Genomic DNA, 52,892 nt, shown 5'->3' on the forward strand with positions numbered 1-52,892 from the left:
ACCTTGGTCAGATGGTCGGCTGATATCATCGCGCCAACCTTGGTTCGGTCGTCGAGTGGGTCGCCGACCGTTACCTTGGCGGTCAGGGCCTTGACAGTGGCGAGGAAATCGTCGGCGATGGCTTCATGCACGATCAGCCGACTGCCGGCATTGCAGCATTCGCCGGCGTTGAAGAAGCCGCCGAACACTGCTGCGTCAGCGGCCGCCTCGAGATCGGCATCGGGGAAGACGATCTGGCCGTTCTTGCCGCCGAGCTCCATCGAGACTTTCTTCAGCGACTGCGCGGCGGAAGCCATGGTCATCTTGCCGACGCGGGTAGAGCCGGTGAACGACACCATCTCGACCAGCGGATGGCTGACCATCGGCCCCCCGACATCGGCGCCGAGGCCGGCCAGGATGTTGACGACGCCCGCGGGCAGGCCGGCCTGCATCAGGATGTCGCCGAGCACGAAGGTCGAGGCCGAGGTCATTTCGCTCGGCTTGACCACCGCGGTGCAGCCGGCGGCGAGCGCGAAGGGCAGTTTCTGGCTGACGATCAGGAACGGGAAATTCCACGGGGTGATGATCGAGACGACGCCGATCGGCTCGCGCAGGACCACGCCCAGCATGGCGTCGCCGAGATTGGCGTAGCTTTCGCCGTGCAGCGTGCGGGCGAGCGAGGCGGCATAGCGCCAGATGTCGATGGCGCCGCCGATCTCGCCGCGCGCCTGGGCGATCGGCTTGCCGGATTCCAGCGCATCGAGTCGGGCGATGTCTTCGAGCTGGGCCTCGATCAGGTCGGCCGTCTTGAGCAGGATGGCGGCGCGCTCGGCCGCCTTCGTGCGCGGCCACGGGCCGGTCTCGAATGCCTTGTGCGCGGCCTGCATGGCCGCCTCCACCTCGGCCTCGCCTGCCTGCGCATAGCGCGAAACGGTGAAGCCATGGCCGGGGCTGTTGCGCGCAATCGTGCGGCCGTCACGGGCATCGACATGCTTGCCGTCGATCAGGAGCTTGTAAGCCTTCGGCGCCTTGGACGCCTCGGCCGGCATGGAAATGTTGAGCGGTGCGTTCATCATGCTTTCTCTAGGATCTTGAAAAGGCCGGCTTCTGCTTGGCCTTGAAGGCGCTCACGCCGGCTTTGAGGTCGCCGGTCAGCGCAACGAAGCCGCTGGCGAGCGCCTCGGTGGCGGCCGCACTTTCCTCGCCTTCGGCGACCGCAATCATCAGCTTGGCGGCTTCGGTTGCGAGCGGCCCGCGCCCGGCGATTTTTTCGGCCCAAGTCCTGGCCTCTGCCAGCGCCTGGCCGGTCTCGACCACGCGGTCAACGACGCCGAGGGCAAGCGCGTCGGAGGCGGCAAAGAGCTCGCCGCCGAGTGCCATGCGGCGCACGATCTGCGCACCAAAGCGGCGCACGGCGCGCTGCGTGCCGGACCAACCGGGGACGACGCCGATCGATGTCTCGGGGAAGCCGAGCTTCACCTGCGTTTCGGCGACACGGAAGTCGCAGGCGACCGCCAGCTCCAGCCCGCCACCCAGCGCATGGCCGGAAAGCACCGCGATGGTCGGCTGCCGCAGCCGCGCCAGTCGGTCGAAGACACGGTGCCCGTAGCGCACCCATTGCACCTGAAAGTCGGCAGCGCTCATTTGTGCCCAGGCCTCGACGTCGCCGCCGGCGCAAAAGCCTTTGCCTTCGCCACGGATCAGCACGACGCGCACGTCTTCAGCCATTTCGGCCTCGTCGAGCGTTGCCTCGAGCGCGCGCAGCATCGGAATGTCCAACGCATTGAACTTTTCCGCCCGGCGCAGCGTGACGATGCCGATGGCGCCGTCCTGTTCGAAGGTGACGAGGCGCTCAGCCATGCGCGCCTCCGAGCGAAGCGCCGCCATTGAGCGACAGGCCGATCGGCCGATCCTGGTACAGCGCCGCCGGTGTCACCTTGAGGTCGTTGGCGACGCCGAGCGGTGTTTCGGACTGAGCCAACACATCGCGCTCGAGGTCGACGCCCGGCGCAAGTTCCGTCACCATCAGGCCGTCCGGCGTCAGCTTCATCACGCAACGCTCGGTGACGTAGGTGATGTCCTGGCCTTGAGCGACGGCGCGCTTGCCGGAGAAGGAGATGTGTTCGACCTCGTTGACGACCTTCTTGACCTTGCCTTCCGCGTCGATGCGGATGCCGCCATCGGCGAGCGAAAGCTTGGCGCCGGCATTGAACAAGCCGGAGAAGACGATCTTTTTCGCCCGTGCCGTGATGTCGACAAAGCCGCCGGCCCCGGCGGTGACATGTGGCCGGGCCGAGAGTTTCGACACGTTGACGGAGCCATGGCGGTCGATCTGCAAGAAGGAGAGCAGCGAGGCATCGAAGCCGCCGGCCTGGAAATAGATGAACTGGTGCGGCGAGGGCATGATCGCCTCGGCGTTGGAAGCGCAGCCGAACTTGAAGTCGAGCAGCGGCACGCCGCCGACCGCGCCCTGCTCGATCACCCAGGTGACCTTGCCGTGCTGGCCTTCCTCGAGAAGGATACGCGGCACATTGGCCGAGATGCCGAAGCCGATATTGACGGCCATGCCATCGCGCAACTCCATGGCGACGCGGCGCGCGATTACTTTCTGGACGTTCATCTCGGCGTTGCGAAAGCTTGACAGCGGGCGGAAGATCTCGCCCGAAATCGCCGGGTCGTAAGGAGTCAGCGTCGTCTGCAACTGGTCCGGCGCCACCACGATGTGGTCGACCAGGACGCCGGGCACGCGCACGTCATGCGGCTTCAGCGTGCCGTTCTCGACGACCCGCTTGACCTGCGCAATGACGATGCCGCCATTGTTGCGCGCGGCGAGCGCCTGTTCGAGGCCGCCGAGATAGGCGCCTTCATGTTCATAGGTCAGGTTGCCGCGCTCGTCGGCGGTGGTGGCGCGGATGATCGAAATGTCAGGCACGATCGAGCGGAAATAGAGCCATTCCTCGCCGTCGAACTGCTGCACCGAGACGATCGGCTCGCTTGCCGCCGCGTTCATGGCGCAGCCCTGGTGGCGCGGGTCGGCAAAAGTGTCGAGGCCGACCTTGGTCAGCACGCCCGGCCGCTTGGCGGCGGCCTCGCGGTGCATGTCGAACAGGATGCCGGAGGGCACGTTGTAGGCGGCGACCGAATTGTCGCCGATCATCTTCCATATCTGCGGCGGCTCGGACGAGGAGGGGCCTGAGGGATAGGAGCCGCAGAGCGTGCGCTTCAACAAGCCGGGCTTGGCCAGATGGTCGATGCCCTTGATGCCATACATGTCGCCGGCGGCGATCGGATGCAGCGTGGTGATGTCTTTCGGATGGCCTTCGGCGTCGAAGCGCTCGCCGATGGCAGCCAGGACGGCGTCAGGGCAGCCAAGGCCGCTCGACGACGAGACGGAGACGGTCATGCCGTCCTTGATGAGGCTTGCTGCTTCAGCGGCGGAGACGAGCTTGCTCACACGACACCTTTCGGATCGATAGTGACGGCCTTGCCGGACTTTGCCGACTGCAACGCTGCTTCGGCTGAGGCCAGCGACCAGACGCCGTCCTCGCCGGTGGCGGAGGGCTGGCCTTCTCCACGCATGGCGGCATGGAACTGGCGCAGCGACCTGGCGTAGAGGTCTTCTCGGTCTAAGCTCAGTTCTTCCTCGCCTTTGGCGGTGCGTAGCAGCACCGAGCCGACTGGCTTCTGCGTCATCACATTTTTTGCGATCAGCGAACCTTCGGAACCATGCACCTCAAAGCCGGTATCGGCGAACTTGGTTGTGAAGCCTTCATGCGACTGGGCGATGATGCCCGACCCGAAGCGCCAGATGCACATGGCGCCGTCTTCCAGCCCGCTGCTGGCCATGCCGGCCAACTGGGTGAAGGCGGAGACCTCGACCGGGTCGTCGCCGAGCACGAAGCGCAGCGTGTCGGCATCATGCACGGTGATGTCGAGCACCACGCCGCCGCCGGCCTCAGGCTTGGTAATGCGCCAGCCCTGCAGGTTTTCCGGCAAATAGACGGAATGGAAGACGCGCGCGGCAATCGGCTTGCCGATGCGGCCGGCTGATATGGCGTCGCGCATGGCGCGGTGGGCGCCGGCATTGCGCAGATGATGGTTGGTGCCAAGCACCACGCCGGCTTCCTTGGCGGCGGCGACCATGGTGCGCGCGTCAGTGCTGGTCAGCGCAAGTGGCTTTTCGCATAGGACATGCTTTCCCGCCTTGATCGCGGCCAGCGCCTGTTCGAGATGCAGTTCATTGGTGGTCGAGATGTAGACGACGTCGATGTCGGCGCCGAGCAAATCGTCAAGCGTCGAGACGGCGAGAGGAATGTTGTTTTCTGCGGCATAGGTCTTGGCGCGCTCCGGGTTGGAGCTCATCACCGCTGATATCTCGCCATCCTTTTGTGCGCGGATGGCGTTGATCATGAACTGTTTGGCGATCGTGCTGGCGCCGATCAATCCCCATCTGACGCTCATGCCGCGTCTCCCATTCCTGCTGATGTGTCCTGGGCGCGGCGATCGGGACCGCAGCTGTCCCTGACGACCAGATTGACCGCGCCGATATGGTCCTCGGCATGGGTGATGCGCGACTGGATCATCTTCAGCATGACGTGAGCGGCGCGTTCACCGAGGCCGGGTGTGTCGACCGAGACGCTGGTCAGCGCCGGCATATAATGCTCGGCTTCGACCACGTCGTCGAAGCCGACGACGGCAAAGTCCGCGCCGGGCTCCAGCCCGCGCTTGCGCAGCGCCAGCATGACGCCGAAGGCGACGGCGTCGTTGAAGCACAGTGCCGCCGTCGGCGGCTCGGCCATGGCAAGGGCGGTTTCCAGGCACGCGATGCCGCTCCTGCGGCTGGTCTCGCCTTCGACGACAAGCACGTCGCGCCTGGGGATGCCCAATGTTTCGCAAGCTTCACGAAAACCGCCCAGGCGCTCCTGATAGACGACCAGGTCGGAGGTGCCGCCGAAGAAGGCCAGCCGGCGATGGCCCTTGCCGATCAGATGGGCGGCGGCGAGATACGCGCCGCGATGGTTGTCAGGAGCGATCACCGGGATGCGGCTGTCCGGCAGGCGGCGCATGGCGAAGACGACCGGCACGCCCGCCATCTCGAGGCGACGGAAGGCGCCCGGCGTGGTGCCGCGTGCCGGTGACACGATCAGGCCTGCGACGCCCTGTTCCATCAGCGACTTCAGCACTTCTTCCTGGCGCACCGGGTTCTCCGCCGTGTTGGCGATGAAGGGCACTATGCCGGCCGACTGGAAGACGCGCTCCATGCCGACCGCCAGCTCGGCGAAAAAGGGGTTGGTGAGATCGTTGATGACCATGCCGATGACGTTGGAATGGGCTTTGCGCAGATTGGCGGCGCCGCGGTTGTAGACATAGCCGACATCCTCGATCGCCTTGCGAACCTTGACCGCGGTTTCAGGCCGGATCAGCCCTGAGCCTTGCAGCACAAGCGACACCGTCGATTTGGACACACCAGCCTCGCGGGCGATGTCCAGGATCGTTGCCTTGGCCCGGCTGGCCATGTCGGTGGTTTCCTCCGCCTAAATGGGCAAATCTATTGGAACGTTCTAACCACTCTGCCAAACGAGAGTCAATCAGGATTCTTGCGGAGATCGAAAAGGTGATGAATGCGGTTCCCAGCAAGGACTCTTAGCCTTCTTCGGCAGTTGGACCGGTTCAATCGCCGGAATCATAAAGGTGCTTGATTTATTGGAACGTTCCATTTACAGGATGCCGAAAACGGAGGTTGCCATGGATATCACCCTGCCTACGCAGAATGGCGGCCGCGTCAGCTACAAGCTCGCGGGCAGTCCGGTCGAGCCCGTAATCGGTGCGGTTTTCCCGCGCATCGCCTATGCCGCGGCCCATGTCGTCGCCGACCCTTTCGCGATGACCGACCCCTGGTCGAAGCCTGCGGTCGACTGGGACAAGACGATGGCGTTTCGGCATCATTTGTGGCGGCTTGGCTTCCGCATCGCCGAGGCGATGGACACCTCCCAGCGCGGCATGGGTTTCGACTGGGCGAATGCGCAGGAATTGATCCGCCGCTCGATCGCCGAGGCGCGCAGCGTCGAAGGCGCAGACCTCGCCTCGGGCGCCGGCACCGATCATCTGGCGCCGGCCAATTCGAGATCACTCGAAGATGTGATCGCCGCCTATGAGCAGCAGTTCGCTTTCATTGAAGGCGAGGGCGGCAAGGCGATCATGATGGCCAGCCGGGCGCTGGCAGCGGTCGCAAAGGGTCCGGACGACTATATCAGGGTCTACGATCGCATCCTCAGCCAGGCATCCGGCAAGGTCATCCTGCACTGGCTGGGCGACATGTTCGATCCTGCACTGAAAGGTTATTGGGGCAGCGGCAATTTCGAGGCCGCGCTCGACACCGTCGTCGCCATCATCGAGCGCCATGCCGGCAAGGTCGAGGGGATAAAGATTTCCCTGCTCGATGCCGGCAAGGAAGTTGCCTTGCGCAACCGGTTGCCGGAAGGCGTCGTCATGTTCACCGGCGACGATTTCAACTATCCCGAACTGATTGCCGGCGACGGGAAGCGGCACTCGCACGCCTTGCTCGGCATATTCGACGCCATCGCGCCGGTCGCCAGTGCGGCGCTCGCGAAACTGGCTGACGGCGACCGCGCCGGCTTTGACGCGCTGATGGCGCCGACAGTGCCGTTGTCGCGCAAGATCTTCGAGGCGCCGACGGAGTATTACAAGGCCGCCATCGTCTTCATGGCCTGGCTCAACGGCCATCAGGACCATTTCGCCATGGTCGGCGGCATGCAGTCGGCGCGCGGCATCCTGCACTATGCCGACATCTTCCGCCTTGCCGACCAGGCAGGGTTGCTCGCCGATCCCGAGCTTGCGCTGGCCAGGATGAAGCATTTCTGCGCGGTTGCAGGTGCCTGAGAACGACACAATCGCTGGCTGAAACCTGTCCCCCGTATGGGGATTTGCGTTCTCGCGCCAAATCTGTATTCGGTTGCCGGGATTGGATGCGGACGGAGCGGCAATGACGGAAAAAGTGGCGCTCATCACCGGTGTAACCGGGCAGGACGGGGCCTATCTCGCAGAATTGCTTCTGCAGAAGGGCTATATTGTCCATGGCGTCAAACGCCGCTCGTCCTCGTTCAACACCGAGCGCGTTGACGACATCTATGTCGATCCGCACGAGCGCGGTGCGCGTTTCTTCCTGCATTATGGTGACCTGACCGACGCCACCAACCTTATTCGCCTGGTGCAGGAGACACAGCCCGGCGAGATCTACAATCTCGGCGCCCAGAGTCATGTCCAGGTGAGTTTCGAGACGCCGGAATACACCGGCAATGCCGATGCGCTGGGAGCACTCAGGCTGCTCGAGGCGATCCGCATCCTGCGCCTGGAGAAGTCGGTGCGCTTCTATCAGGCCTCGACGTCGGAGCTTTATGGCAAGGCGCGCGAGGTCCCGCAAAGCGAGACCACGCCCTTTCATCCGCGCTCGCCCTATGCCGCGGCCAAGCTTTACGCCTACTGGATCACGGTCAATTACCGCGAGGCTTACGGCGTGTTCGCCGCCAACGGCATCCTGTTCAATCACGAAAGCCCGACACGCGGCGAGACCTTCGTCACTCGCAAGATCACACGGGCCGTCGCCTCGATTCATCATGGCCTGCAGGACACGCTCTATCTCGGCAACATCGATGCCAAGCGTGACTGGGGCCATGCGCGCGACTATGTAGAGGGCATGTGGCGCATTCTGCAGCACAGCGAAGCCGATGACTTCGTGCTGGCGACCGGCGAGGCGCATTCCGTGCGCGAATTCGTCGAACTGGCTTTTGCCGAGACCGGACGCAGCATCCGCTGGCAAGGCGAGGGTGTCGATGAAGTCGGTGTCGATGCCGGTTCGGGCACTGTCCTGGTCCGTATCGATCCGCGCTATTTCCGGCCGACCGAGGTCGATCTGCTGCTCGGTGACCCCGCCAAGGCCAAGGCAAGACTCGGCTGGTCGCACACGACCGGCTTCAGGGATCTGGTGACGGAAATGGTGCAGGCCGATCTGGCACGCGCGGCCGGCGGCACGCGGCAGAACAGCCGTTCTGCGTGAGGCAGGCCGATGGACGCGACATTTGAACTGAAGGGCAAGCGTGTCTTCGTCGCCGGGCATCGTGGCATGGTCGGTTCGGCCGTCGTGCGCCGGCTGGCGAGCGAGGACTGCGAGATACTCACCATATCGCGCGACAAGCTCGACCTGCTCGACCAGGCGGGGGTGCGGCGCTGGATGGCCGACCACAGGCCGGATGCGGTGGTGATGGCGGCCGCCAAAGTCGGCGGTATCCTGGCCAATGACCGGTTCCCTGTCGATTTCCTGCAGCAAAACCTGGTTATGCAGGGCAATGTCATTGACGGCGCCTTTCGCAGCGAGGTCGGCAAGCTTTTGTTTCTCGGCTCGTCCTGCATCTATCCAAAGCTCGCGCCGCAGCCGATCAGGGAAGACGCGCTGCTGACCGGTCCGCTCGAACCCACCAATGAATGGTATGCGATCGCCAAGATCGCCGGGCTCAAACTGTGCCAGGCCTATCGGCGCCAGCATGGCGTCGACTACATCTCGGCGATGCCGGCCAACCTTTATGGTCCTGGCGACAATTTCGACCTGCAGAGCAGCCATGTCGTACCGGCGCTGATGCGCAAGGCGCATGCGCTGGCGCTGAGCGGTGGCAGCAGCCTGGAGGTCTGGGGCTCGGGCACGCCGCGGCGTGAATTCCTGCATGTCGACGACGCCGCCGATGCCTTGGTCTGGCTGTTGAAGAATTATGCCGGCGACGGCCACGTCAATGTCGGCTCGGGAGAGGATGTCACCATTGCCGAGCTTGCCCAGACCGTCGCATCGGTCGTCGGCGTCGAGGCTGATATCGCCTTCGATACGACCAAGCCAGACGGCACGCCGCGCAAGTTGATGGATGTTTCGCGGCTGTTTGCGACGGGATGGCGCCCCCGCTACGCGCTTCGCGGTGGATTGGAACAGACATATGCGTGGTTTCTCAACCATGTTGAGAAGGGTGATGTCCGCCTCGGCGCGGCCTGATTCCAATTTTCCTTGAACCATTTCGCTGCCGCCCGCGACCAAGCGGTGTGTAGCAAACACGGTCCATCAAGGAGAACGTCAATGTTTATCACTTCAAGAAACGTCTTTCTCGCCGCCATCGCGGTTTCGGTGCTGGCAGGGTGTCAGACGGCACCGCCGAGGGAATGCGAGAAGACCAAGCCCGGTGTCACCTACAACGGCAAATGCTGCGGCATCGGCACACCGTGCCGTGAAGGCAACAACACCCCTCATGACAAGCCCGACAGGCCCGATCCGCGGCCACAGTGATCCGCGAGCCAGAAACGTCCCGGCACGTGCCGGGACGTTTCGTCCCCCGACAGGGTGGATTTACGGTCGGAAGGCCGCTACCCGGTTCCTTGCTGGCCGGCATTTTAATACGAAACGGGACGGCGGGGCAGTAGACGATGCGGTCGCGCAGATCGCGCGAAAACTTCCCGCCGGATCTGTACTTCAAGGGGCTGTTCGACTGTTCGAAGGGAAGGTCCCGGAGAAACTCAGATTTCGCTTTCCGTCGATGCGAAGGATGCTACTAAAAAAAATTCGAGATGCTCTTGAACTCATTTGGGGCGCCTCCTAATTCGATTTCCGCCAAGGCCATAAGGCTCGGCAAAAAATGGCGGCGCCGCACGGGGCGGCGTCCTTGTACCCATGTTGCTTCAAGGAGGATGTGGCTATGAGAACCTTTGATACCCTCTATCGGACCACCGTCGGTTTCGACCGGCTTTTCGACATGCTCGACAGCGGCACGCGTCCGGACTGGCCGCCCTATAACATCGAGAAGGTCGACGAGAACGATTACCGTATCTCGATGGCCATCGCAGGCTTCAGCCAAGATGAGGTTGAGCTGACCCAGCATGGACCCGAACTGGTCGTGGTAGGCCAGAAAGCTGATGATCAGAGCGGACGCCAGCTGCTGCACCAGGGCATTGCCTACCGCAGTTTCAGGCAGACGTTCAAGCTTGCCGACCACATGAAGATCAAGGCAGCCAAACTGGAGAATGGCCTCCTCTCGATCGACATTGTCCGCGAGATTCCCGAAGAGCTGAAGCCGCGCCGCATCAGCATCGGCGTGGGCGACACGCCAACGGCCGCCACTCAGATCACGCAAGACACGGACCGCGCGCGTAAAGCCGCGTAATCCTGTCGATCTGTCACACTTTGAACTGCGGGTCCGCCTCCCGGTTCCGGCCGGGAGGCTGTGATTGCGGAGAAACGAAGATGATCACTGCAGGACCTACTGGCGCGCCTCTGTCGCGCGCCTGCAGTTGGCCTGGACCGCGCAAACCATGAAACTCAATGGTTCGTTCGATTTGGAGGATCATATGAACGATCGGATGTTTGACAGCGCCGTTTTCGTGAAAAGCGGCGACAACCTTGTTCAGGAAATCACGTGTCTCGAGGACGCTCTGGAGTTCCTCTATGAATGGCCGAAGGACAGGCGCGGCCCCATTCACCAAACCGCATTGCGGGCCTGCCAGCGAGCTTTCGATAGCGATTATCCGCTTTCCGCAGCCAGAGACGCGTTCAGCGGTTTTGCGAAAGCAGCCAGAATCCTTGAGGAAGTATCCACGACAATGCCGTGGATGATGGGCAGAGGTGGCGAAGGCGGAGGAGTGACTGCCTAAAGCGCGTCGCGAAACGGATTCATGCGACACGCTTTAAGTCTTTGTTTTGATGCATGTCGTTGTCCCAGAACGGCGGCATACTTCTGGGTGACATGCATTAGGAAAGGAGGTCATGATGCTATCGAAACCTTTTGAAAAGCCAGTCCGGGTGTGGGTGGGATTGGGCTTTCCCCGCCAACTCAACACGGTCGCAGATGCCTATCAATTCGCAGCCGAATGGTGTGGCAACAGCCCGGAGCAGAGAGCTGCTATTCGCGCTTGCAAAGCCGCTCTGATTGGTGATGTGGAACCCGAGACAGCACGAGGCGTCTTCGTCGCGTTCGCTCGCAAGAAGGATATTCTTATGGAGGACGGCATCGAGCCTGCGCCTTCAAGGACGCTAAGCCCGCACCACGTCTAAAGCGCGTCGCGTTTGAACGAGGCGGCTGCCACAAGCGGTGGCCGCCTTACCGGCTAAGTTGTCGAAGGGGTGCGCCAAAAACGGGCTTGGCCAAGTGATCGAAAGGATGGTGGGCGTGACAGGGATTGAACCTGTGACCCCTGCAATGTCAATGCAGTGCGTTCTCTGTTTTCATTACCGAATATACGCCAACAGAGCGGGAACGGAGCGAAAACATTCAAATGTTTCTGTGCCGTTTCTGTGCCAGAAGATGACGACGTAAAAAAGCCCGTTGCCGCGATTGGCAACGGGCTTGAGCTATGGCGTCGGGTCAGGAGAGCAAAATGGAGACCCAACAACACGATGCGCCACGCCTGATGATCGACGTCTTAACCGAACCGGGACAATTTTATCGGTCGCGGCGACCTGTGGATAACGTCCGCGGACTAGTGCACAACTCGTCGGCGCCTCGCTCTGTCAGCCAAGACGTAGGTGAAGCTGGCGGCTTCGCGGTCATGCTGCTCTTCGACGGGCTCCGGCTCCAGATCCGGGTCGCCGTCCATCTCGTCCAGCAGGCCGAGCATATGTTCGATTGTCGCCTCCACTCGGCGTCGGAAGAACGCGCTCATTGGTCGATCCCCCACTGAACGGAGAGCGTGCCGCCGAGTTCATGGATACCGCGCACGATGTAATTGAAGTCGACGAAACCCCGTTCTCCTCTCCACAATCGTTGCGTAAAATAGCGCTTGGCTTTAGCGAAATGGTCGAGGTCAGCCATCGTGACATGTCGACGAGCACACTCGGAACGCAGGTGATCCAGCAGGTCTATGCCCGTTGGGGAGTATTTTTTTTTAGGGCGATAAAGCCGGCAGTGGCTAGCCCGGTTCCAGATTTGTACCCTAGATAGGTGCGGAAACGCTCGGCGCAACTCGTCCATCGAGGAACCAGCCTTATACATTTTGCGGAATTGGGTGTCTTGGTTTGCCAACCACTGCGGACGCGGCTTGCAGATGCCCAACTGCAGGCAATGGTTTTTGAGTGCGCAATGCGTGCGGTGAGGAAGCTTCTTCGCCATCGCCGTGTAGTTGGGATACTCGGAATGGCAGATATCATCTTCCAGCGCCGTCCACAGCCTGCGACCAAGCCAATTCTCTCCGCGTTGACGGAGCATATGGCTCATCTTCTCACCTCGCGCTTGGCGTCCGACAATATCTCCTAGGTACATTTGGTGGCTCCTGCTGGCCCCCCACCAAGACGACCGGTACTTTGCATCCGGTCCGTCCGGTCCACCATAACCGTCACCAGGCTGTGCCCGATAATCCCGTAGTTATCCTCCGATCATGCTCTTTGCATCAGTGCTGTTGGTAAGCTCAATGACCGCCAGCGCGGATATGGCGCTACAGGCGGCGCGACCAAGCTCTAAATGGTTGCATAAACTCTGCTGTACCGGCTGCGTCAGTTAGCCACACTTGGGAATCGAAGCTAGTTTTGTTTCACCTGGTTAATCGGCGAAGGGTTCGGGGTTAATCAGACAAATGGCAGATGCATTGATTGCGGAGCTCAGGGCGACCGTAAAGGCACTTAAACAGTTGCTCTCCACGTTGGATAAAGAGAAATTGCGAAGTTTGATGGATGCTCTGCCAACCGACATCGCAGCAGGCAGCGCCGAAATGGTGATGCTGGTACACCTGACCCGAGAGATCGATGCCCGCGGAGATGCGCTAGGACAAGTCATTAACTTTCCGACGCGATAGATCGATCCGGTATTATGTAGCTGTCACCCCTGAAATGGCCAATCACCTGCTGGTGTCAACGGAAGGACTGGGTAAGCCCATAATCTGGCAGGTCAGAGTAAGCCTCCGACGAGTGTTGCGCGCCAAGCCTAAGAAGAACGCCTGGACGTCTCACTATTGAGGGCCAGGTACCTCGGGTCGAGAATTGCGCCACTCGGAATCTTTAGCCCGTCAACATCAAAGGGCAAGAGAAGTTCAAGTTGGTCACGGTCTCGCGCAGCCCTTGTCCGGATTTTTGTTACGGCTGGCGGCGGCAACGGGGGCATTGCCGGGTAGCGCCCATCCAGCAAATCACCGACGGTCACGATCTGTACGCGGGGCAGTCTGCCGTGCGCAGACCGTTCCACAAACCCTGCGCCGGCAGCATCTGAAAGCATTGCCTTAGTTGGCTCTGCAAGAGTGACCAGAATGCCCATATTGGCGTCCTCTTCCCTTTGGACAACGCCGCTCAATTCCCGAACCATGGCTGGCCCGAGGTGTTCTCCGCCCTTCACAGAGACAATTATTCGCCCAAATCCGTACGGGCCGTTTGCAAAATAGATGTTTCCATCAATGCCCCTATCGGCTCCCTTCTTTGATTCATAGGTCTGCGCACCAAGCAGCCAAGAAGCCCACCATTGAAATTGGTGTTTGTCGCGCCGCGCGAGATCACGTGCGCCAGCAAGATCGGTCGGCCTTCCGCTTACTTCGAATTTTTGGACGTTCTCTATTTTTCTTAAGCGGCGTTCGATCAACGTTATGGCATAGTGGGTCACGTCAATTCCGATCCACTTCCGATTGAGTCGCTCTGCCGCTTCAACGCTTGTGCCGCAGCCGCAAAATGGGTCGAGCACGATGTCGCCGGGATTCGATGAGGCATTCAAAATTCGTTCAAGCAGAGCGAGAGGCTTTTGGGTTGGATATCCGAGCCTTTCACGCGCCTGTGAATTCACCGGGAAGATATCAGTCCAGAGATTGTCGACAATCTCGCCCTTCTGCTCATCTAGGTAGCGAATGAGATACGGCACACCATTGCGAGACCAGTAAATACGATTCGCCCGGTCTATTTCGGCAAGTTTCTCACGAACGACCCTCCAACCGTGGGGCGGCGTAAATCCGTTGTATTCGTATACCAAGTTCGGCCTGGGCCCCATACTCTGGGATCGAATAATGTTGTCATGACGGTAATGCCTCCGTTGTGCGTCAACGTGGCGATAGTGGCTCGCTTTGTAAGATTCCGAGTGCTCGCCGTATTGGGTATTCCATGTCGCTTTGTCCGATTTTGCATAAAAGAAGATCGTATCCGTAACGCGGCTAAAGCCAGATTTTGTATCGCTATGGGCCGTGGTCCGCTTCCAGATGATTTCGTTCCGATAATTCCTTGGCCCGAAAATGGTGTCTAACAGCATTTTTAGGTAGTGACTGGCCGTTGAGTCACAGTGAAGATAGAGCGACCCAGTCGGTTTCAGTGCGCGGTGTAATTCAATCAAACGGACGGCCATCATAGCGAGGTAGGCCATCATCGAATTGTCGCCAAGCCAAGCGCGGAAGGCCCGAAGGACAAGCGCCAAGTCATCCCCTTCGCGCATGACATCATCAAATGCTATGGCCGCAGATTCTCCCCACGACCAGGTATCGCGAAACGCCTCTGCTTGCGCCTCGGATGGTATGCCGGCGCCCTCTTTGAATAGGACATTGTAGTTGGCATTCGAATTGAAAGGAGGGTCTAGATAGACAAGATCAACGCTCTCGTCTTTGACCTGCCTTCGCAGAACGTCAAGGTTGTCACCGAAGAATAGCTTGTTCATAGCTTCTGTCCCCGACAACAGAGTTGCAGGCTGTAGTTAAATCTTCGAAAATTCAGGAATTATTAACGAATGGCTAGAGTGCGAGCCTATAGGGCGGCGCGACTTGACAGCGCTCTGGACTCCCCAAAGTGTTCGACGCATTCTCTCGTTGGAGAGAGGGTTATGGGCCTCCAAAGGCAGAAGCCTGTAAGGCGGCGTCGGCGTTCGCTGTTAGATCAGCGGGCGCTAATCCCGGTTTTGCTTTGTGGCGTTGCCGGAGCCAGCTACTTCATGCCACAAGCCGAACTGCATCCTCTGCCGACCGTGCATCGGCAGGGCGACTCCCCAGCGTCCCGAGCGCCGGCTGGCTGCAACATCAAGGGTAATATCAGCGTCGAGACAGGCGAGCGCATCTATCACATGCCAGGTCAGCGCTATTACAACACCACAGTCGTCAACCCAGCCAAGGGCGAGCGCTGGTTTTGCTCCCAATGGCAAGCTTGGTGGGCGGGGTGGCGGAAGGCTAAGGTGTAACATTCCCTGCGGCTGGGTAGCCAAGCGCTGCGCTTGAAATCGTAGCGTGGTTGCGCGACGGTCACGCCAGAGAACCTGAAGCGAGCAACCCATGAAGCGTATGGAAAAGGCACCCTTTGTGCCGACCGAAATTCGCATTGCCACGGTTCGGGCCAAAGACGGCGTTCTCGGCGTTCTTTCAATCCAGACAACTGAAGGTCGCCTGGATATTGCCCTCGACCGAACAACGGCAGACGCTATCGTGGATGCAATCAGCAGCATTCGCTCAAAGTTGGATTCGCTCGATAGCAGCTTACTCTGATCTTGGCTGGGTAGCGCCCTTATCGGAATAGAGAAACCCGCCGCTGAGGGGGGACCATGGCGGCGGGTTCTGCACCTTGAATAGAGCGGCCATATTCCTGAGAAAGCCGCTGCACGACATAAACCCGCAGATGCGGCTCTTGTTCCAAACAATTTTAAGCACCAGCCTGTCTCGGACCCACATACCCGTGCGCAGTTCCGTACAGGACATTGTAATTGGCATTAGCCGCCACGCATCACCCGCCAAATATCTGACCAGTAGGCCGTGACCAGGGAGGCCAAGGCGGCCGCTGCCATACCGGTCACGCCCAAGGCACCTAGGCCCATCAGCTTCCATCTGGTCACCTCGGCAGTGACGGCTTTCACCTCCGTCATATCTTCGCTGAGGGATCTCACCGCGCCTTCAGTTTCGGCAAGCCGCTCCACCAGCTCGTCGGTCTTCGCGTACATCTTCGACCGGCTGGCAGCGGCGCGCTGTTCAGACTGCTCATAAGAGAGCGCGGCCCTGGCATCGCTGTCTTTGATATCGCGCCGGATCTCGGTTACGTCCCGCTGGACGCCCTCCATAGCGGCGACGAGGCCGCCTACCATCATCTCTAGGCTCTTCGTCGCCGATGTTGCCATGTCAGGCTTCCCAGCCGCAGAGCTTTTCGCCCTTGAGATTGTGGGCGAGCGCGTCTCTTGCCTCAACAACGGTCATGTCCTCGACCGGGTTGCGGTTCGGCTCCTCGATATCGCAGAATGAACCGCCCGCGTGCTGACAGGCGCCGAGCGCCATGAAGGCGACAAGCGCTAGGACTTTGGGCGTGACCATCTGGCCTGTCCTTTCAGCACTTCGGCGTCACTCATGCCGGCGACGGCCTGGTCGATCTTGTCGGATTCGGTGCGGGCCGCCAGCCGCTCGGCGTCATGCTTGGCCTGCTCTGCCTTGGCTCCGGAAAGCCTGCCCTTGATCCAAGCACCGATGGCAAGGACAACGCCGGCACCAATGGCCATGACGGTGGGATTGAGAAAGAATCCTTCGAGGCCGGCGATGATGAGTTCGGCCATCTCACTTCTCCTCGGCCGGCGGTGGAGGCGCAACCATGCCGGTCGGGCCATCGCGCACGGCGTTGATCACCAGCTTGAGCAAAGCCAGCGCGCCGCTGATCTGCAATGCCGTGCGATCGGTGAGGCCGAACATGGTCCAGTCGAAGCCGACGAGCGCGCCACCGCAAACGACGGTGATCAGCACGTTCAGGAGGTTGTGGAAGCTGTTGGTGTTGAACCACTTCATGGTCATTTCCTTCCGAAGATGGCTTTGAGGATAGCGAACAGGCCCGCCCAAAACGGATTGCGCTCGACATAGGCCGGATCAGGAGCGGCAGGAGGCGCTACGGGTGGCTGTGAAGCCGGGATGGGCTTCGCGGGCGCCGGCTGTATCGTCATCGACCGTGACGCCCGGCGCACGCTCTCGACGCGAGAGGCCCAGCCCTTGCCGAAGGTGGGCCATGTCTTGAGCCCCTTCAGGAAGGTCAGCCGATTGTCGCAGAGAGCGTCGATGACCGCGCCGGGTGACTTCTTGCCTAGCGCGGCCATGGTGGCAGGGCCTATGCGCCCGTCCTGCGCCACACCGACCACGGCTTGCAGATACTTCGCAGCTCGGCTCGGGCCGCTGTTGACCGCGAAGTCAAAGGTGGCATAATCGACACCATCGGGTAGTTCGGCGCCAGCGACCGCATCCCAATAAAAGCGGCGATAAACAGTGGCGATCTGCGCATCGGTGATATGGCGCAGATCGTCCTTCGTCGCATCCGCCTTCACATAGCGGCGGAAATTGGCAATGGTAACTCCCTTCATGGTGGCGCCGCCCGGATCGGCCGGATTGTCCGACCAGAGCCCTTCCGATTTGAGAACGAGCGCGAGCGCCCGCACGAAATTGCGGTCCATGTGTAAGCCTCTTGAGGTTGCATTTGAAAGAAGGTAACCGCTCTTTAGCGGTCAGGGCGGGATGTCTAAATGTCAGTATTTTCTAAGTGGTTCAAAGACGCGCGCGCGAAACTGCCCGATAATGTGTCCGTCGGCCGCCACACCTACGGCGTCACTTGGCGGAAGGTGCTTTTCCCGACTAATGAAGCGCCCCTAAATGTGGGTAGCTTCTGCTCTGTTGCTGGCCAAGTGCTGTTCATGTGCACCGGCCAACACCAGACGAAGAGTGCCACTTCATTCCCGATCTATAGCCGCGTCCTGAAGCAGCCTGAGCCTTTACCCAACGCTGGGAAGCCTGGGGGCATCACGATCGGCAACGATGTTTGGATTGGCCACGGTGCCATCATATTGCCAGGCGTGACAGTCGGCGACGGCGCTGTTGTGGGTGCCGGCTCCGTCGTCACTAAGTCTGTCGAGCCCTATGCGATAGTGGCCGGCAATCGTGCACAAGTTATCCGCAGTCGGTTCCCTGCTGATACCGTTGCGCAATTGCTGGAAATACAGTGGTGGTTATGGGACGAGGATAAGATCAAGAGCGAGGCAGCTACTCTCAGCGGTCCGATCGAGGTTTTCATTGCAAAGCACGCTACTCGAATAAAGTCAGTGTCGACCCCGAAGCTCTAGTAATCTGCGCCGTAGGCGCGTGAGGCGACGCAGTTTCACAAGAGGTGGCGTACGGTTGCACCGAGGTGAGTGGTGATGAAGGACGTTTTCGGTTACATCGCGTATGGCGGAAACGAATTGTACCATCGCGGCGCGTTGCTGAGCGCCCTCAAGCTTTTGTATCATTGTCCAGAAGCAAAGATCATTATTGCGACGGACAGGCCCGAATTGTTTGTCGACTATCCCATGGAGACGTTGCTTCTGACTGACATGCAGAAAGAGGCTTGGTCCTTCAGCGGTCAATATCATTTTGGCATCAAGGCCCGGGCGCTGATCAAATTACTGAGGATGACCGACCGCCTCATCTTCATGGACTCAGACCACTACCCAGCAGGATTTCTATCCCTTGGCTTCGAAAGCATTTCGCCTAAGCATTCAGTGATGCGACGCCTAGAGAAACCCCACAAATGGACGCCTGTGCTGGAAGGGGAAGGCCTTCGGATCGGCGAACATGTTATCACGGGCCGCGAACCTATGTGGCAAAGTGGCATTCTCGGAGTGCATCGAGACAATCTTCCCGCTCTGATGGACGCGTATCCACCGATGCTTGCTGTCCATCAGATATCGAAAATTGACGCTGCGGAGCAGTTCTGCATCGGCATAGCCTTGTCCTTGGGGGGGCGGACGATCAGCCCGCATAAGCTCAAGATCAGGGACTATAATACACGAGGGAAGAAGGCGTTCGCAGAACCTCGTGTATATCGCTTCTTCGATGCATACGCTGCCGAGCCCGTTGCACGGCAAATCGTCGAAGCTGGCCGATATCGAATGTGGCGGACGCCGGTGGATATCATTCGCCAAAAACTCAAGGCGCGAGGATGACCGCAGGATCGAGCCCAAGAGCACGGACTAGCCCGACTGCGTCAGGATCGTCACTATAAACTTCCGGCCGATCCGGCGCGAACCAGCGGGCAAAATAGATTGGATTGCCGGTCAGCGCGGCATAGGCCTGCGCCATCTTGCCCGCGTCGATGATGCGAGCCTGTACAACCGATTTCAGAATCAAACGGCGCAAGGCTGGCTGCTCGCTCCAAGCGTTGCCGTTCCAGATTTGGCGCGCGTCGTCGGGCGCCTCGGGCACCTCTATGCCATTTTCAGGCAGCACGACGCCTTCACCGTCGAAGCCGCCGAGATAGACGCCATCGGCGTCGACGAAAAATTTGGTCATATCTACCGGTCCCTTACCCAGAAATTGTGATTGATGTATGTGTTGGCCAAGCACGCTCTTTTTGCGATGAGGCGAAGATGTTCTATTTGGGGTTGGCGATCGGCTTTGCGTTGGGCGTCGTCGCTATGTCAGCTGTCGTTTACTATTGGACGCACCACGATGATTTTGAGATCAGGCGAGGGGAAACGCGGTAGGCGCATGCCTTCTCGGCACCGATTTAGACGGGCAGATTTGACCGAATGAACTCATGCTTCTTTTTGGCCGCTGACGCGGAATATTTCCCGTACGCCTGCCTTGCAGCGCGTCGGATCACAGACGTTTCGACGCCGATCGATGGCTACCTTCTTTATACCGGAGTTCGCCAAGAGGATCTCGGTATCGGCCAGCGTATATTGAGCGGCCGCGTCGAATTGGTTGATGTCGCCGCCTTCATCGCGAATGCTCGATTTGAGGCCGCAAGCCACAGCATAGCAGCCTACGTTCGCCTCTTCTCCGATCGGTTGCCTGTTTTCACGGGCTACGATCGCATCGCATATTCAGATTCCGACGTCCTTTTCAACCGCGACATCAACGATCTGGTTGGGCAGCAATTGCGCGCCCCACTACTCGCCGCTCATGACGATTACATGTATTTCCGGCCATCATATCGCGAAAAGCTGGGCCTGCAGCCCGGCGCGCCATACTTCAATTCCGGCGTCGTCGTCATGGACATGAACTCGATTCGGGCTGACGACCTATTGGGGCTAACCCGCAAGACGGCCGTCCTCGGAAAACTGAACGATCAGAACGCGCTGAACATCGTCTTCGAGGGCAAGTGGCAGACAATGCACCCGAACTGGAATCTGCAATCACTCGGCACAAGGGAATTCCGGTTCGCCCATGCCTATGCCCGCCATTTCGCCGGCGGCAAGCCTTGGGGCAATCAGGTGGGTGTCGAACTTGAAGCCCTCAAAGTTTGGCGCGATCTGGCGAAGGACACGCCTTGGGCAGGACCTTTCAAGCAACTGATCCCATTTGAGCGAGGTGTCATCAAAAGGTTCAAGCGCCGATTTGATGGTCTGACGGCCATGGTATCGAGCAAAGAATACTATCAGCGACGCGCTCGCTACGATGGACGGAAGACGCATGCTTTATATTCAGCGCAAGCTGATGCTGGGGAAATGGCGATCAGTTTTCCGGAGGTTGTCGGCGGCTTCGCCTAGGCCCATGCCCTCACGACAATTTTCCAACTGCTGGCTGTGGCCACAAAACCACTACCACCGGCTTTGCTGATGTAATCGAAAACGGTGTTACCGATCCTGACGTTGATGTTCGTAGCATCCGGCCAAATACCATGCCCCTTGCTACCGGCACCGTTGCTCATGAAGAGCGGAATTTCGTCCCCGATAGCCCAGCCATTATCTACTGTGGTGCATTGCGCAAACATCGCATACAGTTTTGGCTTCACACCAAGACCGTGCGCAAGCGTCAGGAGTCCACCTAGTGTGTAGGGCTGCTGGGCGCTCTCATAGGCCGTTTGGAATTTAGCGCCAGCGATCTGAAGGTATCGCGCATCCTGTTCGGCCTGAGACCACTGGATTTTGTACCAAGCACCCCAGACGCCGCCATTCTGGTGGCGCCGCCAGATTGTCGTGTTGGCTGCTGCTGCCGTGGTGAAGTCATAGACTGTCTGCGTCCTGTATCCGGCAGCACCGTGGGCTTCGACCGTGCCGATGTTCCACCCGGTGTTTGCCGCAGGGGCGTTGGCCGCCCCACTGCCCATATACCAGCCGTTGTCGAGCGCCGTGTTCCAATCGGCAATGGTCTTGGCCACCACGCCCAGGCGCGTGGGGAGGTTGGCGTCGGAGATTGCGGCGATCGGCTGGCCTGAGGCGCGCATGTAGGATCGAACACGCCAGCTGCCACCGCCCAGGGACTGCGCCACGGCGGTATCACCGGCGGCGGCAACGATGTTGGCGGCGCCCGGCAGGATGAGCGTGGCGGCATTATGGGTAAGCGTCGCCGCTCCGGAGAAGGTCAGGAAACGCAAGACGCCGCTGGGCAGCACGCCGAAAGCGGTGATCGCAGCCGCGCCCGACACCGTGACGGAGACACCGGTTGCTGCGGCCAGATCAGTCGTTGCGGCTGATGCGATGACACTGCTGGTCGTATGCAGAGCATCATTGCCACCAACCGCCGTGCTCGCGCCCGTGCCGCCCATCGTGATCGGGCGCGGCGTGTTCATGATCGACAGGAGATCGGCCAAGAAGGCGTTATATTTCCCGCTCTCGATCGTTGTGTTCGGGATCGCCGTTGTGTTCGGCGGCCATGACGTGACGCCGGCTCCATTCATAGGCATTGGCAGCACCTTTTGCTTTTTGGGGGATTGATCTATGTTCCGCGCCTATGCGCGTCAGAATTCTTCAGATCGTCTCGGCAGTGATTACGATTGTGATCCTGGTCGCTTTTCGCGACGCCCTGAAATGGTGGCTTGATCAGATGTCGGAGGACTTCATCTCCGGGCTGTTTTTCGGTGTGTTCGGGATGCTCGCCATCTTCCTGGGTCTAATGCTGTGGGAGCGCCGTGCGTTGGCCCGACGAGAGCAGCAGCGCGCGAGAGACCTTATCGACCTCTGACGCGTTCACACGCGAGCCACGGCCAGCGCGAAGAAGAGCCTCAAGCACTTCCGGATCGTTGCTGGTGAGGATCTTGGCCATAGCGCTCCGCGTGGCTTCATTCTTGACGCCGCTGAGTGCTTCAACGACCGCGTCAACGCCTTTCATGGCCGTGGCCCGGGCCGCCCCCGCTACCCCACCTGCCATGAACGCCTGAGGGACACCAAAGGCCTCGGCGCCGGAGCCGGTGAGTTCCTGCTGTGAGGCCTGGCGGGCTGCGGTGTAGGAGTTGCGAACTACCTGATCGGTTGTCTCGGCAAAGTGGCGCTCGCGCTCCAGCATGTCGAGCACCTTGCCGGTTGGCTCGCGGCCAAACAGAGTGGATAGCCGCGCGCGGTTCCAGTCGCCTTCGCCGCCGACGGCGCGCTGAAGAGCCACTCGGTCGTTAGCGGTCGTGCCAACCAGGCGCTCGATCTCGGCGCGGGCTCCCTGACGCAAGCGGACCGGCACCGCCGAAGGGCCGATCTGCAGACCCTGTGGCAGAGCACCTTGCCTGACCTCATCAACCAACTCATTCGGCCGTGGCGCTTCTCGGCCACCGGCGAGAACCGACTGTCCGCGCCCTACAGCCTCTTTCTGCCGGGCAAGCTCGGAGTATTTCGCGTCGACCTCCTTGATGCCTGGAACAGACGCCCGAAGCTCGTCGTCAACCGCTTGTCGGGCGGTTGTCAGCGCGTTCCTTGCATTTGTGCCCTGCGCTGTCTCCAGCAGGTCGTCGATCGCATGGCGGGTGTTCAGCAATTCGGCAGCGTCAGCCACAAGGGACGGCCCTGGTGCTGGCTGACCAAGCGCACGGGCGCGAGCGATATCTGCCGGGGTAGGCTGATGATCCAGCATCGCCCTGACCCGCTGGATGAGGCGTTGAGGTTCACCGCGAAGCGTCTGGGCTTCGGTTTCGAGGTATCGGGCGATCGGCAACGTGTCGACTGGTCCAGCGTCGCGCAAGGCCTCTCGATATTCCGGCGCCAAAAGCTGCTGGTTCCGGTTCGCGCGGTCGATAAGGTGCGATGGCGTTGGGGCATCACCAAGCGTCTCGTCCAGCCCGGAGCGGATACGCCAATTGGCATCCGCTTCGCGAGCGCCGACTGCACCCTTGACGATTGTCTTGCCTTCGCCAGGAAGAGCAGCCAGGCCAGCAGCCTGTGACCGAAGATTTTCGCCAAGATCCATGATCATGCCGCCGGGGCTGAGCTTTTCCATCTGACCCCGAGCGCCGGCATCGAGGGCGTCACGCCCTGCCGCCCTCGACAGCATCGCCGCGGCAACCTTGTCGATGCCAAGTTCCTTGGCTGCAGCGCCGAGGTTCCATGCATCGGCCAGCCATTTGACGCCTCGGCCAGCGAGCGGGCCTACGATCGGTGCGGCGAGACCCAGGCCGGCGCCGATTAGAGCACCCTTCCGAGCTTCAGACCAATCACCACCGGACCTGACGAGAGCATCCGCGCCGCTTATCGCCCCGCCCGACCCAGCACCCAGCACCAGTCGAGTTCCAAGTGTTCCTGCACCGACGCCGAAGGCTCCAGGCGCCGCTGCGATGGCCGGTATCGTGCCAGCAACTGCACCAGTAATCTGAGACGCCCGATCCAGCTTCGGATTCATCGACTTTTCTGCAGCGGTGCCGGCTTGGATGCGCTTCAGAACTTGGTCATAGGTCTCGTCAGACGCTCCTGCGATTGTCGCAGCAGCTGCCCGATCGACGCCGCCTCGGATAATTGGGCCCAAGATCGGAATGCCCTCCAGTATCCCGCCCGACGTGGTGCGCATTTTGCTCAGAGCATCGTCGCCCTCGATCCTGTCGGTGAGCGCATTGTACCCGGGAGGCGCGAAGGCCGGGACGCGGGCCGGCTGCAGCGTGTCTTGGTCGATGCCGGCAACAGCGCGCTTTTGCTCGGGTGACAGCGTGTGCATCTGTTGGGCAAGCGCAATGCCGGCCTGAGCGCGTGTCTGCGCTGAGGCATCCGGCGCGGCCTGTCCAAGGGCGCCCAGCGCGGTCCTTTCGTCGGGCGCGTCGACTTCGTAGGTCTTGCCGTCCGCGCCTTGAATTTCGAATGTCGCCATTATGGTTTCACCCTGATCCGAACACCGTTGCCGACATCCTTCCAGCCATCCGGATTTGGCGATGCTGCCGGAGCGTTCGGCTCGGCCGTAGTCCGGTCGACCGAAGCCTTGATGCCTTCCAGCATGCGCTTCAGCTCTTTGACGCTGTTGGCCGCCCTGTCACCCGCCCCGCCAGTAGCTGCGGTGTAGACCTGGCTCGGAAGGTTCCATGCCCCGCCGTCCTTGGTCACGTCGACAACCGGGTCGTAGATCATGTTTTCCATCAACTGGAGATCAGGCCCATTGAGGACACCCAGATTGAAGAGTTCCTTCATCTGCAACATGATGCCTTGGCGGACGGTGTTCAGATTGTCCTTGGACGCGCCGGGCATTGCCTCGATGCCGGTCTTGGCGACCAGCTCCGAATAGCGGTCGAGTTCGCCGGTGATGGCATCGAACGCCTGGTTGACGGAGGAAACCCGGTTCCGCTGTGTTTCTGTCGGCTTCATTGTGCCGGGGATGACGGCTCCTGCAGAAGGAGCGGCCGAAGGCGGCGCAGCGACGGCGGGAGCCGGTGCCCCAGCAGCAGGAGGCGCTACCTGAGCGGGCGAAGTCACTCCTCGCGCGGCTGGTGCGGCAGTCACGGCACCACCACCGGGAGCCTGTAGCCATGCCGGAAGGTTGGGCGGCACCTGAATAGGCACCATGCCATCAGGCGTCTGCACCATCTGCGTCTTTGGCTGCGAAATGATGGCGTAGGCAGTTGCATATTCTCGCGAAGCGGGATCGGCGGTCGAGAGGATGTTCCAAGCCTGGGCATCGAGGCCGTTGCCTTCGAACTTCGTCGGGCCGCCGCCTGAAATGCTTTTCGTCTCGCCGCTGGCCGCATCGAACAGGGTGTCGTCGTCCAGCTTCTGCCACTGCTTCGGCGGAACGGCCAGAGACTTGCGCGCAGCCTGAATTTGCAGCTGCCGCAAAGGATCGGCCTCCTGCATTTTCTGCTGGAGCATCATATTGGCCATCGCCTTTTGCTCGGGCGACGCCCACGGGTCAGCGGCAACCTGCATGATCTGCTGAATAGACGGACCGCCCTGACCGGGCTGGATAGCGCCGCCAGTGCCGCCAGCCTCTACCGGGATGCTGGACAGGTCTTCCTGCGGAGACATCGCCTGAGCGACCTTCTGGACGCCGGCAGAGGCTGGTGCAGCCTGCTGGGGCTGCTGAGCGCCAGCAAGAGCCGCAACGACCGGCGACGGGGCCGCTGCCGCTGGAGCGGGCTGCTGAGCCGCGCTGAGGGCCTGCACGACGCCACCGCGACCGCTCAGCGGTTCTGGGCTCATCATTGTTGACAGCACGCGCTGGCCGGCCGGCGTGGTCGCAGCAGCATCGCCGGGGCCGGGATTGGGCAAAGGCGCATCGGCATTGACCGGAATCCATCCCTGATTGCCAGTCGCGCCGGCCATGCCAGTCGTCTCGACAAACTGATAGGTCTTGCCGTCGGCGCCGCGGCGAACTTCACCAGCTTTTCCAGGTTCTTGCGGAGCGCCGGGATAAGTGGGACGCGTTGCGGGTGCCATCGGGTCGTTAGGATCGAGCGGAGGAAGGCCGCTGGGATCATACGCAGGAGCCGTGGTGCCGGGCGACATAGTGGCGAGGCTCGGGGCCGGTGTCATACCAGCGGAGGGATCGAGCGAGGCAACCTGAACTGGGTCTTGTGACTGCTCCTGCTGGGCCGCCCGCGTTGCCTGTGCGGGCGTAGCGCCGGCGCCAAGCGCCTTCTGGTAGGTCGCAACGAACCTGTTCGTATTTGTGCCCTGCTCGATGCCACCGGGAAGGCTCGTCCACGTCCCGCTCAAGACCTGGCCTACGTTGGCGATTGCGTCCGGATCGCCGGATTGTAGAACGTCGTCGAGCACTTGGCCCGTCTTGGCCTTGTAGGTCTTGGCGGCGAGGTTCCATGCCGCCTTGTCCTGGTTGACTGGCGAGAAGTCGGGCAAGCCGAGTTCCTTGGCCTCATCGTCCCATGTGGAACCCAAAAACTGATACTTGCCGGCGGCTGACGAGGTGCGGCCAGCATTCGGCCCGGTTTGGATGCGCACCGCCTGGTTAGGGTGGCGGGAGAAATCGTCGAACTTCCCGCCGCCATAGATGACGTTGTAGCGACCGCCGCTTTCTGGGCCGGAAATCGTGTTGAGCAGCGCCTTCTGGTAAGGCTTTGCGTCCTGCCATGCGAGTTGGTCGCCGCCGTAGTCGGCCGCGCCGCTCGCGGAGGCCGCAACTGGAGAGCCCGGAGCCGCCGGGAAAGTGCCGGCATTGATCATGCCGCCAAACGCGTCGGTCGCGCGGGCTTGTCCTGCGGTCTCTGCCGCGTCGGCGCGCCTGTTGAGCACATTCTGCACGATGCCATCGCCGAGCGCGTTCAAGCCCTCGCCGATGTTCTGCGGCGCCCGCTGGGAAGACATCAGCGCCTGGACAATTGCCCGCTTCTTGGCGACTGACGCAGGCGTCTCGCCCTTCTCGGCATCGAAGATGAATGACAACGCCATGTCTCAGGCCCCCAACGACAGAGCTTTGCCGTAGTCGACCTGGCGATAACCGTCAGGCCGACGCGAAACAGCATCGGGTCGCACCTTCTCGACTTCGCTGGCCATGAGCCCGAGCCGCATCGGAGCGCCCTTCGCTTCGCCTTTGTAGTGGAACTTCCACAGCCCCATTTCCGGGGTGATGTCGGCGAGCCGTTCCTTGTCCTTTTTCGCGTCGTCGTCGGATAGTCCGATGAGCTTGCTGCCGAGACCAAAAAGACCACCGACCAAGCTTCCGGTCTGCGCGTTTTTTGCATTCACCGCGTCGACGCGCTGCTGGTAATTCTGGTTGATCAGCCCGGCGTTGTCGGTTGTCGGAATGGTGCTGCCGGTATACCCGGCGGCCTGTGGCGAACTGACCTGCGATCCCGAAAGCAGCGCCGTGATTTCGTTGATCGGTTGGTTGCGGATTGCCTGGCCCTCCGCGAACGCCTGCCCATGCCCCGAAAGGATGAGCTGGTTATTGGCGTCGTTGACGTTCTGGCCCTGCTGGGCCATTGCTCGGTCATAGGCGGCCGAGCCAAGTTTGATGCCCTGATTTGAGAGCTTTGTTGCCAAGGCATCCTGCTGTTGAGCCAAGATCGGATCGAGGCGCGCTTTCCCGAGCTGCAGCAGCCGTGCTTCGGTGGCGTCGTTCGAGCCATCGAAGGGCTTGGCCATGTAGTCGTTCAGGAACGACGATTGATTGTTGGCAAGGGTGCCAAGGTTCATCTGCGCCTTGTCGGTCTGGTCCTTGATCGCCTGCTGCGCGGCGGAAAGCGTCGTCGTCGCGGTGCGCGTCGGGATTTGATAGGTCTTGCCCGTATAGGGATCAGTGATCGATTGCGTGCCGCTGTTCGTATAGGTGATCGTGCCATCAGGCCCGACCTGATTGGCGTTGTTCAAATACGAGTTGGCAATAGCAGTCGAGATGTTCGTCCCGGTCGAAGCCGCGGATGTTTCCTTGGGATCTGGCGGCTTAGGTGCTGAGGCTTTACCCATTTGTCTTCCTCGTGAAACGGCCGTTGCGCCAGTCTTCTTCGGTGAGCGTGAAAACGTAGCCGTCTTCGTCGCGGCCGCGCATGCGCTTGATCAAGTACGGGGTGAAGCCGAAGGCCTTCGCGATCCGAACCATGCGCTCGTTCTTTGCGGAAACCTGCAGAACGACCATCTGGCAGCCGATCTGGTCGAACGGATACGAAAACATGATGTGGCGGACATCCGCCGTCAGCCATCGCGGCGTTTTCGAAGCGCTCGAAATCTGGATCAGCCCCGGACCTGGTTGAAAATCATGAAACACCATGCCGGCGACGAGTTCGCCGGTTTCGTCATCGCCCACGCCGATCGCCTGGCATTTGCCGAAGCCGGTTTCGCAGCCCGGCGTCATGTCGGCCACGAACCGAGCGACCGCTTCGCTATGGCCGAAAATCAGTTTCAAACGACCACCGAACCGACTTCATAGGTCATGTCGATCGCGACGAGCTCGGCATCAGGCGTCGGCGTCACACCACAGGTCACCTGCACCTGAGGCGCGATGGCAAAGCCCGTCAGGCCGACAGAGACCCATTTCGTGGAAACCGTCTTCGTTGCGCTGGCGTCCCACTTCGCAACATCCCAGAGGCCCAGATCCCATTCATCGAAAACGACATCGTCGGCAACCGACGACGGCGCCGACGGCAGCGAGACCTGATAGTCCTTGGAAACCGAGAGCTTGGCGATGAACTTCCGGCTGGCCAGGAAGACCGTCCGTGCCATGTGAACGATCTTGCTCCGCGCCGGCGACTTCATGTGATCGAACAGGCCAACATAGGTGCAGGTATAAGGCGAGCCATCATCACTGCCGCTGACCTCGCACTGCATGATCTTGCCGTCCGACGTCCCGAAATACGCCCAGCCGTCATGCAGGACCAGGCATCGCGTATCCCAACCTGTGTAGTCCGCCCATGCACCGGTTTGCAGGTTGACGACGAAGCACCTCGCATCCTGTCCGACATCCGCCGGCAGCGAGACGATTGCCATGTTGAACAGCGGCCATTTCAGGATTTCCCAAGGCAGGTTGGCGCGAGCCGCAGCTTCCCTGCGCCAATCCGGTTCGATGTTGCGCGAAACGCTGATCATCGAAAGCGCCGCACGGTCTTTCTGGATGGCTTGGGAAATCGGAATGATACCATCATCCATGCCGATCAGCAGTTCGCCACCGGCTTGCATCACTGCGCGCTTGCCGCGAGGCGGCGACATGTCATAGCGGCCGACGAGCGACCAGTCATTCGGATCGGCCGGGTTTGCACCCTCGTAGACCGCTACCTCGCCCTTGGTCGAAACGAACACGCATTTGTCGTCGACACCGTCGCCGGCATCAAGCGACCAGGTGCCGCCAAAAAGCAGCGATCCGCCCTTCTGGAAGACACCGGCAAGTGAGAGATCGACGGCGGCTCCGGCAATGGTATCGACTGGTAGAAACCACGCCGTAAGGCTGTTTTTTTGGATGAAGAATTCGCGGTTGCGATAGGTCCAGACGTGCGAGAGCTTGTTCGTGGCAATGGTGCCCAGCGCGGCCACCGTGGTCCATGCCGTGCCGTCGAATTGGCGCATGCTGTCCGTGCCGTTCACGGCCGACAGATAGTCGCCGCCAGCGGTCTCGAACTGCACATAGGAGAAATAACCGCTGGTCAGCCCGGAGACCACGGGAGCCGGCGCTACATTGGGGTTGGCAGGGTTCGTGACATCGAAAATCTTCGTGCCATCCGCCGCGAACATGAACCGGCCCGGCGACGCGTCATAAGACATCATGCTGACCACTGCGATAGTGCCGATCGTCGCCTTCTTCTTCTCGCCGCCACGCAATCGGATGCCGGTTGTCGTAGGAAACCAGTTCTCGAGGACGCGGGCACCCTGCGGCTTCGACGCAGCGAGGTTTTCATTCGAAATCTTGCCCCGGATCGGTGCTGGAAATGTGAGCGTGCTGTGGTGCTGCTGCGATTGGGCCGCAACAGGGACGCGCCTGAAGCCGGCCCTCATGGCGTGATTACTCCCGGAAAGGCAAAGTCGGCGTCAATCGTCGAGCGACGCCAACCGACGGCCAGGATGTTGGAGCCCTTGTCGGCACCGGCTGACACCGCGATGGCATCCTCGTAGGTCGCCATGTCCTCGGAATAGGCTTGCCCTTTGTTGGCCTTCCATTGCCAAATGATGCCGAGCTTCAAAACGCGCTCATCGAGGCGGAACACGTCATCGTCAGCCGTGAAAGCTGCCTTTGTGGCGCCGTCCTTGTCCTTCACGATTTTGTTGGTCAGGTAATAGAATTGCGCCGTGGCCAGGTTGGGGATGGCGGGCTTGATCTGGATCTGATCCCCGATCATCGTCCATGCGCCAACGAGGATTTGAAAATTCTGCACCGCCAGCCCCAGCCACTCGTCGCTGTCGGGATAGTGCGTGAGCGACGTGTAGGGGCTTGCCGACGGCCAGACACGCGCTTTCTTCAGCATGCGCTGGTAATCGGCCGGGAGATTGAGGCCGGTCGAAACGCCGTCGCCGGTGAGCGTGGCAAGCGTCTTGAGTTTCGTCCAGTCCCGAGTGTCGAATGCGATCCTCTGCGCCATCTCGTTGGCGAGCGACTGCAATTCGATATGCTCGCGGTCGGTCGACGAAAAGACGGCGGTCGGCACGGTCAAGCCGATGACCGTGCAGACATCCTTGATGACGCTGAGGATCGTCATGACGGATCAATCCACCATCGCCAATTCCTTGGCCGCAGCGACCAAGGTGTCGTGGTTCGGATTGCCACGCGGCCGGGAGCCGGTTTCCTTGGCGATGTAGACCTTCAGGGCTTCATCATCCATCGCCTCAATCTCGGCAGCGGTTGGCGGCTTGGTCGGCTCGTCTTCGTTTTCTTCGTCGACTTCATCATCGTCGGCGGTCTGGTCGTCGTCTTTCTCGTCGGGCTCTGCCGCGACAGCGGTTGCGGTATCGTCGCCCTTTACGCCAGCCTGCATGAACTCTTCGCGCAGCCGGCGTTCATCCGCTAACTGCTGGGTCAGGGCCGCGACCTGAGCCGCAAGGTTGACGATGTCGGCGCTGCCGGCCGCATTGTCGAGATAGGCCTGCGCCTGGTTCTTCAGTTCGCGGCCGCCCATGCCGAGCTGCTTCAGCGGGGTGCCGTCCAGCGAAGCCAGCTGCTCGACTGTGTGGACGCCGAGCGCCTTCAACTCGCGGCGCTTGCCTTCCTTCAGGAACGGCGCCTCGGAAAGCGGCGTGCCGGAAAGTGGCTGGGAGGTGCCGTCTTTGAAGGCGAGATATTGCTTGTTGTAGAGCTGGGCATAGGTGACGAGACCGCCGCCGGCCGCAATGTCGGCTCGTCTTCGTTTTCTTCGTCGACTTCATCATCGTCGGCGGTCTGGTCGTCGTCTTTCTCGTCGGGCTCTGCCGCGACAGCGGTTGCGGTATCGTCGCCCTTTACGCCAGCCTGCATGAACTCTTCGCGCAGCCGGCGTTCATCCGCTAACTGCTGGGTCAGGGCCGCGACCTGAGCCGCAAGGTTGACGATGTCGGCGCTGCCGGCCGCATTGTCGAGATAGGCCTGCGCCTGGTTCTTCAGTTCGCGGCCGCCCATGCCGAGCTGCTTCAGCGGGGTGCCGTCCAGCGAAGCCAGCTGCTCGACTGTGTGGACGCCGAGCGCCTTCAACTCGCGGCGCTTGCCTTCCTTCAGGAACGGCGCCTCGGAAAGCGGCGTGCCGGAAAGTGGCTGGGAGGTGCCGTCTTTGAAGGCGAGATATTGCTTGTTGTAGAGCTGGGCATAGGTGACGAGACCGCCGCCGGCCGCAATGCTCTCGCGCGTGGCGTTCGGTTCGGCATCATGCGCCGGATAGGTCGCCTTGGTCTGGCGATTCGCCGGGAATGAAAGGTCGCAGACCTCCATATCGGTGAAGATCGGCCGGCCGGCTGACCTGCTGGCCTGTTCGTTGGGGATGACGTGATTTCGGAAAACGACGTTGACGATGTTCTGGTTCGCGCTCATGGCGAAACTCCTGTCTGAGAGGGTGCAAAGAAAAACGGGAGCCGAAGCCCCCGTTTCAGTGTCCTGTTGGAATTGGCCGGGTTACGCGGCCAGAGCGTCGTCGACGTACGGTCGATCGATCTCGAACTCGGCGAGACCGGCAGACGGTACGCCGACCGCAGAAGCGCCCTTGGCGTTCTTGACGCGGTCGCCAGCGACAACAGCATCGTCGACGCTGCCGGCGGTCGCCGTGGCGTAGACGTTGGCATTGTCGAGGAAGCCGACCAGAGCCTTGCCGATCGCCTTGCCCTTGATCTGATACCAACCGAACTGGCTGGCGACATTCGCGGACATGGCGACTGCAATGGAACCGATCATGTCGGGGCCGAGGAGCACCGTCGACCAGTCGTCAGGATTGTAGAGCACCCACGAGCCGACACCGGTGGTGGCGACGCCGGCGAGATAGATGAACTCGCCGACGCCGTAGACCGGATCTTGCGCCTGGATGATCTGACCCAGCCAAGGGCCAGGAGTGGAGCGCCCGGCCGCCGTAGAGGCCGGGAGCGTTGCGGCGATCGGCGGGAGGCCGAGATGCGGAGTGTGAGGAACGTATGCCATTTTCTGGGTCCTCTCCTTTACGCGGCCGGGTTGCTGTCGATGAGCTTCCACTGGAACAGCGGATTGTTCATCGTCAGTTCGCCCATAAAGCCGATGTACTGGACATTCGCGTCCTGATTGATCGGCATCATGGATTTGCCGATCTTGTTGAAGTTGCGTTCCGGGTGGTAGCGGAGCCAGAGCGTGTCGGTGTCCAGACCATAGGTCGTGTTCGCCGGCATGTTGGAGCCGATGCCGCCTTCCTGGACGATTTCAGCGGAGCGACCGGCGCCGAAGTATTTCAGCGACGTGAAGCCGAGCTTGCCGAGCCCAGAAACATCGTTGACGCGCTGGATTGCCACCGTGGCCGCGTCATAGGCTGCGTAATGCTCGGGCGACATCAGCAGGAGATCGGCGGCACGGGTGCCACGCGAGCGCTGCGTCATGATCGAATTGAGCATCGGGCGAATGGTGGTCGCCGTGACCTGCGTTCCGATAGCCGGGAAGGCAGAGTTCGCGTCGAACACCGAAGTGCGCCAAATCGCGTTGGCGCCGCGGTCGATGCCGGCATAGACGCCGGAGTTGACCACAGTCGGAACCGCGAGCTGGAGGCCGCCAAGTTCCTTGCCGCCGAAGCGAGTGCCGTTGCCGTGGAGCGAGATATCGACCTCGTCCTGCAGCTCACCTTCCGCAGCCTCGATGTGAGACTCCAGAATGTCCATGAGCTGGTTTTCGCCCTCGTTGTTGAGGATGTCCTCGTTGGCGAGAGTGACGGCAACGGCGCACATTTTCGGCGAGTATTCGGCGTCGTTGAACAACTCGGCCGGAACCGGGTTGAGGAAGTCGAAGCCGTTATACCAGACCGCCGAACCCGTCTTGGTGTAGAGCAGGCGCTGGCGGATCTTCGGGCCGGAGTATTCCTTGAACTTGCCCTTGCGCTTCAGCACGTTGAGCAAGGCGTTTGAATTGGAGACCAGGTCCTGGTAACCCGAGGCACGATCCTCAAGCGCCAGAGACAAAATCTCCTGGTTCTTTTCAACTGAAGTAAGAGGCATTTTGCCCCTCCTTTTTGCGATGGATTATCCGATCTGGGACACAGCCCGCCGGAGTGAATCCTTGATTGAGGTGGAAGCTCGCTTCGTTGCCGGGTCTGAGCCAGCCGAGGGCGCGCCTGTGATGGATTTCTGGCCCTTCAGGGTCTGAGCCTGGGGGTCTTGAGCGGTGCGCGTCTGAGGCGCTGCTGAAACTGTGGTGGTCGATGCGGCCGGGTCGGGATTGAGCATTTCCGCAAGCTTGTAAGCTTCGGCCAGATCGGCGGTTTTGCCTGATTTCAGGAAAAAGGCGATGTCTTCGGCCAGGTCCTCGAAACGGGGATTGTCAGCCGCGAACTTCTGCACCTGCGCATCGATCGTTGCTACGTGCTGCTGTTGCATCGTGTTGGTGACGCCACCGACGCTATGCTTCAGCGTCTCGATCTCGCGCTTGAGCTGCTGGATGGTGGCGTCATTCTGGCCCTGCACCTCGTCGGGCTTCTGGCCCATGACATGCGCAGCGAGCTGGCGAAGCGAGATGCCTGCATAGTCGCAGACGGCCTCAATGCCCTTCAGCGGGTCCGAGAGTAGCGTCCGCTCCAGATTGGTGTAGCGCGTCATCGCATCGCGCATCGTGGTGTTGTTCTTGGTGGCCAGTTCGTGGAAGTCCCGGACCTTCTCGAATTCCTCCGCTGGCACGCGGTGCTTTTCGATGCCGGCTTCAAGCTCGCGGATCGAGCGGTGAACGGCCGCCTTGACCGGGTCGGGAGCCTTCTCCCATTCGGCCATCGCAGCGGCGTCGCTCTTGAAGCGCGCTGGCGCCTCGGCATGGCTAGTTTGCGTGGCAGTCTTGCCGGGCTCAGTCTTGGCCGTCTCTGCCGGCTTGGCAGGCTGCTGAGTGGTGTTCGCGTCCTTGGTCGGCTTCGGATCGGGAAGCGTCTTTTCAGCCTTGTCAGCAGGCTTCTCGCCCGGCTTGGGCTGGGCCTCCACCGGTTTCTTGCCGGTGTCGGTCTCTTCGGCCTTGGCCTTCTCATTGACCTTTTCGGCCGCTGCCTTCAGCGCTTCGCGAGCGGTTGGCGCCTTCTTTGCTTCCGGTTCGGGCTTGGGCTCGGCGGTGTTGGGTTCGGTGCTGATCGGATTCGGCGTCTGCACATCGTCGGCAACAGTCGAGATTTCGGCGGGCGCCGAAGCGCCTCCGTTCAAGTCTTCCATGGGATTGCTCCGTCTGAGGGATTGCTGGTTACTGGTGGTCCTGGCGCATCAATTCCAGCGCCTGGTCGATGTGCTCGCGCGTGATGCCGCGCAGCAATTTCTCTTCCATCTTCGCCCGGATGTCGTTCGGGATGATCAGGGACAGCGCGCCCTCAAGCATGGCGACACACAAGACCGCCTGCTGGCCAATATCGAGGCGACTGGCTTTGAATGTTGCCTCGATCGAGTTGACGAGGCCGGCGCTGATCACGGCGCCCGGACCCGTTCGCCGCGATCGAAACGGGCCTTGGCTTTCTGCACGCTGTCCTTGACGGCGTTGCGGTCGATCTTCGGACGCTTGCGGGGCCGCAACCGTGCCGGGTCGTTGCCAACTTCCTCGAGCCCAGCGGCGCGGTAAGTCGCGCGAAGAGCCGATTTCGAGGTGTAGACCTTGCCGTCGTGCATCGACTGGACTTCGGACATGGTGTCCGAATTGATCATTGGCGCCGATAGATGCGAGCGCTTCGGCTTGTTCGTCTCGACCTTGCGGAAAACCTGCCGGCCGTCGCCGAGATTGATCCACGTGTAAGCCATTTAAAGACCGCTGGCCCGCTTCAGCGTCGTTGCGACCCCCGGGTTGACGTTGGTCAGCGCCAGCTTGTGGGCATCAAAGGCGCCAGCGTTGATCTGCTTGGCAATTTCCTTGGCCTGCTCACCCGGAATGCCGACGGCCATAAGCCTGTCGACGTTGCCATTGGTGAGGCCCGCGTTCATCTGGCGGGCAACCTCGATTGCCACCGGATAGCTCATGCCGCCCCGGCAGAGTTCATCAGCACTGACTGGCATGGTGTTGTCCTTTTCAAAGTTGAGCAGCAGCCGGCTGAGGCGCGGCGTTCTTCTGCGCTTGGCCGAGCACCTGAAGGCGCAGCTTTTCGATTTCGAGCTGACCCTTCTGCATGTCCTGCTCGTGCTTCTGAGCTGCGGCGGCCGAGTTGGCCTCGATCTCGCGGACGCGGATATCGGCCTCGCGCTGCTTTTGCGCGGCATCGGCGTTAATCCGGGCGATATCGGCCTCCGCCTTGGTCCTTGCGATTTCCGCGTCGCTTTGTGACTTGGCCATTGCGGTGTCAGACTTGGCCTTTTCCACCGCCATCTTGCCTTCGTTGGCCCTGGCGTCAGCTTCCGCCTTGCCGGCGCTGGGATCTGGCCTAGGCTGGGAACCCATCGCCTTCATTTGCTCCGCAAACTCGTCGATCGTCGCATCCATGCTGCGACCGGGACGGAACGGCGCCATGGCGAACTTCAGCACCTCGGCAGCAAAGGGAGCCGTCTCAGGTTGTGCCTGCACCATCGGGCCAAGCTGGGCGAGCGTGCCAGCAAGCGCCGTCAGGAACTCGCTGCGGCGCTGCTTCTCGGCATTCTCGTCGGGCTGGATGGTGCTGTCGGTCTCGATGTCGAGACTAAACGGCCGGATTTTCTGATCGTGCAGGAAGTCCATAACCTGGTCGACGGTGACGGTCTTTTTCAGCTCCTCGACCTGCTTTGCGATCTGGGCAATCTGCCCCTGAGCCTGCTGCATGATCTGCTGCGCGGCTTCAGGGTTTTGCTTCGCCATCGCGGCGACTTCGGGATCGCTCGATGCGCCCTGCAATTCCTTCTCGATGCTCTTGGCCTGGGCCTCCAGCGGCTTTACCTGCTTGGCGATGTCGGCATCGCTGGGCAGTTCCATCTGGCTCATTTCCAGCAGCGTCTTCGACTGGAAATTCTCTGCCATGACCTCGGCGATGATGCGCGCCGCGTCGCGAGCGATGCGCACCAGCTCGTTCTGCCGGTCCCGGATGCGGACAGAGCCGTATTGCGTCTTGATCTGCTGCGCGCCGAGCGTTTCGTTCGGGTTGCTCTCGCCCCGCATGATGTCCGACAGGCCGCTGATCTGGTAAATGTCCTCGATCAGCTGCTTACGAAGCGCGATCAACTGCGTGATGGTCGACGCCACCATGTCGGTCGGCAGCCAGACAATCGTGTCCTTGGCCGATCCATTGCCGAAAGCAGCCCAATTGCTGACCGGAACCATGATCTGGCGCGGATCGCGAGTCTTAACCGCGGCCTCGATCGCATCGCCGATCTCACCAGCGCCGGCCGGATAGAAACCGCGCACCTGAAGCGCTTCGGTCAATGCCGAAATGCGGTTGGTGATGTCGTTGATTTCCTCGATCTGGTCTTTGTAGAAGACGTAATCGGGGACCGGGATAAGGCTCTCCGGCTGCAACGTGCCATAGGCCGGCTGCGGGCACGGGAAGAAGTCTTCCAGCGTCAGGTGCGGCGCTCCCTCGTCCAGCACGACATCAACGCCTGGTGACAGCCACACCACCTTGTTTTCGGACTTCGACCACAGTTCCCAGACGCGCGCCTTCAGCTTGCCGTCGGTGTTGTTCTTGTCGTCCTTGCGCTTGGCGAATTCGGCATCCTGATAGGCGTTGCCCGACGTTGCCTTGAAGCGCTTGCGCATCTCTTTGCGCGTCATCCATGCGCCGCCGGCGACCCAGTCCACTTCCTTCCAGTTTCGGGCGGGATCGTGCACGAAGTCGCGACGGTTCTTGTGCTCGATGCAGACGGTTTCGGTGTAGCCGTTCTCTCGGCTCTTGGTCTCGTACCGGATCCACATGCACCCGCGCGCAATCGTGGCCAGGTCGTCGCGCACCAGGCGCATCACGCCGTCGATGTTCTGCCGATCGAACGTGACCGCCGTCGAGCGCTCGACAAGCTCCGATGCCGTGCGCGGGAGCGGTCGCCTGTCCTGAAAGCGCGGCGCGACCACCGGGACCGGAGGGCGGGAATACATGGAAGGCTTCAGGACCTCAATATTGGCCCAGAAGATTTGAAACTCGCGGTCGCGGGTGACGTTAGCCAGGCGCTCCAGGTCGGCATATCGCTTCTGGATGTTGGTGCACCGCGTCTGATAGTCGGCAAAGCCGGCCTTCTCCTGATCCGTGATCAGCTTCAGCCAGCCCTTGGAGGCCTTCGGCTTCAGCGACGGGTCGAACGCATCATCTGCGGTGCTGTCGATCTCGTCTTCTGTGTCGTTGATCATATGCGAATCCTTCGACGCCCGTTGCCGTCGTCAGGCACGCCGGGAAGCAGGACATGGCCTTGTGGCACCTTGGGAGCCGGCGTCTTGGTCTTGGCTGCCCATGGCCGCGACATGCACGCGTAGCGCGTCTCGTCGGCCGCATGGTCTTCCTGGTCGCTGTTGAGGTCTTCCGGGTTCGCTTCGTCATGCTGAAGCGCCGGCAGTGTCCGAATCGTGTGGATGCAGGTTTCGAAGAAGAACAGCATCGCCCGGCCGTCCTCGTCGCCAGTCAGTCGGCCGCGCAACTGATCCCAGCCGCCCATGGCGCCGCGTCCAGCTGTTCGCTTGTTGTCGGCGCGTCGGAAGGTCGATCCGTTAGCGTTCGTCCCGTTCGCCATGCGCTCGGCGAGAGATGGCCCGCCGTCCTGGCTGAAGGCAGCAGGGTCAAGCACGCCGTAGCTGATCGTGTCGTCATAATCGCGCTGGCGGACACCGGCGCCGACGGCTTCGGCATGCAGCTTCAGACCGGTGTTGGGCAGATAGCGGCCCGATTTATCGATCTTCACGCCATACCATTCGCGGTACTTGATGAGCGCGCCGCGTGGAATGACGATGCCGGGCGCGCCAGCCACTCCAGACGGCACAATCGTGTCATCGGACGCAACCGCATACCACCCGAAAGAGAACGGCTTGGCGCTGCCCCAGTCGCCCGCCCTGAAACGCGTCCAGTGGTCTGGAATGGCGAACGGTTTGACGACATGCCGGCGACGTTCGAAGTTGTCGAAATAGGCCCCCTCGACCACATCCCAGTCGCCATAGCGCATTGCGCGCACCAGGCTTTCCGAACCGAGACCCATCAGCCGGCCTTCATAGCCGGGATCGTTGTCGTTCATCGACGGATTGTCTTCGAGCTGCGCAGGGATGAACTGACGCTGCATGCCGCCTTCGCTGACTTCGGCCTTGTACACCTTCAGCGGCAGCACGCCGTCAATGAATGTTGCCTTGACGAACTGGTGACCAATGCCGCCCGGATTGGCGCCACACAGGATGCGCGGGAACCGGCCGGCGTATTGCGGCGGAACCTTGATCCCGACCATGCGCACGCGGTTGCGGAGGAACCGGTAAATCACTTCGGTGAAGTGGGTGAGCTCGTCGATCAGCAGCACATGGATTTCAGCGCCCTGATATTTGAAACGGTCCTTCTCGTCCTTGCAGTGGCAAAGATAGATCCTCGATCCGTTCCAGAACCGAATTTCATCCTCGACGATGGTGACGAACCCGCATTCCACCCAGCCGGCAAGCATCTGGCGAAAGCCTTGCGGGCCTTCCATGTGGTTCTTGATCAGGTCGTCGCGGATGCGGCGGAAGAGATAGACCTGAAGGCCTGGGATTTCGGCGCACCACGTGATGGCGGCCGCGCGCATCAGGTGCGACTTGCCACCACCAGCAGCACCGCCATAGAGCGCTTCGGTTGCTTCCGTCTCGAATGCCAGCGCCTGCTTGTCGTGCAGGTCGAGATTGATTTCAGCTGCGGCTGCGGAGGCGGACATTGACCACGGGGACGAGCGCAGCGCCGTCCTTGCCAGTGAGCTCGACGCGTTCCTTGAACATGCCGAGATGCTTGCCCAGGTCGACCAGCGCCGATTTCTTGTCGTGCATCTTGATCTTGATACCGGTTTGGGTGAGCGAAACCTCGGACACCGCGGCGGCCGTGTCGTCGTCAATCTTGTCGCTGCCGACCAACTCGACCGGATAGATGCCGAGACCATTCGGCTTGGCGTTCTCCGATTCCGTGTCGATCGGGCTGCGGCCCCACTGCACCGCCTTGCGAATATCGGAAAAGGCAATCTTCGCCAGCTCGGCCACGATGCGTTCCTGAGTGACGCCGAGCTTTTCAGCGATGGCTGCTTGCCGCGCTGCGATGGCCTCGCCAACCATAACATTCGATAATAGGCGCGATCCTTGCACCTGGGCTGTCAATTCACTGTAGCCGGCCCGCTTTGCCGCCTGTGTGGCGTTCAGGTCGATCATGAATTCTTCGACGAAGCGCGCTTGCTTCGGGGTCAGCTCTGTTGCGGGCATGAGTGGTCTCCCCGGTCTGAGCGGGTGCGGCATTTGCAAAAAGTTGCGGTGCTTTCCAGATGTTGCTCTAATCAAGGCGCCCCTGATGTTGAGCGCCTGGAACATGTAAAACCGGAGGACCAAAATGCCCTGGGTAGATGCAACTTGCCCGATTACGGATCAGCAGGCACTCGTGAACTCGGAGACGTTTGGCGACATCCGGGAGTTCCGCTGCTCGCAGTGTGGCGACTTTAAAATCACCAACTCGGCCATAGCAATGTTTGCGGGCCTCTCGGCAGAACAGAAGTTGGAGCGGTTCATCTACGCGAAGAGCATTGCTGGCACGGATAACCCTATCACCGTGACGACCGAATTTGGATGATCGTGCCTGCCTAAACCTTCTGACATCCGCGCGGCTCTGGCCATCACGGACCATGGCGTGTCACTGCTATTGCCCATGCGAGCGCAGTCTGATTACTTCTGTTTGTTGAACATCCCAGGAGGGACCAAATGGCAGAAACCTATAAAGCCGGTGATATTGTACAGTTGAAATCTGGAGGCCCCGACATGACCGTGTCGTCAGAAGTAGGTGGCGGCGACTTGATTTGTAAGTGGTTCAATCAAGACATTGCGACGTGGACGCCTCAACAGGCCATATTTAAACCCGCCGAACTGAAGAAGGCTTGATCTGGGTTTAGTCGCCAACAAAAAACCCGCCTGATTTGGGCGGGTTCCGGCGCACCTCGTCACAGTGCCCGAATATCTACCATACGTGACGGCACGTTTCAACTGTTGTGACGCGTTGCTGACTGCGATCCGTAGTGAAAAACGAGACGTTGCAAGCCCATGCGCAATAGTTGGGCGGGAATGTCTCGGACCACGTTCTCCCGCTGCGCAACTTCCTTGATCGACAACCCGAGACCGCACACGGCATCAATTACCGCCAGAATTTCGGGATAGACCAGAGCTTGCCTGGCCCGTGCCATAAGAGCGTGGTTGTCGATGAGCTTGGCCGAAACGTTCGTCCCCCGTGAGCCGCTGTCGACACGTTCCCCCATCCCCATCGTCTTCAGTCCTTCCCGAGCCGCCAGTTCGAAGTCGGCGCGATACCGAGCGCCAGCCTCCCGCTGCTTGTAGGTTAGGCTGGATATGCCCTTGAGCGGATCGACATTGCGAACCCGAGCTATGCCACCCGTGCTGATGTAGCCGCCATTGCTGACATCGTAGATGCGTCTTGCGTCGGCGGTGCCGGCAATGAGCCGATCGCGACCGTGATCGTCCTTCTGGACAGCGAAGTCATGGCCGAGGTCGCGACGGATTTTTACCTGCTCGGCCTCGCCCTTACGCATCTTTGGCGCGGCCGGTTTGGTCTTTTTTGCTGCTTTGGTCATACAATGCTCCGTTGGGTCATGCGCTGCATCTCAGTCATGGCGCGAGATTCGCCGCCGGCTTTGGTCTGCAACGCCAGCCGCTGGTTATTGGGAACGCGAAGTGCTAGGACGCGCTTTGCGTGAAGTCTGCTTGTACCGAAGAGCTAAAGATCGACGTTTACTTTGTAACTCATGTGGAACGTTGCGCTTGAAAAGTCGTTGGGAAGCATGGCTAACTATGTTGGCGGAGTGCCGATCAAAATCGCGCACGGGGTTCGCGTCATCGAGACGCACGCCGACATGGCAGATGTGCTCACCAACGGCGAATGGCCTTCGGACGGGCCGAAATTCCTCGCCGCGTTGGCCGCACTGGTTGAGGCGCGCATCGGACGTTGCAGCGATTCGAGGGTTAGAATCGCATTCATTGAGGCGGCTATGGAAGCTGACTTGCTTCCTGATAGCTTCATGCAGAACTGATTTGCGATCCCATTTAGCTTCCTCGGCACGATGAGTTGCGCCAGGCATGGGCGGTCAAGTTCGGCTTGGGTAAGCGATCGCATCATGACGCTCTCCGCTTGTTGAAAGGCACGACATTCGATCCGTGTTCGTTGTCCACGGCTCCCTCTTCTCTTGGGGTAATCATTGAGGGGGAATAGGCGGCAGATTTTGCCGGGACAGACCGGCAGATTTTGCCGGGACAAACCGGGTTCTGTCCTGGCAGATTTTGCAGGGACAAATCGGCCCTTTTCGTCGCTTTTTTCTGGCGCTCGACTTCCTTGTGATAGCTGGTCATTGCGTCAGCGTGCTGCCTCGCTTCGTCGCGCCAAGGGTTAATCAGTCTATAGGTTGAGACCTTGCCGCCAGATTTGGCCGGCGTCAGATAAGCCCGCCCCGCGTCGTTTTTGCCGAGCAGACGACCGCGACTGATCCGAAACTGCCTGTCCCCCAAACCTGTCAGCGCTTGAGCCCGTGTGGACGCCAGCCACGTCTTGCACGACGGCCAGGCCATAACCGCCACATAGGCGGCGAGGACCTTAAAGTCTGCCGGCGTCAGCGTTGGATCAATGTTGGCCGTCTCGATAAGATCGAGCTTGAACGAGGCTTTCGAGCGATCCAGTTCTTCTTTCATGCGACGTCTCGCATCGCCATAATGCCGGTCAGGCAGCGCTGCACTGCGAAGATGCTCGTTCGCTGATGCAGATCGTTGAAGTCTGTCCCCATGTCTGGCGGCATGCCAAAGGGCAGCGACGTTTTTCGGGCGTAGTATTCGCTGGCGCCGAGGCCATCGAACTGCTTCAGCGGCTTGTCATTCTCTGCGGCGATGAACACGCGCCCGGTGATGGTGCTGGCGATCGGCACGATGTTCGCGGCCGAAAAGCAGCAGAGGATGGTCGGTCTGACTTTGATGCCCTGCAGAGCTGCGCGGACGGAAAGACCTGTTGCGTAGCCTTCGCAGAGCCACGTATCGACGCCGGTGCTGATCCTGTGCGCAGCGCCCCATGTGGCCCCACCAAAAAGGAACTTTTTCGTACCGTCTTCCCAGATCAGTTGTACCGACACCACTTGGCCGCCGATGCGAGCCGGGATAACCATCGCGGACGAACAACTGGCATCGGGCACGAGATAATCGCCGGCGATCCGGCGGACGTCTTCCGCCCGGATCACCATGGCCTTTTCGTCACGAAACCCTTTCGCGGCCAGGTAGGGGTGCGCGGCGATCTTGGCCGTGGCGATCATGTCCGACGCTAGTCGGGCAGCGCGTGCCGCGTCGGCCTGCTTCTTCCGCTTTGAAAACTCGATTTGCTTTGCGATCTTCTGGCGGTCGCGCTTCTCGACCTCGCCACCCATCCCGACGGTAACAGTCTCGCCGGTTTGCCAGTTGAAGGCCGTGACGTGCGTTTCGTTGATGATGACCCGCCCGTCGCCCTTACCGTTCTTGCCGGATAGCGTGTCGGTGTGCAGCCACTTGCCGAAGCTGCGTTCCTTTGGCGGGATGATGCCGACCGAAGAGCAGGCGTTGTCGATCGCGTCTTCGATGCTCATGCCGCGCGCCTCGGCTTGTTGCGGAACCGTTTGATTTCACGCTCGACAAGCTGCCACTCGTCGACCTTCACACGGCTGTGTTCGCAGGCCGCATCGAACAGCCCATAGGGCAGCTTGCTGCCGGGGTAGATGCCGCGCCAAACGCCATAGGCCCACTTGCGAGACGATTCCTCGCCCTTGCGCCCATTGGACAGGCAATAGGCCAGCGCCGTGTTCCAGATCGACTTCGGATCTTCCAGGCACTTCGCGCGCAAGCCCTTTCGAGGCGCGAAGGCGTTCTTAATGCTGAAATCGAAATCGATCAGCTCGCCTTCAACGACTTGAATTTCGCCATACTTCGGTCGCTGCCAACCGCAGGAAAGGCAAGCGTCGTGATGGGGCTCCATTTGAAGCCCGCACTCACCGCAGAAGTATTTCTGTTTGACTTTCTCGTTTGGCTCCCGAGCTTCGCCGTCTTTCTTTTGCGCGCTCGACAGGCTGTCGACACCATGTTCGAACAGCCAGGCAGTATCTTCAGCGAACGTGACGCAGTTGCCGGAGTGATCCAGCCACAGCCCGAAATCTTTGCCTTCGGAAATGCGCATCACGCGCCCAAGCTCTTGGATATGGGACGAGAAGGATTTTCTGTAGGGCCGGCAGGAGATGCCGCACATCACATCAGGCACGTCGAAGCCTTTGGTCAGTACCGCGCAGGAAACGAGACCGTCGATCGCGCTGTCAGGCTTGCGGAATTCCTCGATTTTGTCCCGCCGCTCTTTATCCGAGGCGTCCAGGTAGCTGATCTGTTGAAAGTTGAAGCCAGCCGCTGCGAACTGCCGGCATAGCTCTTCACCGTGGGCAACGGATGGTGAGAAGACGAGGGTCTTCACGGGACCGCCGAAATGCTTTTGCGTTTGCTGGACCCATGTGTGGATCACGTCGCCAATGATGGTTATGCCGCGCTGGCCGGCGTCGGTTTCGTCGTACTCGCCGGTGAACGCCTTCTTGGCGCCCTTCATGTCGGGCGTGACGCAAGCCTTAATCTTGAGCGGCGTCAGCCAACCGTCGGCGAGGAGTTGATTTGTCGTCGCGCCGTTGACGAGAGCGTCCCAGTGGTCGGCCATACCGTCGGTGAACGGCGTCGCGGTCAGGCCGACAACGATGGAGTCTTTCGCGCGCTCGACCAGTTCGAGATTTGATTGATATTCGCAATGAGCCTCATCGACGATGATGAGCTTCGGCAGCTCGCCATCCAGATATTTGCGCCGCCCTATCGTTTGCGCCGATGCCACCTGCACGGGCTTCGTCGGATCGGTCAGCCAGTGATCGGCCTGGATAATGCCGTGGTCGATGCCGTATTTTGCGAAGCGCTCGCTGGTCTGGTCGATCAGCGTGACGCGATCCACGATGAACCAGGCTCGAGAATTTTTGGCTTGGTTCTTGGTGACGAGATCGATTGCCGTCTCTGTTTTTCCGAACGCCGTCGGCGCCACCAGGATGATCCTACGCGCGCCTTCGCGGATACGCTGCCGCAAAAGCTCTTCTGTCCTGACTTGGTGAGGACGAAGCGATATCTGTTGATGGGCTGGCGGAAGCGCGTTCACACCGCTACCCCCGGTGCTTCGTCAATCATCCGGCCGCATGTCGTCAGGAACCACGACCAATCCATTTCCGAAACCCCGGCCGGCTTGGTCAGGGACAGATAGCGGGCGAACTGTTCAGCCCATTCCCGAGGCGCGCCACCTTCAAACTCGACGATCGCGGCACGCTCTTCGAATTCGATGTTCTCGTCCGAGCGCAGATATTCGGCGACGGCCTGACTGTTCTTGGTGATGTACGTTTTCGCGGATGCAGGCAGCTTCTTCGGGTTCACGATCCGCAGGGAGTTGTCGTCGAGCACGATGTTTGCGCCAAACGACCGCACTCTGTTGAAGAGATCGGCCACGTCAGCCAAGGGAAATAACCTCATCATCCGAAGATTGCGGATCAAGGGGAATGACGACGTCGCCGGACCATCCGAGATCAGTGGCGCGCTTCTGCCACCCCTTTGCCCGCTTCATCCATCCGGCCTTGTCTTCGCTCTCCTGGATCAGCCGGGCGTTTAGGGTGCGAATTTCTTCGTCCTTGCCAGCGATCACGGCTTCGAAGCCGCCTTGCTGATACTGGACCCACATGTCGGCGAACTTTGCGTTTTCGGCCTTGAGCGCCGCGTTGTCCGCTTCCAGACCGCGCACCAGTTCTTCTAATTCAGACACACGGTCTACAGTCTCGACATTCGAGCCGTCGGCTTTGGCCTTCGCAACGGCGTCATGGCGGGCGGTGACATGCTGCTTGACGGCGTCGGGGAGCGCGGCGTGGGATCTATCGCGCTGGCGGTCGTGTTCGGCTTTCACTTTTTCTTTGGCGGCGCGCTTCTCCGCGATGACATCGGTGGCGGCCTTTTGTGGCGCTTCCCCCTGTTGCACGCGGGTCTTGATGTCGGCCGTCACTGACGAAAGGTCGGCTTTTATGTCTCGCGCCACAGCTTCCGAAATGTGTACAGATGTGGACAGATCACCGGTTGCCTCTGCGATTGCCGCAATGACGCGACCCTGATCAAGAAGCTGATAAGATCGGCTGCGGCTCAGGCTGAATTCGGCTCGGACGTAGGCTTCCCAGCTCGCATATTTCAGTGCCTTCCAAGCCTCACGCTCCTGAGCTTCGAGAAGCAGCGCCCAGGCACTATCGACGGCTTTGCGGATGCGCCCCGTAAGCGCTACCGCTTCTCTCTCAGTCAGTGAGCGGCCAGGTGCGACGGCGGTCTTCGCGGTCTTGTGGATCATCATGCTGGTTCTTTCACCCCAAGCAGGCGGCGCAGTTCAGCATAAGCTTCCGCCAGCGAGGGTCCGGACGCCGTGACGCCCGATGCAATGTCGCGGATGATCACCGTACCGTCGGCCGTCGTAATGTGCGTGTAAGCTGCGGACATGAAGTCGCGGACCTTCTTGGCCGTCTCCGGCCAGCAACGTCGGCCCTCACGCAAGCGCGTTACGAACTTGGGATCGTTCAGAGCGATCAGACCTATGTTGGAATCCCGCACTTTCACTTTCGACTGGAAGGCAGCGATTTCCGAAATCAGTTCCGTCCTGGTGTCCATATTCAGCCTCAAGGGGAAATTTCCCATTAACCAATAGGCTAGAACCTTAGTGACGGTCAAGGGGCGATAGGCTACAACCCCGCATACTTTTGAATTCAAGGGGAAAAAACGCCGTGGATAACGAGTGGGAAGCAAGATTTCGGGAACGGATGGCCGTCCAAGGCCACACAATGAAGTCGCTCTCCTTGGCTGCCGGTCTCAATGAATCGTTCGTTCGCGACATGCTCCAGAGAAAACGTCGGCCGAGTCTCGATAAGTTCTCGCGCCTCGTCGCGATCCTTGGAACGACAGTCGCCGACATCATGGGGGAGGACAGCGCGGGTTCTGACGGTGGCGCTCGCCAGGTGCCCCTTATGGGCTATATAGGCGCCGGCGCTGAGGTAGAGCCGGACTTTGAACAGGTTCCAGACGAAGGGCTAGACCAGATTCCTGTTCCCTTTGCTTTGCCTGGCGACATGATCGCGTTTGAGGTGCGCGGGAATTCAATGCTGCCGCAGTTTCGAGACGGAGCTGTTCTAATCGTATTTCGCGAGCAGCGGAGATCGCTGGAGAGCTTCTACGGCGAGGAAGCTGCCGTTCGAACGAGTGACGGCCGCCGGTTCATCAAGACGATTTTTCGCGGCAACCAGAAAGACCGCGTCAACCTCATGTCATGGAACGCGCAACCGATAGAGAACGTCCACTTGGCCTGGGTCGGAGAAATCTTCACCGTATTCCCGCCGAAGTCGCTGCACCGCGTGGCCAAGCAGGGTGGCATCCAAGGCAATTTGCGTCTTAAGAGCGCGTAAGGGGAAATAACCTATTGACTTAAGGGGAAATTACCCCCTTAATCTGGCTTCGTCAACTGATGGAGCTCATAATGAATGCCCTTCTTCCCGAAGCATGGACTGTGCTTGGCGTCACCGCCGCGATCATCACTCACAAGGCTGCAGTCATGGCTGACGAAGCCATGTTCGATGCGGATGGCAACTGCTTGGATGCTGTCGCAGTGCTCGACACAGAGGCGGCCGAGGCAAAGGCCTTCAAGTCGATGGTCGGCGCGCCTTGCTCCTCGCCGGCCGATGTCGCGGCCAAGGTCGAGTACATGCTCAACGGCGCGATCGGGAACCGGTCGAGTCTGATTGACTACCTCGCTGAATACAGCGACGGCGACGGGGATCTTACCCGCCGCCTTTTGCGGTCGTTCGCACCGTCGGCAGGTGCGCTCTGATGGACACCGAGTTGGCTGTCCTTGCTGGAAGGTTGTGCTGCTACTTTTTCCCCATGACCACACTCAGGAGCACTTCACGCATTTGAGGGGGCAGCAGGCTTTGATCCCGAATGCCAAAATTCAGAAGGACGCGCTTGTTACCTATGGCCGATTCCCAGACCCCCAAATTCGGATGTATTTTCTTGGCCGCTTCATCCGCAGCGCGGATCAGCTTTGCGTGCGCGCGAAGGTCGGCAGCGTCATCTTCGACTATTGGCGAGATCCACGTTTCGAAAAATGCATTCTGGTCGAACTCGATCGGCGCCGGATATTTTTCCTCCAGGGTGGCGACCACTTCGGCGTTCATCGAACGATTGTTTCGGTCCGCCGCATCGCGAATGCGATCTCGCATTCCTTCGGGCAGTCGGACCACAAATTGTTCAGCGCCGCGTCCGGGTTTTTTGGCCATCTCGGTTATCCACAGGCAAGTGATATTACCGTGCAATTAGTGCTTGCCCGGCCAGTCAGTCAATCGATATTACGGTGCTATTGATCTTACCGTAATATTATGGTTAAGATCAGGGAAAGGAGGATCGAAGTGTCTAGGACGGACCCGAAATTTTTGGTTCGCTTGCCGGCAGACGTGAAGGCTTTCATCGCCTCACAAGCCGCGCGGAATGGAAGTTCTCAAAATTCTGAAATTGTGCGGTGCATCCGCGACCGGATTGACCAAACGAAAACGGCGACCACCCAGCCCGCCAAGGCAAAGTAGTCGCCGTCCTGAAGAATGAACCGCCCGCCAAGGCGGCTCCCCTGAAGCGTCACACAGATGGAGATCAAAGTGACACAGCATGCAAATAGCACGGTAAACGTGAAAGTTCCAGTCCAGCCGGTCCGTAAGGTGCCGCACGAGGCCGATACCCTGTCTTTCATGCATCGCAAGATGCCGGCCGGCAGCGGAATATGCTACTGGAACATCGAGTCCAGCGGCCATTTCGGCAAGGACTGCGACAAGGGCCACGAATTGGCCCGCGAGTATCTCGACTATATCGGGCGCCACCCGACCAACGGCGCTACCACGCTGCTCGGATGCATCGTCAACGACATGGTGCGCCTCAGGCAGGAAGAGCGCTTGCCGTCCCGCAACCACTTGACCGGGGTAGAAATCGGCTTCCTTGGCGAGGTCAATCGCTACGCAATGGCCACGATGGTCGCCATGGTCAAGACGAAGGGCAACCCGGAAGGTGGTGTGGCATGACCCGCCCCGCTCATCCCCTTGGCTTCAAGACTGAGAAGCTGACGCTGGCACAGCTGATCGCGCTCGATGACGCATTGCAGACCGCCTCAAATGTCCTGTCCGGCTTGCAGGAGCAACCACGCTTTGGGAACGTGGCGGGCGAAATCCTGGATGATTTCAGGACCAACATCGGTTTTGAGCAAGAGACGATCCGAGACATCGCTTCAAAGCTGCCCGTGGTCAGCACGAACGATCGGGACATTAAGTTTGCGCTATTGGCCCGCATGTGGGTCGACCAAAGCGAAAGCCCCTCGACTACGATACGGGAGCTGGCGAGGATTATGGCTGATGTCGAGTGGAAAGGCGGTGCCAAATGAAGGCCCCGACCGACAATCTCGACGATCTGCAGAGCGACATTGCGCACCTGTCGGAAGTCATGGACATCATCGTCGAGACTTTGCTCGACACCCCCCGGTTCGATGGGTCGAACAAGTTGCTTGATCGCTCCATCGCCCTATCGTGGATCGCGCGTGACATGGCTGACATGCTGAGAACCGAGGCTGACCTTTGCCACCAGCGCGTCCTTCAAGAAGCGCGTGCTCGCAAGCGCGGAGGATCGTTGCAGTGAATGTCGCGACCGAAGGCGACGACGCGCCGCTTACCTTAAAGGAGGCATGTCAGGTCTTCTTCCGTGGCCGGATCACACCGGCCACGTTGCGGGCTGAGTCTAGGCGTGGCAGGCTATCAATCATGCGGGTAGGGCGGGCTGACTTCGTGACGCCCCAGGCGATGAGGGAGATGATGACGAAATGCCAAGACCAGCCAAAGGCGCCCGGCTCTACCTCGACCCGCAGCGCCGGGAATGGATCATCCGAGATGTCGGGGAGGTCTTCGAACGCACAGGCTGCAGCGAACCAGATCGCGCAGGAGCTGAAAAAAGGCTCGGCGAATACATCGCGGAAAAATTCAAACCAGTCTCTCGCGAAAGTCATCTCGCTCGCCTCTCGGTCGCCGAAGTCCTGACCGCCTACGGGCGCGAGTATGCGCCGCACAAGAAATCCGCCGAGCGGAGCGGGTACGCCATCGCGGCCTTACTGCCGTTTTGGGGATCGAGGACGCTGGCCGACGTGCGCGGCGAGACGTGTCGAGCCTACGCCAAAGCGCGAGGCGCGACCGTCCAGGCTGGCACGATCAGGCGAGAGCTTGCTGCACTGTCGAAGGCCATCAACCATTGGCATAAGGAACATGGGCCGCTGGCGTCCGTGCCGGAAGTGACCATGCCCGACATCTCGCCGCCGCGCGACCGCTGGCTGACCCGCACCGAGGCTGCGATGCACCTGGCCGGCGCGCTCGGCTTCTATCGGGAGATGTGGTGCGACGTGTCCACCAGGCGCGAACATTATCGGTGGCGCCGTAATCGCTTTGCCGTCAATCGCCATCTCGCCCGCTTCATTTTGTTGGGGCTCTACACAGGATCTCGGCGCGCGGCGATTTGCAACGTCCAATGGATGCCGAATACGACCGGCGGCTGGATCGACACGCAACGTGGCGTCATGCATCGGCGAGGGGAGGGAGTAGCCGAGACGAACAAGCGCCAGCCGCCGGTTCGGCTTGGCCGCCGCATCAGCGCTCATCTAGCAAGATGGAAAAAGATCGACGACGCGGCAAGAGACGCAGCTTCACAGGAAGCTGGCGAGCCAGTGTCAACCCATCTGCATGTCGTCAGCTATATGGGCAGGGGCGTAGCATCAGTGCGCACCGCTTGGGAAATGGCGATCGACAACGCCTGGCTTGATCCCGCCGCCACCGGTCAGCCTCCGATCACGCCGCACGTTCTGCGCCATACGCGCGCAACCTGGATGATGTTCGCTGGCATCGACATCTGGGAAGCGGCCGGCGCGCTCGGGATGTCGGCGAAAACGCTCGACAAAGTCTATGGCCATCACCACGTCGACTTCCAGAAGAACGCCGCCGAGGTCTAACCTACGTGAAGAACCCCGCCGAAGCGGGGTTCTAAAACTTTACGCAGCGATCAACTCGTATGGGTGAGCGTCATTGCTCACCTTTTGAATGTTGATCGGCTGTGCCTCGGTCGTCGGGACACTGCGACGGGACAATTCATCGATCCCAGCATTCACAGGCAGCTCGAGCTTCTCAATCGCAAGCCGACGCACTAAGGCCTCGATTGAGCTGTCGATTTCTACCTCATTACGCTCCCAACGCCCGATGGATTGCTTGTCACGATGCACAAGCGTCGCCAATTCAGCTTGGGTCAGCCCCATTTCCGATCGGAGGAAACGCAGCTCGTCACCGCTCATTCCCTTGGCATGATCAACGATGCCTGTGGCGATCACATGATGCAGTTCGTTAATGGCGGGAATCGTGATGATCTCGTCGCCGTCATCATCCACTTCAACAGCGATTCCGCTGATGTAGACGTTGAGCAGCCCGCTCTCCGTGTAGTGGTGTGCGTCATTCATCATCTTGAACTCCAATTATCGAGCCGGCAATCCGCTCGAACTCATCGATCCACATGACCGATATAACTTTTATGAGGCTCCCGGTCTTCGCGGGGATTAAAACAACCCCAATCGACCGGCTTCCACCGTTTGGCGTCTTGCATTCGATCCTATAACGAAAATGTCCCGCTCTCGTTGCAGGGATCGGAGCTTGATAGACATTGCCATATTTGAGGGCATGCAGCACATCCGACACGATCAAGCCACGTTCAGAAAGCCGGTCTCGCGCATGAAGCTTGTACGAAAGGTTCAGCTTCGGGTTTTTGGCGATAGCCCTAATTTCGATCGTCGCACGGCCAGCATCCCAAGGTTGCGTACTCGTCACAATGCCTCCCTAGAGAGGCCTTTCCGACCACTCGATGTATCATGGTGATACCTACTTAATTACTAAGCGTCAATCTGCAAGGGTCGCGTTTTTTAGTCCTGGAGCTAAACCACATGATGGGCCGACGCGCAGAGCGAACATTTGCCAAGGCCCAGTAAACGGGCACGCAGCCGTCATGGTAATTTCTGTGCCGTTTCTGTGCCAAGCGGCAGGCAGACGCAGCTAAGTTATTGAAAGGATGGTGGGCGTGACAGGGATTGAACCTGTGACCCCTGCAATGTCAATGCAGTGCTCTCCCGCTGAGCTACACGCCCATCCGAAGCCGCGCATACACCATTTTTGGTCCAGCGCGTCAATAGCCGGAAAAGGGAAAGAAAGGCTCGTTTTGTCGCGCCGCCGACGAAGCGGCGAGATCACACTGTGCGCGCTTCAGGCGGCCTGCAGCATTTTTTCGACCTCGTTGACGAGATCGCGCAGGTGGAAGGGCTTGGACAGCACCTTGGCGTCTTTCGGCGCCTTGGAATCGGGGTTGAGCGCGACGGCCGCGAAACCGGTGATGAACATCACCTTGAGGTCGGGATCGATCTCGGTGGCGCGGCGGGCGAGTTCGATGCCGTCCATCTCCGGCATGACGATATCGGTCAGCAGCAGGGAGAAAGGTTCTTCGCGCAGCCGCTCGTAGGCGCTGGCGCCATTGTCGAAATCGCTGACGTGGTAGCCGGCCCGCTCCAGTGCCTTGACCAGGAACCGGCGCATGTCGTCGTCGTCTTCCGCCAGCAGAATGCGTGCCATCTTGTCCCGTCCGAATCACCCCAGCCAAGCCTGCCGTCCGGCAAGCCCGTTAACCATCCTGTATATGAGGAGCTGACGGTAAACATCAAGTGAACGTTGGCGGCATTAATCCTGATTTGACGCGGTTCCTGACATGCCGAAATGCTGGACATGCGGCCGATGAGGTGGCAGTTTCCCATCATGATGCATTGCTGTTTCCGGGTTCGTTCAAATTGACGACGGCAGCCGAAGATTTTTCGGTCGTTCCACCCTTCGAAATCCGATCGGGCGCCGAGCAGCGCGTTCCCTTCGTCTTCAACTCACCGCATAGCGGCCGCTATTATCCAGACCGCTTCCTGGCCATGGCGCGGCTCGACCGGAACGCCATCCGCCGCTCCGAGGATTGCTATGTCGACGAGCTGTTCGGCAGCGCGGTGGTGCTGGGCGCGCCGATGCTGGCGGCGAATTTTCCGCGCGCTTACCTCGACGTCAACCGCGAACCCTGGGAACTCGACCCGCGCATGTTCGCCGAGCCGGTGCCGTCCTTCTGCAACATCCGCTCGGCGCGTGTCGCCGGCGGGCTCGGCACCGTGCCCAAGCTGGTGGGCGAGGGGCTCGACATCTATTCCGGCCGTCTGCCGCTGGCGGAGGCCGTCCAGCGCATAGAGGCGGTCTACAAACCCTATCACGAGACGCTGAAGCGGCTATTGACCAGAACCCATGCCAGGTTCGGCTATGCCGTGCTGATCGACTGCCATTCGATGCCGGCGAGCATCAGGGTGGGCGACAGCGGCCTGCGGCCGGATTTCATCGTCGGCGACCGTTTCGGCATCTCGGCCACGGCGGCCCTGACCGAGACGGCGATCGGCCTGCTCATCG

At 60.3% G+C, this 52,892-nt stretch carries 67 protein-coding genes and 1 tRNA gene (2 of these 68 only partly in view); 24 read left to right on the forward strand and 44 right to left on the reverse strand.

What is annotated here, in order from left to right:
* The 5 genes in view from NLY33_RS11380 to NLY33_RS11400 are tightly spaced (at most 10 nt apart) and all read right to left on the reverse strand, a layout consistent with a single transcriptional unit that may run on beyond the window.
* Window positions 1–1,052, reverse strand: partial view of an aldehyde dehydrogenase family protein gene (locus NLY33_RS11380; protein ID WP_023704032.1) — the 5' portion only. 460 nt of this gene lie to the left of the window's left edge; only the first 1,052 of its 1,512 coding nucleotides appear in the window; its start codon is at window positions 1,050–1,052; the stop codon falls past the left edge of the window.
* Between the two features lie 10 nt (window positions 1,053–1,062).
* Entirely contained in the window at window positions 1,063–1,839 is a 777-nt protein-coding gene (locus tag NLY33_RS11385) for an enoyl-CoA hydratase/isomerase family protein (RefSeq protein ID WP_023707598.1), read from the reverse strand.
* Entirely contained in the window at window positions 1,832–3,433 is a 1,602-nt protein-coding gene (locus tag NLY33_RS11390; RefSeq protein WP_023707599.1) for an acyl CoA:acetate/3-ketoacid CoA transferase, read from the reverse strand. Before NLY33_RS11390 ends, NLY33_RS11385 begins: the two co-directional genes overlap by 8 nt.
* The gene (locus NLY33_RS11395; RefSeq protein ID WP_023704030.1) at window positions 3,430–4,440 is read right to left on the reverse strand and encodes a Gfo/Idh/MocA family protein; all 1,011 of its coding nucleotides are present in this window, start codon (window positions 4,438–4,440) and stop codon (window positions 3,430–3,432) included. The genes NLY33_RS11390 and NLY33_RS11395 overlap by 4 nt, the downstream gene beginning before the upstream one ends.
* A complete protein-coding gene (locus NLY33_RS11400; protein ID WP_023704029.1) occupies window positions 4,437–5,495 on the reverse strand; it encodes a LacI family DNA-binding transcriptional regulator in 1,059 nt (352 codons plus the stop codon). The genes NLY33_RS11395 and NLY33_RS11400 overlap by 4 nt, the downstream gene beginning before the upstream one ends.
* A 229-nt stretch (window positions 5,496–5,724) precedes the next feature.
* Here NLY33_RS11400 and NLY33_RS11405 point away from each other — a divergent pair, with 229 nt between their 5' ends.
* From NLY33_RS11405 to NLY33_RS11435, 7 genes are all read left to right on the forward strand, one after another.
* Window positions 5,725–6,879, forward strand: coding sequence for a dihydrodipicolinate synthase family protein (locus NLY33_RS11405; RefSeq protein ID WP_023704028.1), 1,155 nt, complete (start codon window positions 5,725–5,727; stop codon window positions 6,877–6,879).
* Between the two features lie 103 nt (window positions 6,880–6,982).
* Window positions 6,983–8,053, forward strand: a complete 1,071-nt coding sequence (gmd, locus tag NLY33_RS11410; RefSeq protein ID WP_023704027.1) for a GDP-mannose 4,6-dehydratase — start codon at window positions 6,983–6,985, stop codon at window positions 8,051–8,053.
* Window positions 8,054–8,062: 9 nt separating this feature from the next.
* Window positions 8,063–9,031 (forward strand): GDP-L-fucose synthase, encoded by a 969-nt coding sequence (fcl, locus tag NLY33_RS11415; protein WP_023704026.1) that lies wholly within the window; start codon window positions 8,063–8,065, stop codon window positions 9,029–9,031.
* Window positions 9,032–9,112: 81 nt separating this feature from the next.
* Window positions 9,113–9,319, forward strand: coding sequence for a hypothetical protein (locus tag NLY33_RS11420; RefSeq protein WP_023686425.1), 207 nt, complete (start codon window positions 9,113–9,115; stop codon window positions 9,317–9,319).
* A 406-nt stretch (window positions 9,320–9,725) separates the two neighbouring features.
* Entirely contained in the window at window positions 9,726–10,190 is a 465-nt protein-coding gene (locus tag NLY33_RS11425; protein WP_023671192.1) for an Hsp20 family protein, read from the forward strand.
* A gap of 64 nt (window positions 10,191–10,254) precedes the next feature.
* Window positions 10,255–10,677, forward strand: a complete 423-nt coding sequence (locus NLY33_RS11430; protein WP_348524465.1) for a DUF982 domain-containing protein — start codon at window positions 10,255–10,257, stop codon at window positions 10,675–10,677.
* A 112-nt stretch (window positions 10,678–10,789) separates the two neighbouring features.
* Window positions 10,790–11,077 (forward strand): DUF982 domain-containing protein, encoded by a 288-nt coding sequence (locus tag NLY33_RS11435; RefSeq protein ID WP_245260022.1) that lies wholly within the window; start codon window positions 10,790–10,792, stop codon window positions 11,075–11,077.
* A 425-nt stretch (window positions 11,078–11,502) separates the two neighbouring features.
* Here the strand turns inward: NLY33_RS11435 and NLY33_RS11440 are convergent, their stop codons facing one another.
* Window positions 11,503–11,685 carry a hypothetical protein gene (locus NLY33_RS11440; protein ID WP_031195968.1) on the reverse strand — a complete coding sequence of 61 codons (183 nt, stop codon included), beginning with the start codon at window positions 11,683–11,685 and terminating at the stop codon, window positions 11,503–11,505.
* Complete coding sequence (locus NLY33_RS11445; protein ID WP_023707602.1) at window positions 11,682–12,236, reverse strand: hypothetical protein; 555 nt, start codon at window positions 12,234–12,236, stop codon at window positions 11,682–11,684. The genes NLY33_RS11440 and NLY33_RS11445 overlap by 4 nt, the downstream gene beginning before the upstream one ends.
* A gap of 355 nt (window positions 12,237–12,591) precedes the next feature.
* Here NLY33_RS11445 and NLY33_RS11450 point away from each other — a divergent pair, with 355 nt between their 5' ends.
* Window positions 12,592–12,810 (forward strand): hypothetical protein, encoded by a 219-nt coding sequence (locus NLY33_RS11450; RefSeq protein WP_023695646.1) that lies wholly within the window; start codon window positions 12,592–12,594, stop codon window positions 12,808–12,810.
* Window positions 12,811–12,938: 128 nt separating this feature from the next.
* On the opposite strand, the gene NLY33_RS11455 is transcribed toward NLY33_RS11450, so the two are convergent.
* Window positions 12,939–14,636, reverse strand: a complete 1,698-nt coding sequence (locus NLY33_RS11455; protein ID WP_023691819.1) for a DNA methyltransferase — start codon at window positions 14,634–14,636, stop codon at window positions 12,939–12,941.
* A gap of 162 nt (window positions 14,637–14,798) precedes the next feature.
* On the opposite strand from NLY33_RS11455, the gene NLY33_RS11460 reads away from it, so the two are divergent.
* Both NLY33_RS11460 and NLY33_RS11465 read left to right on the forward strand, forming a co-directional pair.
* On the forward strand, window positions 14,799–15,149 hold the full coding sequence (locus NLY33_RS11460; protein ID WP_023695647.1) for a sunset domain-containing protein: 351 nt from the start codon (window positions 14,799–14,801) through the stop codon (window positions 15,147–15,149).
* Between the two features lie 91 nt (window positions 15,150–15,240).
* Window positions 15,241–15,450 (forward strand): hypothetical protein, encoded by a 210-nt coding sequence (locus tag NLY33_RS11465; protein WP_023695648.1) that lies wholly within the window; start codon window positions 15,241–15,243, stop codon window positions 15,448–15,450.
* A 221-nt stretch (window positions 15,451–15,671) separates the two neighbouring features.
* Here the strand turns inward: NLY33_RS11465 and NLY33_RS11470 are convergent, their stop codons facing one another.
* The 5 genes from NLY33_RS11470 to NLY33_RS11490 are packed head-to-tail and all read right to left on the reverse strand — an operon-like array spanning window position 15,672 to window position 17,378.
* Entirely contained in the window at window positions 15,672–16,073 is a 402-nt protein-coding gene (locus tag NLY33_RS11470) for a DUF1515 family protein (protein ID WP_023707603.1), read from the reverse strand.
* Between the two features lies 1 nt (window position 16,074).
* A complete protein-coding gene (locus NLY33_RS11475; protein WP_023691817.1) occupies window positions 16,075–16,263 on the reverse strand; it encodes a hypothetical protein in 189 nt (62 codons plus the stop codon).
* Window positions 16,242–16,499, reverse strand: coding sequence for a hypothetical protein (locus NLY33_RS11480; RefSeq protein ID WP_023691816.1), 258 nt, complete (start codon window positions 16,497–16,499; stop codon window positions 16,242–16,244). The genes NLY33_RS11475 and NLY33_RS11480 overlap by 22 nt, the downstream gene beginning before the upstream one ends.
* A 1-nt stretch (window position 16,500) precedes the next feature.
* A complete protein-coding gene (locus tag NLY33_RS11485) occupies window positions 16,501–16,725 on the reverse strand; it encodes a hypothetical protein (protein ID WP_031195962.1) in 225 nt (74 codons plus the stop codon).
* 2 nt (window positions 16,726–16,727) lie between these two features.
* Window positions 16,728–17,378: a glycoside hydrolase family 108 protein gene (locus NLY33_RS11490; RefSeq protein ID WP_023707604.1), complete on the reverse strand. Its 651-nt coding sequence runs from the start codon at window positions 17,376–17,378 to the stop codon at window positions 16,728–16,730.
* 69 nt (window positions 17,379–17,447) lie between these two features.
* Here NLY33_RS11490 and NLY33_RS11495 point away from each other — a divergent pair, with 69 nt between their 5' ends.
* Together NLY33_RS11495 and NLY33_RS11500 are read left to right on the forward strand one after the other, a co-directional pair.
* Window positions 17,448–18,041 (forward strand): CatB-related O-acetyltransferase, encoded by a 594-nt coding sequence (locus NLY33_RS11495; RefSeq protein WP_023691813.1) that lies wholly within the window; start codon window positions 17,448–17,450, stop codon window positions 18,039–18,041.
* 75 nt (window positions 18,042–18,116) lie between these two features.
* Window positions 18,117–18,902, forward strand: coding sequence for a hypothetical protein (locus NLY33_RS11500; RefSeq protein WP_023707605.1), 786 nt, complete (start codon window positions 18,117–18,119; stop codon window positions 18,900–18,902).
* Here the strand turns inward: NLY33_RS11500 and NLY33_RS11505 are convergent.
* A complete protein-coding gene (locus NLY33_RS11505; RefSeq protein ID WP_156932554.1) occupies window positions 18,886–19,302 on the reverse strand; it encodes a hypothetical protein in 417 nt (138 codons plus the stop codon). The genes NLY33_RS11500 and NLY33_RS11505 overlap by 17 nt on opposite strands.
* Before the next feature lie 185 nt (window positions 19,303–19,487).
* Between NLY33_RS11505 and NLY33_RS11510 the strand changes: the two genes are divergently transcribed.
* Complete coding sequence (locus tag NLY33_RS11510; protein WP_023707606.1) at window positions 19,488–20,450, forward strand: glycosyltransferase family 8 protein; 963 nt, start codon at window positions 19,488–19,490, stop codon at window positions 20,448–20,450.
* On the opposite strand, the gene NLY33_RS11515 is transcribed toward NLY33_RS11510, so the two are convergent.
* The 18 genes from NLY33_RS11515 to NLY33_RS11600 form a co-directional block, all read right to left on the reverse strand.
* Entirely contained in the window at window positions 20,447–21,580 is a 1,134-nt protein-coding gene (locus tag NLY33_RS11515; RefSeq protein WP_023707607.1) for a pyocin knob domain-containing protein, read from the reverse strand. The genes NLY33_RS11510 and NLY33_RS11515 overlap by 4 nt on opposite strands.
* A gap of 212 nt (window positions 21,581–21,792) precedes the next feature.
* Complete coding sequence (locus tag NLY33_RS11520) at window positions 21,793–23,961, reverse strand: hypothetical protein (RefSeq protein WP_023707608.1); 2,169 nt, start codon at window positions 23,959–23,961, stop codon at window positions 21,793–21,795.
* Complete coding sequence (locus NLY33_RS11525) at window positions 23,961–26,363, reverse strand: glycoside hydrolase family 24 protein (RefSeq protein WP_198020321.1); 2,403 nt, start codon at window positions 26,361–26,363, stop codon at window positions 23,961–23,963. The genes NLY33_RS11520 and NLY33_RS11525 overlap by 1 nt, the downstream gene beginning before the upstream one ends.
* 126 nt (window positions 26,364–26,489) lie before the next feature.
* Window positions 26,490–27,503, reverse strand: coding sequence for a hypothetical protein (locus NLY33_RS11530; protein WP_031195953.1), 1,014 nt, complete (start codon window positions 27,501–27,503; stop codon window positions 26,490–26,492).
* Window positions 27,496–27,939 (reverse strand): GNAT family N-acetyltransferase, encoded by a 444-nt coding sequence (locus NLY33_RS11535; RefSeq protein ID WP_023691803.1) that lies wholly within the window; start codon window positions 27,937–27,939, stop codon window positions 27,496–27,498. Before NLY33_RS11535 ends, NLY33_RS11530 begins: the two co-directional genes overlap by 8 nt.
* A complete protein-coding gene (locus NLY33_RS11540) occupies window positions 27,936–29,519 on the reverse strand; it encodes a hypothetical protein (RefSeq protein WP_023707611.1) in 1,584 nt (527 codons plus the stop codon). Before NLY33_RS11540 ends, NLY33_RS11535 begins: the two co-directional genes overlap by 4 nt.
* The gene (locus tag NLY33_RS11545) at window positions 29,516–30,217 is read right to left on the reverse strand and encodes a phage adaptor protein (protein WP_023707612.1); all 702 of its coding nucleotides are present in this window, start codon (window positions 30,215–30,217) and stop codon (window positions 29,516–29,518) included. The genes NLY33_RS11540 and NLY33_RS11545 overlap by 4 nt, the downstream gene beginning before the upstream one ends.
* 6 nt (window positions 30,218–30,223) lie before the next feature.
* On the reverse strand, window positions 30,224–30,634 hold the full coding sequence (locus tag NLY33_RS11550) for a hypothetical protein (protein ID WP_286439763.1): 411 nt from the start codon (window positions 30,632–30,634) through the stop codon (window positions 30,224–30,226).
* 92 nt (window positions 30,635–30,726) lie between these two features.
* Window positions 30,727–31,515 (reverse strand): hypothetical protein, encoded by a 789-nt coding sequence (locus tag NLY33_RS11555; RefSeq protein ID WP_286439764.1) that lies wholly within the window; start codon window positions 31,513–31,515, stop codon window positions 30,727–30,729.
* An 81-nt stretch (window positions 31,516–31,596) separates the two neighbouring features.
* Window positions 31,597–32,112, reverse strand: coding sequence for a hypothetical protein (locus NLY33_RS11560; RefSeq protein ID WP_023695666.1), 516 nt, complete (start codon window positions 32,110–32,112; stop codon window positions 31,597–31,599).
* A gap of 17 nt (window positions 32,113–32,129) precedes the next feature.
* Window positions 32,130–33,146, reverse strand: coding sequence for a phage major capsid protein (locus NLY33_RS11565; RefSeq protein ID WP_023695667.1), 1,017 nt, complete (start codon window positions 33,144–33,146; stop codon window positions 32,130–32,132).
* A gap of 24 nt (window positions 33,147–33,170) precedes the next feature.
* A complete protein-coding gene (locus tag NLY33_RS11570) occupies window positions 33,171–34,334 on the reverse strand; it encodes a hypothetical protein (RefSeq protein WP_023707614.1) in 1,164 nt (387 codons plus the stop codon).
* A gap of 28 nt (window positions 34,335–34,362) precedes the next feature.
* Window positions 34,363–34,584 carry a hypothetical protein gene (locus NLY33_RS11575; RefSeq protein WP_023707615.1) on the reverse strand — a complete coding sequence of 74 codons (222 nt, stop codon included), beginning with the start codon at window positions 34,582–34,584 and terminating at the stop codon, window positions 34,363–34,365.
* The gene (locus NLY33_RS11580; protein ID WP_023707616.1) at window positions 34,581–34,907 is read right to left on the reverse strand and encodes a hypothetical protein; all 327 of its coding nucleotides are present in this window, start codon (window positions 34,905–34,907) and stop codon (window positions 34,581–34,583) included. Before NLY33_RS11580 ends, NLY33_RS11575 begins: the two co-directional genes overlap by 4 nt.
* Window positions 34,908–35,159 (reverse strand): hypothetical protein, encoded by a 252-nt coding sequence (locus NLY33_RS11585; protein ID WP_156932552.1) that lies wholly within the window; start codon window positions 35,157–35,159, stop codon window positions 34,908–34,910. It abuts the gene before it with no gap.
* Window positions 35,160–35,172: 13 nt separating this feature from the next.
* Window positions 35,173–37,404, reverse strand: a complete 2,232-nt coding sequence (locus NLY33_RS11590; protein WP_023707618.1) for a hypothetical protein — start codon at window positions 37,402–37,404, stop codon at window positions 35,173–35,175.
* Entirely contained in the window at window positions 37,401–38,933 is a 1,533-nt protein-coding gene (locus NLY33_RS11595; protein WP_031195948.1) for a terminase large subunit domain-containing protein, read from the reverse strand. Before NLY33_RS11595 ends, NLY33_RS11590 begins: the two co-directional genes overlap by 4 nt.
* On the reverse strand, window positions 38,908–39,414 hold the full coding sequence (locus NLY33_RS11600) for a terminase small subunit (protein WP_245260945.1): 507 nt from the start codon (window positions 39,412–39,414) through the stop codon (window positions 38,908–38,910). Before NLY33_RS11600 ends, NLY33_RS11595 begins: the two co-directional genes overlap by 26 nt.
* Before the next feature lie 175 nt (window positions 39,415–39,589).
* Between NLY33_RS11600 and NLY33_RS11605 the strand changes: the two genes are divergently transcribed.
* Window positions 39,590–39,826 carry a hypothetical protein gene (locus NLY33_RS11605; protein WP_023707621.1) on the forward strand — a complete coding sequence of 79 codons (237 nt, stop codon included), beginning with the start codon at window positions 39,590–39,592 and terminating at the stop codon, window positions 39,824–39,826.
* Between the two features lie 128 nt (window positions 39,827–39,954).
* Window positions 39,955–40,131, forward strand: coding sequence for a YodC family protein (locus tag NLY33_RS11610; RefSeq protein ID WP_023707622.1), 177 nt, complete (start codon window positions 39,955–39,957; stop codon window positions 40,129–40,131).
* Between the two features lie 98 nt (window positions 40,132–40,229).
* Here the strand turns inward: NLY33_RS11610 and NLY33_RS11615 are convergent, their stop codons facing one another.
* Complete coding sequence (locus NLY33_RS11615; RefSeq protein ID WP_023707623.1) at window positions 40,230–40,835, reverse strand: DUF6456 domain-containing protein; 606 nt, start codon at window positions 40,833–40,835, stop codon at window positions 40,230–40,232.
* A gap of 207 nt (window positions 40,836–41,042) precedes the next feature.
* Between NLY33_RS11615 and NLY33_RS11620 the strand changes: the two genes are divergently transcribed.
* Window positions 41,043–41,291: a DUF982 domain-containing protein gene (locus tag NLY33_RS11620; protein WP_023709099.1), complete on the forward strand. Its 249-nt coding sequence runs from the start codon at window positions 41,043–41,045 to the stop codon at window positions 41,289–41,291.
* 82 nt (window positions 41,292–41,373) lie between these two features.
* Here the strand turns inward: NLY33_RS11620 and NLY33_RS11625 are convergent, their stop codons facing one another.
* The 6 genes from NLY33_RS11625 to NLY33_RS11650 are packed head-to-tail and all read right to left on the reverse strand — an operon-like array spanning window position 41,374 to window position 45,972.
* A complete protein-coding gene (locus tag NLY33_RS11625) occupies window positions 41,374–41,943 on the reverse strand; it encodes a hypothetical protein (RefSeq protein ID WP_023707625.1) in 570 nt (189 codons plus the stop codon).
* A complete protein-coding gene (locus NLY33_RS11630) occupies window positions 41,940–42,857 on the reverse strand; it encodes a primase/helicase family protein (protein ID WP_023707626.1) in 918 nt (305 codons plus the stop codon). Before NLY33_RS11630 ends, NLY33_RS11625 begins: the two co-directional genes overlap by 4 nt.
* A complete protein-coding gene (locus NLY33_RS11635; protein ID WP_084565723.1) occupies window positions 42,854–44,440 on the reverse strand; it encodes a DEAD/DEAH box helicase in 1,587 nt (528 codons plus the stop codon). The genes NLY33_RS11630 and NLY33_RS11635 overlap by 4 nt, the downstream gene beginning before the upstream one ends.
* Window positions 44,437–44,790, reverse strand: coding sequence for a hypothetical protein (locus tag NLY33_RS11640; RefSeq protein WP_023707628.1), 354 nt, complete (start codon window positions 44,788–44,790; stop codon window positions 44,437–44,439). The genes NLY33_RS11635 and NLY33_RS11640 overlap by 4 nt, the downstream gene beginning before the upstream one ends.
* Window positions 44,783–45,661: a hypothetical protein gene (locus NLY33_RS11645; protein ID WP_023707629.1), complete on the reverse strand. Its 879-nt coding sequence runs from the start codon at window positions 45,659–45,661 to the stop codon at window positions 44,783–44,785. Before NLY33_RS11645 ends, NLY33_RS11640 begins: the two co-directional genes overlap by 8 nt.
* Window positions 45,658–45,972 (reverse strand): hypothetical protein, encoded by a 315-nt coding sequence (locus tag NLY33_RS11650; RefSeq protein WP_050590869.1) that lies wholly within the window; start codon window positions 45,970–45,972, stop codon window positions 45,658–45,660. Before NLY33_RS11650 ends, NLY33_RS11645 begins: the two co-directional genes overlap by 4 nt.
* A 170-nt stretch (window positions 45,973–46,142) precedes the next feature.
* Here NLY33_RS11650 and NLY33_RS11655 point away from each other — a divergent pair, with 170 nt between their 5' ends.
* Window positions 46,143–46,760: a S24 family peptidase gene (locus tag NLY33_RS11655; protein ID WP_196814875.1), complete on the forward strand. Its 618-nt coding sequence runs from the start codon at window positions 46,143–46,145 to the stop codon at window positions 46,758–46,760.
* Window positions 46,761–46,831: 71 nt separating this feature from the next.
* Complete coding sequence (locus NLY33_RS11660) at window positions 46,832–47,182, forward strand: hypothetical protein (protein ID WP_156932551.1); 351 nt, start codon at window positions 46,832–46,834, stop codon at window positions 47,180–47,182.
* Window positions 47,183–47,222: 40 nt separating this feature from the next.
* Here NLY33_RS11660 and NLY33_RS11665 read toward each other — a convergent pair whose 3' ends face one another.
* A complete protein-coding gene (locus tag NLY33_RS11665) occupies window positions 47,223–47,630 on the reverse strand; it encodes an Arc family DNA-binding protein (RefSeq protein ID WP_050590868.1) in 408 nt (135 codons plus the stop codon).
* A gap of 99 nt (window positions 47,631–47,729) precedes the next feature.
* Here NLY33_RS11665 and NLY33_RS29475 point away from each other — a divergent pair, with 99 nt between their 5' ends.
* The 5 genes from NLY33_RS29475 to NLY33_RS11685 all read left to right on the forward strand — a co-directional run bounded on the left by NLY33_RS29475 (window position 47,730) and on the right by NLY33_RS11685 (window position 50,380).
* On the forward strand, window positions 47,730–47,933 hold the full coding sequence (locus tag NLY33_RS29475; RefSeq protein ID WP_031195931.1) for an Arc family DNA-binding protein: 204 nt from the start codon (window positions 47,730–47,732) through the stop codon (window positions 47,931–47,933).
* 69 nt (window positions 47,934–48,002) lie between these two features.
* Window positions 48,003–48,419 carry a hypothetical protein gene (locus NLY33_RS11670; RefSeq protein ID WP_156932550.1) on the forward strand — a complete coding sequence of 139 codons (417 nt, stop codon included), beginning with the start codon at window positions 48,003–48,005 and terminating at the stop codon, window positions 48,417–48,419.
* Window positions 48,416–48,775, forward strand: coding sequence for a hypothetical protein (locus NLY33_RS11675; protein WP_023691775.1), 360 nt, complete (start codon window positions 48,416–48,418; stop codon window positions 48,773–48,775). Before NLY33_RS11670 ends, NLY33_RS11675 begins: the two co-directional genes overlap by 4 nt.
* A complete protein-coding gene (locus tag NLY33_RS11680; RefSeq protein WP_023707635.1) occupies window positions 48,772–49,026 on the forward strand; it encodes a hypothetical protein in 255 nt (84 codons plus the stop codon). Before NLY33_RS11675 ends, NLY33_RS11680 begins: the two co-directional genes overlap by 4 nt.
* Before the next feature lie 181 nt (window positions 49,027–49,207).
* Window positions 49,208–50,380 carry a tyrosine-type recombinase/integrase gene (locus NLY33_RS11685; protein ID WP_023707636.1) on the forward strand — a complete coding sequence of 391 codons (1,173 nt, stop codon included), beginning with the start codon at window positions 49,208–49,210 and terminating at the stop codon, window positions 50,378–50,380.
* 39 nt (window positions 50,381–50,419) lie between these two features.
* On the opposite strand, the gene NLY33_RS11690 is transcribed toward NLY33_RS11685, so the two are convergent.
* The 4 genes from NLY33_RS11690 to cpdR all read right to left on the reverse strand — a co-directional run bounded on the left by NLY33_RS11690 (window position 50,420) and on the right by cpdR (window position 52,034).
* Complete coding sequence (locus NLY33_RS11690; RefSeq protein ID WP_023707637.1) at window positions 50,420–50,881, reverse strand: helix-turn-helix domain-containing protein; 462 nt, start codon at window positions 50,879–50,881, stop codon at window positions 50,420–50,422.
* Window positions 50,871–51,242, reverse strand: a complete 372-nt coding sequence (locus NLY33_RS11695; RefSeq protein ID WP_156932549.1) for a DUF4258 domain-containing protein — start codon at window positions 51,240–51,242, stop codon at window positions 50,871–50,873. Before NLY33_RS11695 ends, NLY33_RS11690 begins: the two co-directional genes overlap by 11 nt.
* Before the next feature lie 239 nt (window positions 51,243–51,481).
* Window positions 51,482–51,556: transfer RNA gene (locus NLY33_RS11700), tRNA-Val, on the reverse strand.
* A gap of 115 nt (window positions 51,557–51,671) precedes the next feature.
* The gene (gene cpdR, locus NLY33_RS11705) at window positions 51,672–52,034 is read right to left on the reverse strand and encodes a cell cycle two-component system response regulator CpdR (RefSeq protein WP_023671195.1); all 363 of its coding nucleotides are present in this window, start codon (window positions 52,032–52,034) and stop codon (window positions 51,672–51,674) included.
* Window positions 52,035–52,198: 164 nt separating this feature from the next.
* Here cpdR and NLY33_RS11710 point away from each other — a divergent pair, with 164 nt between their 5' ends.
* On the forward strand, window positions 52,199–52,892 hold the 5' portion of the coding sequence (locus tag NLY33_RS11710) for an N-formylglutamate amidohydrolase (RefSeq protein WP_023704024.1). 248 nt of this gene lie beyond the right edge of the window; the window shows 694 of its 942 coding nt (coding positions 1–694); the start codon lies at window positions 52,199–52,201; the stop codon falls past the right edge of the window.

The sequence above is a fragment of the Mesorhizobium sp. C432A genome, assembly GCF_030323145.1.
Lineage (GTDB): Bacteria > Pseudomonadota > Alphaproteobacteria > Rhizobiales > Rhizobiaceae > Mesorhizobium.

Excerpts from the sequence above, each read along its gene's own strand:
- NLY33_RS11385 (WP_023707598.1), bottom strand. The coding sequence starts at position 1,839 with ATGGCTGAGCGCCTCGTCACCTTCGAACAGGACGGCGCCATCGGCATC.
- NLY33_RS11395 (WP_023704030.1), bottom strand. The coding sequence starts at position 4,440 with ATGAGCGTCAGATGGGGATTGATCGGCGCCAGCACGATCGCCAAACAG.
- NLY33_RS11400 (WP_023704029.1), bottom strand. The coding sequence starts at position 5,495 with ATGGCCAGCCGGGCCAAGGCAACGATCCTGGACATCGCCCGCGAGGCT.
- NLY33_RS11405 (WP_023704028.1), top strand. The coding sequence starts at position 5,725 with ATGGATATCACCCTGCCTACGCAGAATGGCGGCCGCGTCAGCTACAAG.
- gmd (WP_023704027.1), top strand. The coding sequence starts at position 6,983 with ATGACGGAAAAAGTGGCGCTCATCACCGGTGTAACCGGGCAGGACGGG.
- fcl (WP_023704026.1), top strand. The coding sequence starts at position 8,063 with ATGGACGCGACATTTGAACTGAAGGGCAAGCGTGTCTTCGTCGCCGGG.
- NLY33_RS11420 (WP_023686425.1), top strand. The coding sequence starts at position 9,113 with ATGTTTATCACTTCAAGAAACGTCTTTCTCGCCGCCATCGCGGTTTCG.
- NLY33_RS11425 (WP_023671192.1), top strand. The coding sequence starts at position 9,726 with ATGAGAACCTTTGATACCCTCTATCGGACCACCGTCGGTTTCGACCGG.
- NLY33_RS11435 (WP_245260022.1), top strand. The coding sequence starts at position 10,790 with ATGATGCTATCGAAACCTTTTGAAAAGCCAGTCCGGGTGTGGGTGGGA.
- NLY33_RS11440 (WP_031195968.1), bottom strand. The coding sequence starts at position 11,685 with ATGAGCGCGTTCTTCCGACGCCGAGTGGAGGCGACAATCGAACATATG.
- NLY33_RS11445 (WP_023707602.1), bottom strand. The coding sequence starts at position 12,236 with ATGAGCCATATGCTCCGTCAACGCGGAGAGAATTGGCTTGGTCGCAGG.
- NLY33_RS11450 (WP_023695646.1), top strand. The coding sequence starts at position 12,592 with ATGGCAGATGCATTGATTGCGGAGCTCAGGGCGACCGTAAAGGCACTT.
- NLY33_RS11455 (WP_023691819.1), bottom strand. The coding sequence starts at position 14,636 with ATGAACAAGCTATTCTTCGGTGACAACCTTGACGTTCTGCGAAGGCAG.
- NLY33_RS11460 (WP_023695647.1), top strand. The coding sequence starts at position 14,799 with ATGGGCCTCCAAAGGCAGAAGCCTGTAAGGCGGCGTCGGCGTTCGCTG.
- NLY33_RS11465 (WP_023695648.1), top strand. The coding sequence starts at position 15,241 with ATGAAGCGTATGGAAAAGGCACCCTTTGTGCCGACCGAAATTCGCATT.
- NLY33_RS11470 (WP_023707603.1), bottom strand. The coding sequence starts at position 16,073 with ATGGCAACATCGGCGACGAAGAGCCTAGAGATGATGGTAGGCGGCCTC.
- NLY33_RS11475 (WP_023691817.1), bottom strand. The coding sequence starts at position 16,263 with ATGGTCACGCCCAAAGTCCTAGCGCTTGTCGCCTTCATGGCGCTCGGC.
- NLY33_RS11480 (WP_023691816.1), bottom strand. The coding sequence starts at position 16,499 with ATGGCCGAACTCATCATCGCCGGCCTCGAAGGATTCTTTCTCAATCCC.
- NLY33_RS11485 (WP_031195962.1), bottom strand. The coding sequence starts at position 16,725 with ATGAAGTGGTTCAACACCAACAGCTTCCACAACCTCCTGAACGTGCTG.
- NLY33_RS11490 (WP_023707604.1), bottom strand. The coding sequence starts at position 17,378 with ATGGACCGCAATTTCGTGCGGGCGCTCGCGCTCGTTCTCAAATCGGAA.
- NLY33_RS11495 (WP_023691813.1), top strand. The coding sequence starts at position 17,448 with ATGTCAGTATTTTCTAAGTGGTTCAAAGACGCGCGCGCGAAACTGCCC.
- NLY33_RS11500 (WP_023707605.1), top strand. The coding sequence starts at position 18,117 with ATGAAGGACGTTTTCGGTTACATCGCGTATGGCGGAAACGAATTGTAC.
- NLY33_RS11510 (WP_023707606.1), top strand. The coding sequence starts at position 19,488 with ATGAACTCATGCTTCTTTTTGGCCGCTGACGCGGAATATTTCCCGTAC.
- NLY33_RS11515 (WP_023707607.1), bottom strand. The coding sequence starts at position 21,580 with ATGAATGGAGCCGGCGTCACGTCATGGCCGCCGAACACAACGGCGATC.
- NLY33_RS11520 (WP_023707608.1), bottom strand. The coding sequence starts at position 23,961 with ATGGCGACATTCGAAATTCAAGGCGCGGACGGCAAGACCTACGAAGTC.
- NLY33_RS11530 (WP_031195953.1), bottom strand. The coding sequence starts at position 27,503 with ATGGGTAAAGCCTCAGCACCTAAGCCGCCAGATCCCAAGGAAACATCC.
- NLY33_RS11540 (WP_023707611.1), bottom strand. The coding sequence starts at position 29,519 with ATGAGGGCCGGCTTCAGGCGCGTCCCTGTTGCGGCCCAATCGCAGCAG.
- NLY33_RS11545 (WP_023707612.1), bottom strand. The coding sequence starts at position 30,217 with ATGACGATCCTCAGCGTCATCAAGGATGTCTGCACGGTCATCGGCTTG.
- NLY33_RS11550 (WP_286439763.1), bottom strand. The coding sequence starts at position 30,634 with ATGGGCGGCCGCGAACTGAAGAACCAGGCGCAGGCCTATCTCGACAAT.
- NLY33_RS11555 (WP_286439764.1), bottom strand. The coding sequence starts at position 31,515 with ATGAGCGCGAACCAGAACATCGTCAACGTCGTTTTCCGAAATCACGTC.
- NLY33_RS11560 (WP_023695666.1), bottom strand. The coding sequence starts at position 32,112 with ATGGCATACGTTCCTCACACTCCGCATCTCGGCCTCCCGCCGATCGCC.
- NLY33_RS11565 (WP_023695667.1), bottom strand. The coding sequence starts at position 33,146 with ATGCCTCTTACTTCAGTTGAAAAGAACCAGGAGATTTTGTCTCTGGCG.
- NLY33_RS11570 (WP_023707614.1), bottom strand. The coding sequence starts at position 34,334 with ATGGAAGACTTGAACGGAGGCGCTTCGGCGCCCGCCGAAATCTCGACT.
- NLY33_RS11580 (WP_023707616.1), bottom strand. The coding sequence starts at position 34,907 with ATGGCTTACACGTGGATCAATCTCGGCGACGGCCGGCAGGTTTTCCGC.
- NLY33_RS11585 (WP_156932552.1), bottom strand. The coding sequence starts at position 35,159 with ATGCCAGTCAGTGCTGATGAACTCTGCCGGGGCGGCATGAGCTATCCG.
- NLY33_RS11590 (WP_023707618.1), bottom strand. The coding sequence starts at position 37,404 with ATGATCAACGACACAGAAGACGAGATCGACAGCACCGCAGATGATGCG.
- NLY33_RS11595 (WP_031195948.1), bottom strand. The coding sequence starts at position 38,933 with ATGTCCGCCTCCGCAGCCGCAGCTGAAATCAATCTCGACCTGCACGAC.
- NLY33_RS11600 (WP_245260945.1), bottom strand. The coding sequence starts at position 39,414 with ATGATCGACCTGAACGCCACACAGGCGGCAAAGCGGGCCGGCTACAGT.
- NLY33_RS11605 (WP_023707621.1), top strand. The coding sequence starts at position 39,590 with ATGCCCTGGGTAGATGCAACTTGCCCGATTACGGATCAGCAGGCACTC.
- NLY33_RS11610 (WP_023707622.1), top strand. The coding sequence starts at position 39,955 with ATGGCAGAAACCTATAAAGCCGGTGATATTGTACAGTTGAAATCTGGA.
- NLY33_RS11615 (WP_023707623.1), bottom strand. The coding sequence starts at position 40,835 with ATGACCAAAGCAGCAAAAAAGACCAAACCGGCCGCGCCAAAGATGCGT.
- NLY33_RS11620 (WP_023709099.1), top strand. The coding sequence starts at position 41,043 with ATGGCTAACTATGTTGGCGGAGTGCCGATCAAAATCGCGCACGGGGTT.
- NLY33_RS11625 (WP_023707625.1), bottom strand. The coding sequence starts at position 41,943 with ATGAAAGAAGAACTGGATCGCTCGAAAGCCTCGTTCAAGCTCGATCTT.
- NLY33_RS11630 (WP_023707626.1), bottom strand. The coding sequence starts at position 42,857 with ATGAGCATCGAAGACGCGATCGACAACGCCTGCTCTTCGGTCGGCATC.
- NLY33_RS11645 (WP_023707629.1), bottom strand. The coding sequence starts at position 45,661 with ATGATGATCCACAAGACCGCGAAGACCGCCGTCGCACCTGGCCGCTCA.
- NLY33_RS11650 (WP_050590869.1), bottom strand. The coding sequence starts at position 45,972 with ATGGACACCAGGACGGAACTGATTTCGGAAATCGCTGCCTTCCAGTCG.
- NLY33_RS11655 (WP_196814875.1), top strand. The coding sequence starts at position 46,143 with ATGAAGTCGCTCTCCTTGGCTGCCGGTCTCAATGAATCGTTCGTTCGC.
- NLY33_RS11660 (WP_156932551.1), top strand. The coding sequence starts at position 46,832 with ATGAATGCCCTTCTTCCCGAAGCATGGACTGTGCTTGGCGTCACCGCC.
- NLY33_RS11665 (WP_050590868.1), bottom strand. The coding sequence starts at position 47,630 with ATGGCCAAAAAACCCGGACGCGGCGCTGAACAATTTGTGGTCCGACTG.
- NLY33_RS29475 (WP_031195931.1), top strand. The coding sequence starts at position 47,730 with ATGGTTAAGATCAGGGAAAGGAGGATCGAAGTGTCTAGGACGGACCCG.
- NLY33_RS11675 (WP_023691775.1), top strand. The coding sequence starts at position 48,416 with ATGACCCGCCCCGCTCATCCCCTTGGCTTCAAGACTGAGAAGCTGACG.
- NLY33_RS11680 (WP_023707635.1), top strand. The coding sequence starts at position 48,772 with ATGAAGGCCCCGACCGACAATCTCGACGATCTGCAGAGCGACATTGCG.
- NLY33_RS11685 (WP_023707636.1), top strand. The coding sequence starts at position 49,208 with ATGCCAAGACCAGCCAAAGGCGCCCGGCTCTACCTCGACCCGCAGCGC.
- NLY33_RS11690 (WP_023707637.1), bottom strand. The coding sequence starts at position 50,881 with ATGATGAATGACGCACACCACTACACGGAGAGCGGGCTGCTCAACGTC.
- cpdR (WP_023671195.1), bottom strand. The coding sequence starts at position 52,034 with ATGGCACGCATTCTGCTGGCGGAAGACGACGACGACATGCGCCGGTTC.